This is a genomic window from Mycobacterium sp., from assembly GCF_004298145.1.
Taxonomy (GTDB): Bacteria; Actinomycetota; Actinomycetes; order Mycobacteriales; family Mycobacteriaceae; genus Mycobacterium.
On sequence record NZ_SCRH01000011.1, the window covers coordinates 171,439 to 223,136 of the forward strand.

Genomic DNA, 51,698 nt, shown 5'->3' on the forward strand with positions numbered 1-51,698 from the left:
GTGATCTTCCTCGACATCATCTTGTACTCCGCCGGCGGTGTGATCGGCACCATGCATCACCTGTATTTCTCCGGAACCCCGGTGGAGCACATGGCACTGGGCGCGTTCTTCTCAGCCGCCGAAGTGATCCCGCTGACCTTCCTGACCGTCGAGGCATGGGCCTTCCTACAGCTGGGGTCTCGTCAACAAAGCCACGAAACTCCGTTCCCGCACCGCTGGGCGGTCATGTTCCTGGTGGCAGTCGGGTTCTGGAACTTCTTGGGGGCAGGCATCTTCGGGTTCCTGATCAACCTGCCCATCGTCTCCTACTACCAGATCGGCACCGCGCTGACGGCCAACCACGCCCACGGAGCGATGATGGGTGTATACGGCATGCTCGCCGTCGGGCTGGCGATGTTCGCCTTCCGGTACGCGATCCCCACCGCCAAGTGGCCGGAGAAATGGGCGCGAGTGTCCTTCTGGTGCATGAACATCGGGCTGGCCTGGATGGTGTTCGCCACCCTGCTGCCGCTAGGGGTTTTGCAGCTGTACCACTCGGTGAGCACGGGGTATTTCGAGGCGCGTTCGCTGGGCTACATCACCCGCCCCGGGAACTCGCTGATCGAATGGCTGCGACTGCCCGGCGATTTTGTCTTCATCCTCGGCGGCGTCTTGCCGTTCGTCTGGATCGCGTGGACAGCGATACGCAACGTCCGCCGCGCGCCGGCCAGCGACGAACTGCACGAACACCCGCTCTACACCGAACTCGACCCCATGCCCGCGGCATCGCAGAAAGGCTGACGGTGACATCCCCTACCGCCGCGGCATGGCTGGTTGCCGGGTACGCACTGGCATTGGTGGCCACCGCCTGGGGGGTCGACGTGATGGCGCGGCGCGTGTCGCAGCGCGCTGCGCAGTGGCGTAGCGGCCAATTCCGTTACCACGCCGACCATGACGCGTGGGTGTGTCCCCAGGACCAGTGGCTCTGGCCGAGTTCTTTCGATCCGAAGCACCGCGTGATGCGGTATCGGGCAAAGCCCAGCGTGTGCAACAGCTGCCCGGTCAAGTCGACCTGTACGACCTCGGAGCACGGGCGCGAGATCAGCCGTGAGATCGACCCGTGGCCGCATTCCGAAGCCGGACGTTTTCACCGCGGTATCGCCTGCTGCGTGGCCGCTCTGGGGGTGGTGATGCCGCTCGTGATGCTCGCCAGGCTGCACTCCCCCGCCGATCTGTTGGTACTGATCGGCGTCATCACCGTCGTGCTGGCGGCGTCGCTGCCGCTGGCCGGTCATTTGTGGCGCACCCCATCCAACGCTCCTGAGCACCTGCCGCACCGCACGGGCATGGAAGACCAGGTGGCCCTGGCGGTCGATCGCTATTCGACCCGCTGGGGCGCAAGCCGATCGGAGAAGGACACAGCATCGTGAGCGCGCTGCTGGTTGCCGTCGGGGTGACGATATCGGTGCTGCTGGTTGTGCTGGCACTGGCCTCGCTGGCCGTGGTGCGCGAGTACGAGCGTGGCGTGGTGTTCCGGATGGGCCGTGCCCGCCCGTTGTATCAGCCTGGGCTGCGGTGTTTGATTCCGCTGGCAGACAAGATGATCCGGGTTGATCAGCGGGTGGTGACGTTGACTATCCCGCCGCAAGAGGTGATCACACGTGACAACGTGCCCGCCCGGGTCAACGCAGTGGTGATGTTCCAGGTGGTCGAGCCCCTCAAAGCGATTCTCGCCGTGGAGAACTACGCGGTGGCCACCTCACAGATCGCACAAACCACATTGCGCTCGCTGCTGGGCCGCGCCGACCTGGATACCCTGCTGGCCCAACGCGAAGACCTCAACAGCGACCTTCGGACCATCATCGAGGAGCAGACCCGGCCCTGGGGTATCGAAGTCCGCGTCGTGGAAATCAAGGATGTCGAGATCCCCGAATCCATGCAGCGGGCGATGGCCCGCGAAGCCGAAGCCGAACGTGAACGCCGTGCCAAGGTCATCAACGCCCGCGGTGAACTACAGGCATCCGACGAGCTACGCCAGGCCGCCGAGACGCTGTCGAAGAATCCGGCATCGCTTCAACTACGCTACCTGCAAACGCTTTTGGAGCTGGGCGCCGACCAAAACTCGACCGTGGTGTTCCCGCTGCCCGTCGACATACTCACACCGTTCCTGGAGCGCGCGCTCACGACCCGAACGTCGGGGCGGAATCGACCCGTGTCCGAGCCACCGTCGTGACCGGCGCCTCGACACACTTTTGACGGTCGGGCCACGTCCGGCGGGTGAGGTGTTGTCTCACAACTCGACTCGGATCGCCCGTTCCGGGCAGCTCGCCGCACCCTCGATGGCCTTCTCCAATAGGCTGGCGTCGACGAGGGGCTTGATGACGACGCAGTAGCCATCGGCATCGGGTTGGTATATCTCTGGCGCATGCGAGTAGCAGACGCCCCATCCCATACAGCGATTCCGGTTGACGACGACCCTTACCATTTCGCTTTCGTCCGCAACGGTCGCGGCGAAGCGGGCGCGCACGTCATCCTGGGTGGCAGGGGTGAGTTCCCGCTTGGTGATGAGGTTCACCGCGCGATCCACCATATGGGCGTTGGTGGCGGTCCGGAACAGCATCGGGCAATCGCCGATACCCACCCGCATACCGAGCCCGCGATTCAGTGCGTGCTCCCAAAGCTCTTGACGCCGTTCGGCGGAGCTCATCGCATACGGTACGACGACGATCTCGTGGTCGATCCACTTCGGGATGCGCGAGACCAGGAAGTCGAGTACCTCGGGGTCGGGATCGTTATAAGACACGCAACGATCGGAAAAGTACAACTTGATGTTCAATGGTTGCCGCAAGATCCCGATGCGGGCGGCCAGAATCACCCAGCGTAAGTCGACGGCATTGAAGACAGCGATGCTGGGCGCCAGGCCCAGCTTGGTGAACCGATCGAGTTCGGGCGGGTAGGACGGATGTGAGCCGTTCGCACCGTCGAAATCGACCACCTTGAACTGGTTCTCGTCTTCCAGCCACAGCACGCGTTTGACGTGTTGAGCCGGGTCGAATGGCGCGAGCAGCAGCCCGGTTCCGGCCGGTGGACGCTCGGCCAGCGCCCAGATGTGTTCGAGGCTACCGGCGTAGCCGGGATAGGCCAGCGGGTCGACGTCACGGGCCGCGGTCGCCAAGATGGTGCGAGAGACCTCGTCGTCGGCCCAGGCTTGCCGACCGTCGTCGTAGCGGGCGCGGAATTGGACGGCGGTGGCTCCGTGCTGAATGCACTCCACCACGTCGCGGGCCGTCTCTTCGGCGCCGTAGGGCACATTCGAGTTTTCGTCCTTACTGACGTCCTCGTTGACCCCGACTTCGAGGTACACCTTGCCGTCGTCGCGAAAACTCATTGCGCCGCTGCCCTTTCTTCGCACATGTCCGCGGCCCGCCGTCGGCTGAAAGTGGCCTGCGTGGTCCATGCCCACCCTATGTTTTTACAAGCGATATTGTGAAAAGTCTAGACGCCGTCGCGCGCGTTGACCAGAACAGGTCCAAAGGCGATCCCTGACGCGCAGGTAATGGCTTGCGCCCGTGTGGCTGACCACCAGCGCGTCCGGACCGAAAACCTCGGTGGGCGATACCAGCCGCAGGTTCGCTCGATTGTCGGGCGGGGCGGATTCCCACTCCACAGCCAAATCACGTCGTTGCTCGTGCTCTGGGGGCAGGATACAAAGACATCTACCTCTCGTTTCTGAGCATCGTTGGAGCCGGCGCATGATCACATTGGACCGCCTGATGAACGTCCTGGGTGGTTATGGCGTCCGATTGCGTTGGTCGTCGGTGCCGCGGTCGACTGAGCTGCGCAGCGTGGTCGTCCACGAGCCGCCCATCGAACGCGCGGTGGTGGGCGATGTATTGCTGGCCATCGGCGCCGGCTCGCTCGACGAAGCGGTGCGCTGGGCGGCGTCGGCGCGCGCGGTCGTGGTGGTGCTGCGCGGCGATGAGACACCGATAACGTTTGACAGCAACACCGACGTCGGCGCGGTGATGGTCATCGATGAGACGGTGTCGTGGAGCGCGGTGGCGGCGGTGGTCTACGGCCTGGTGCTGGAGGGCCGCGAGACTGAATCCGGGCGCGGCCCAACCGATCTGTTCGCGCTCGCCGACAGTTTGGCGGACGGGATCGGCAGCGCAGTCGTCATCCACGATCGGCTGCTGCGGGTGCTGGCGTACTCGAGGCTGCAGGAGCACGCAGACCCGGCGCGGGTCGAGACGATCCTTGGACGGCAGACGCCGGAACCACTGCGCGCGCTGTTCGATGCGCGGGGCGTACTCGCGCACCTGGCGGTCTCCGATGAGCCACTGTTTGTCGCCGAGGCCCCTGAACAGGGCCTGACCGGGCGCATGGTGGTCGCGGTGCGATCCGGCACGGAACTGATCGGGTCGGTGTGGGTGGCCTGCCCGGCGCCGCTGGACGAGGTGGCGCGCAGCGCCCTGGCCGATGGCGCGCACACGGTGGCCCTGCATCTGCTGCGGTCGCGCGCCAGCGCGGACCTGGAGCGCCAGGTCGAATCCGAACTGGTGATCCGGTTGCTGGAGGGCGCCGCCGACGCGTCCACGGTGGCGAGCAGGCTGGGCCTGGCGCACAACGGTTTGCGCGTGATCGCGGTGCAGGCGTTCGTCGGAGCCGACCGCGATGCCGCATTGTTGTTGGCATTCGAACGCGCCACCACGGGATTCGGCTGGTCACGGCCGGGGCGCAGCGCTTTGGCGGGCAACATCGTATACACCGTGCTCCCCGGCGAGGACGCGCTGACGGCGCGGCGCTGGGTGGCCGCTCTGCGGGCGGCCCTGCCCGCGCAGGTGACGGTGATCGCCGGAGTCAGTGGTGTGGCCGAGGTGGCAGATCTCGCCGCCGCACGCCAGGAGGCCGACGAATGCCTGGCGCTGCACGAGATGTCACCCGCCGCCGCGCCTCCGGCCTACGACGAGTCGTGGGACGACATCCTGCTGCAGCGGCTGCGTGCCGCGGCGCGGTCAGGGCGCGCGCCGACCCGCGGGCCGGTGGCCGAACTGCGCCGCCATGACCACGCCAACGGCACCGACTACGTGCCCACGCTACGGGCATGGCTGGAGGCCCAGGGCGACCCGGCCGAGGCCGGCGAACGTCTGGGGGTGCACGAAAACACCGTGCGTTACCGGCTGCGCAAAATGGCCGAGATCACCAACCTGTCATTGGACGACGCCAGAAAGCGACTGGCCATGATGATCGAGCTCGCCGCCACCGACACCGATTGACCGGCGACGCTGTCGAAATCCGACAAAGCGCCGCGGCACCATTGTGTTGCTTCAGCAAACGTTGCGGCGAGCATCCCCGCCATCATGAGGGTGTCCACCTATGGCCAGGTTCGAGTGGCGGCGTGTTTCCGGCTGCCATGTGCGACTGCAAACCCCGTGTCGACCCGTCGATAGGAAACATCCGATGAGCACCAAACGTCCCGATGATCTGCGGCCCGCCGGTGACCCGGACGATGACGCCGCCATGGAAAGCTTCACCGTGCCGCTGCCGCGGAGACTGTCCCCGCGGCTGTTCGGTCGCAACCCGCTGATACGCGCCAGCGACCGGGTGGAGGCGCTGGTTTTGGTGTTGGCCATCGCGATCTCGCTGATCGCGATGCCTATCGGCGCGACGGTGGGCACCGCCGTCCATGATTCCCGTAGTCGGGTTTACGCCGAGCAGGCGCAGGCTCGCCGGTTGGTGACCGCGACGTCCATCGGGGACAGCAACCCCCGCAGGGATCCCGACAGCCCAACGGTGACGGTGCCTGCCCGATGGTTCGCTGACGGGACCGAACGCACCGGCGACGTCGCCGCGCCGCCGCACGTGAAGATCGGCGACGAGATCGAGATTTGGGTCGACGCCTTGGGTTCCCCGGTGCGTCCGCCGGTGCGGACCGCCGTCGACGAGGGGGTGGCGTTCGCCGTGGCGACCTGGTCCACCATGAGTTTGTTGGCGGCAGGCCTGTTCGGTGTCGCCCGGGTCGCCCTCGACCGGTCCCGCTCTGCCAGATGGCAACGGGACTTCGACAGCCTTGTCGGGCATCGGTGAGATAACCGTGGCCGCACCGAATCTGTGCACCGATTCCCGCAGTCGACGCCTGCGGGGGCGCGCCTTCGGGCGCGTGTTCTCCCCCGTCCCGAGCTGGCCTACGGTCGGACAGCCGCAGCAACGGCGTTGTCGGTTCGGTACAACGGCCTACGGCCCCGTTGTCGGTTTCCGGCAAACACAGCGCCACTCGCGCGCACCACCATGGAGATCACCAATCAGAGGCTCAGCTGCGGAGGTGCGCGATGGGTGGCGACGAACGTATTGACGGCGGACCCAGGTCGGTCATCGTCGTGGGCGCCGGCATCGTCGGACTGTCCACGGCATGGTTCCTCCAGGAACGGGGGGTCGACGTCACGGTGGTCGATCGCACGGGCGTCGCCGCGGGTGCGTCCTGGGGCAACGCGGGATGGGTCGCTCCGGGGCTGACCCTTCCGCTCCACTCGTCCGGTGTGCTGCGCGACGAACTGCAGGCCCTTCGCGATCCGACCACGCCGGCTCACCTGCCGTCGACCGTAGGCGCGCACCTGGGGGCCATTTTCCTGCAACTGTCACCCTCGTATCGGCGTTCGTCGTCGCAACGGGCCCTGCGAGCCAGCGTGGCGCTCAACGAGGACTGCATCGAAGCCTTCGATGTGCTCATCGCCAACGGGGTCGATGCACCGGTGACCGACGCGCCGATCACCGCGCTGTTCCGCGGCACCAGCGAGGCGCAGCGCATGCTGGAAATGCTGCGCCAGCTCGAAAACGCCGGCCAGCCAATGTATATCACCGCACTGTCCGGCGAGGCGTTGCGCGAACAGGTACCCCCGGCCTCGACGGCAGTCACCGCCGCACTGAACATCAACGGCCAGCGCTTCGTCGATCCCCGACGATTCGTCGAAGCCCTGGGCCGCTCGGTGATGGCCCGCGGTGCGGCGATGCACCGGCTTGAAATCGACGACATTCACAGCTCCGGTGGCGGCGCCGTGGTGCGGCCGCGCCGCGCCGACCCACTGACCGCCGACGCCGCGGTCATCGCCACCGGTGACCGGTTGTCCCGGCTGGCCGGCCGCTGGCTCCGAATCCCGGTTCAGGTCCAGAGCGGCTACTCGTTCACCGTGCCGGTTGACCGCCCGATACTGGCGCCCATCTACCTGCCGGACCTTCGGGTGGCGTGCACGCCCTACAAGGGCGCGCTGCGTGTTTCAGGCGCCCTGGAATCGCGCCGCCGCCACCAACCGCACCCACGCGAACGGGTGGAGGCCATCGCCGCCGCAGCCAGTTCGCTGTTGGACGGGGTGGACTGGACCGCACGCAGCAATGTATGGGCCGGTGCTTGCACGGTCACGCCCGACGGTCGCGCCCTGATCGGTGAGCTGGCCCGGGGCGTCTACGTGGCCGGCGGGCACGGCATGTGGGGCTTGGCACACGGCCCGGTAACCGGTCGGCTGCTGGCCGAACAGATCACCACCGGCAAGCAGCCGCAGGCTCTGGCCGAGTTCGATCCGCAGCACAGAACGCTGCGCCACGCGGCCCGATAACACCGAAACCAGACCGCGGCGACGACCGACCCCTCGCGGGCTCCCCGTCGCCGGGAACAGCCGCCCAGTAATAGCGCTGCGACACCGCACTTCTCGGGTGCACTCGAACACTGTCAGAAGAAAGGCAACAGATATGACTAGCACACAACCCGCATGGATTTCGTCGCAAGCCTACGAGCGGCTACAGCGGGAACTGGCCACTCTGCGGGAGTTGTGTGACACCAACGCTGTCGACAGCTCCACTGACGACAACTCGGTCGCTGTCCAGCGTGCGTGGCAGGTCCGCATTCGACGGATTCATGAGTTGTTGGTGGATGCTGTCGTCGGTGAGGATCCGCCCGATGATGGGATCGCCGAACCGGGCATGGTGTTGACGATCCGCTACGACGACACCGGCGAGGTCGAAACATTCCTGTTCGGCGTGCGCGGCGCCGAATACGTTGGCATGGAGGTCTATTCGATCCGATCGCCGCTGGGTGCCGCCATCGCCGGGGCGCGTCCCGGCGAGCAGCGCACCTACACCCTGCCCAGCGGTGTCACGCTCACCGTCACACTCCTGACGGCCGTGCCCTACGGTGTTCATTTGGGCGGCCTCAGCTGAGGGTGATCTCATGATGTTCGATCTGATCGACCCGGTGGCGACGGTGTTTCTTCTGATCGCCGCGATTTTCCTCCTGATGGCCGTGGCGTATGGGCGAATATGATGTCCGATCAAACCCGAGAAACCGACGGGCTCCACGGCCGCCCGTGTGGGTGAGGCCGTCAAAACCACACGCCGAGAAGGGGTTCGAGGTTGCCGCCTCGTCACGGGGCGACGAGCAGAAGCACCCCCGCAACCACCAGGGCGATCACCTTGATCGCCTCCAGACCCACGTAGGCGTAGTGACCGCGAGAACGCGGCGCATTCAGGCCGGCGAGAACCTTGGCGGAACGTCGGTTCAGAAATGGTCGCACGACCATCAACTGCCCTGCGAGCATCGCGAAGGCGGTCAGGAACGCAGCAATGACACCTGCCGGCGGAGGCTGCGCCAGAATCACCGCCGCTAAGACGACGGCGAAGACGACCTCGACGGTGTTGAGTGCGCGGAAGACCAGGCGCCCGATCCCGAGACCGATCTGCCTCGTCACATTGGGTGCGCGGAACTTCAACGGCGCTTCCAGAAATGAGATCGCCAATACCATTCCCAACCACACGAACGCCAAGGCGACGGCGATCGACCTCTCGGCGGTCATCTCGAGACACCTTGCAGCTTCAGGTGGGCCAGGCATAGATCCGGTTGAACGAACGCCTCCAGCCGGTCGACAGCGACGGGCACGGCTTCGTTGTCGAGAACTCCTTGCATCAGGCCCAGGTGAATCGGGCACACGATCTTGCTATGGGTCTCGGCGAGTTCCAGGAATGGGCAGTGCCGCAAGCCGATCTGCTGCTCTCCCCCAGATTTGTGAGGCTCGGGCGCAAACCCGAACTCGTCGAGCACGCCGACGAGGTGGTCGATCGAGTCCTTCGCAGTCGTTTCTTTCCGCTGTGGCACAGCCTCTCTGAACTGTCGTCCCCACGCACGACCCGCGGCCTGCGCGTCGGCGCTCGGATCACGACCGGAGGCAACGGTCACCGCCAGGATCTCGGCGAGCAGCCGGTAATGGCGCGGTCCGCTCCGGTCCATCCGTGGGACCGCACGAAACATCAGCGGCGGCCGCCCGGGTCCTTTGCGGTCCGGCTCGACCTGCTCAACCCGGCCGTCGTTGACCAACGCGTCCAGGTGGAAGCGGACCGTATTAGGGTGCACATCAAGTGCTTTGGCGATCGCGGCGATGCTCATCGGGGCGGACCCCGCCTTCAACACCCGCAGCACATCACGACGGCGGCCGGACGACTCCTCGCGTGACATGGCGATCGCGCTCACACTCGCTGAGGATCCTGCTTGGGCAGGTTGGCCACCAACGGTGTGTCGACGCCGAGCGGACCGAGCTTGGCGGCTCCGCCCGGTGACCCCAGGGGCTCGTCACGGCCCGACAAGGTTTCGGAAAAGAACGCCGCGTTGTCCGCTTGGTACGGCTGCAACTCGTCGGGCAGGTCATCCTCGTAGTAGATCGCCTCGACGGGGCAAACAGGCTCGCATGCTCCGCAATCCACGCACTCGTCGGGATGAATGTAGAGCGCCCTGCCACCCTCGTAGATGCAGTCGACCGGGCACTCCTCGACGCAGGACCGGTCCATCACATCGACGCATGGCTTTCCTATCACATATGCCATGCCGTAGAGTTTACACAAGCGGTTTTGTATAAACCAGATGGAGCGGCCAACATGACCGACAAAGTAACTTCTTCTCGGCGCTCGCAGGGTGCTCACAACGCCGGCGGAAGGCTGGAGTCGTCGGGGAGCACCCCTGCGACTACCGGGCGCAACGGTCACGGGCTCGACCCCAACGACGCCTTCGGCCACGAGGACCGGTGCGTGGACTACCGCACGGAGTTGCAGCTGGCCGAGGACATCGTCGACCCGCAGACCTGGGCCGGCGGGCTGGAAGACAAGCGGGCGATCGCGCCGCGACTGCGTATCGGTCGCGACAGGTGGCTAAATCTCTTGTGGCTCATTCCCATTGGATTTGTCCTGCTGCTCGCGGCGGTGGCAGTGGGCAAAGGCCTGTACAACATGCCGGCGGTGCAGACATTCATCCAGCGGCATCCGGGCACCCAAGTGCCCTCCGGGACCAGCCCGGGCATCCCCGCCTGGGTGGGCTGGACGCACTTTTTCAACCTGTTCATGATGACGTTCATCATCCGGTCCGGAATTCAGATCCTGTGCGACCATCCACGGCTCTACTTCAACCGCAACTCCACCCCGGGCAAGGACGAGTGGCTGCGGGTGGCAAAGCCGGTACCGGACGACCCCCTGTGGACGGCCAAGGACGATTCGGTCGGGCTGCCAGGCCAGCTGGGGTTACCGGGAATTCGTCACTCGATCGGACTGGCGCGATGGTGGCACCTTGGCATCGACGTCTTGTGGCTACTCAACGGCGCGGTCTTCTACGTGCTGCTATTCGCCACCGGCCAATGGCGACACATCGTCCCGACCAGCTGGGACGTGTTCCCCAACGCGGTATCGGTTGCGATCCAATACCTTTCGCTGAGCTGGCCGCACGACAACACCTGGGTGGCCTATAACGCGTTGCAACTGTTGGCGTACTTCACCACCGTGTTCATCGCCGCACCACTGGCGGTCATCACCGGTCTTGGGATGTCGCCGGCCCTGTCGATGCGTTTCACCGTGATCAGTAAGCGGTTGAGCATCCAGACCGCCCGCTCGCTGCATTTCCTGGTGCTGATGTATTTCGTGTCGTTCATCGTCGTCCACGTCACGTTCGTCTTCACCACCGAAGCGTTGCGCAACCTCAACCACATGTTCGCCGCCCGCGACGACGACAGCTGGATCGGGTTCGCGGTCTTCGCCGTGGCCATGACGGTCGTGGCCGTCGGCTGGGTGGCCGCCACGCCGTTCACCTATCGCCATCCGCGCGTGGTGCAACGGGTCGGCTACGCGCTCGTCGGGCCGCTGCAGCGACTGTTCGAGCGCACCAACCCCAAGCCCGGCGCGTTCACCGAAAAGGACATCTCGCCGTATCTGTGGCACAACGGCACCTACCCGGAAACCGTTGAATACAAAGAGTTGGAGAAGAACGACTTCGTGGACTGGCGGCTGCGCGTCTACGGCCTCGTTGAGCATCCGGTCGAGTTGTCGCTGGCCGACGTGCATGACCTGCCCTACCACGAACAGATCACCCAACACTTCTGCATCCAGGGCTGGTCGGGTGTCGCCAAATGGGGTGGCGTGTCGATGCAGACGATCATGGACATCGTCAAACCCCTTCCCGAGGCCAAATGGGTGGTGTTCTACTCGCTGGGACCCGGCGCCGACGGCGGTGTCTACTACGTCGCGCACCCGATCGACCAGATGAGCCACCACCTCACCATGCTGGCCTACGAGATGAACGGCGAGCCACTGAGCTACGGCCACGGGGCGCCGCTGCGGTTGCGCAACGAACTACAACACGGCTTCCGGCATGTCAAGTGGCTCAAGGGCATTGAGTTTGTCGCACACTACACCGAGCTGGGCAGCGGGCACGGCGGATACAACGAAGATCACGAGTACTTCGGGCGTCATCAAACTATCTAATCGGTATTTGACGAGACGACGCCCGGCAGGCTTCCCTATCGCACGCCCATATCGTAGTGTTTATACAATCGTGCTTGTACAAATTCCGGAAGGGGGTGGAACCCCATGGCCGACAACCAACTCGACGTGCGGCGGCCGCCCAGGCCCGACAACCGACCGACAGCATGGTCCACCCACGCCAACCTGCCGGTAGCGGGATTGTCGGACAGCACCCGGGTGGCCAGGAAGTCCGGCGTCCGTGAAAAACGCGACCTGGACTGGAATGTCATCACGTTGCCGCCCAACGGCGAAATCGGCGCCGCCACCGGAGCGGACGTCGACGTCTTGGTCCACGTGCTGTTCGGGAGCGGTCGGATCACCACCGATGAGGGCACGATCAAGCTGGCCCCCGGCGCGTTGTTATGGCTGCCAAGCCGGTCGCGGCCGCAATTCACCGCGGGCCCGGACGGACTTCGCTACCTGACCGTAAACCAAAAGTGGGAGATCCTGCCCCCGTAGTGGAGGACGCGATGACAACTGAAGTCGTACCGGGCGAATTGTTGGCCGGTCGGCCCTTTCCCGCGCGGCAGGGGCCGACCGGCAGCCTGGTCTACAGGCTGATCACCACGACCGATCACAAAGTGATCGGCATCATGTACTGCGTCGCCTGCTTCGTCTTTTTCTTCATCGGCGGCCTGTTGGCGCTGTTGATGCGGGCCGAATTGGCGGCGCCGGGTCTGCAATTCTTCTCGAATGAGCAGTACAACCAGCTGTTCACCATGCACGGCACGATCATGCTGCTGTTCTATGCCACTCCTGTCGTGTTCGGGTTCGCCAATCTGGTTCTGCCGCTGCAGATCGGCGCACCCGACGTGGCGTTCCCGCGGCTCAACGCCCTGTCTTTTTGGCTGTTCGTGTTCGGTGCGCTGATCGCGCTGGCTGGGTTCATCACCCCGGGCGGGGCGGCCGACTTCGGCTGGACCGCCTACACGCCGCTGTCCGACGCTGTGCACAGTCCAGGCGCGGGCGCCGATCTGTGGATCGTGGGCTTGGCGGTCGGTGGTTTGGGCACCATCCTGGGTGCGGTCAACATGATCACCACGGTGGTGTGCATGCGCGCGCCGGGGATGACGATGTTCCGGGTGCCGATTTTCACCTGGAACATCCTGGTGACCTCGATCATGGTGCTGATCATCTTCCCGCTGCTGACCGCGGCGCTGTTCGGGCTGGCGGCCGACCGGCACCTGGGTGCCCACATCTACGACGCGGCGAACGGCGGGGTAATGCTGTGGCAGCACCTCTTCTGGTTCTTCGGGCACCCCGAGGTCTACGTCATCGCGCTGCCCTTCTTCGGCATCATCAGCGAGGTGGTGCCGGTATTCGCACGCAAACCGATCTTTGGTTACAGCACGCTGATCTACGCGACGATGAGTATCGCCGGACTATCGACGGCGGTGTGGGCGCATCACATGTTCGCCACCGGAGCGGTGCTGCTGCCGTTCTTCTCGTTCATGAGCTATCTCATCGCGGTGCCGACCGGGATCAAGTTCGTCAATTGGATCGGCACCATCTGGAAGGGCCAACTGACCTTTGAAACCCCGATGCTGTTCGCGGTCGGCTTCATGGTGACATTTCTGCTGGGCGGGTTGTCCGGGGTGATGCTGGCCAGCCCTCCCATCGACTTCCACGTCACCGACTCCTATTTCGTCGTCGCGCATTTCCACTACGTGCTGTTCGGCACCATCGTGTTCTCCACCTTCGCCGGTGTCTACTTCTGGTTCCCCAAGATGACCGGCCGGTTGCTCGACGAACGGCTGGGCAAGCTGCACTTCTGGCTGACGCTGATCGGCTTTCACACAACGTTTTTGGTGCAGCACTGGCTGGGTAACATGGGCATGCCCCGCCGCTATGCGGACTACCTGCCCACCGACGGTTTCGCCGCGCTGAACGTCGTCTCCACCATCGGGGCGCTGATCCTGGGCGCGTCGATGCTGCCGTTCGTCTGGAATGTGTTCAGGAGCTGGCGCTACGGGGAACCGGTCACCGTGGATGACCCATGGGGACACGGCAATTCGCTGGAGTGGGCCACCAGTTGCCCGCCGCCGCGGCACAACTTCACCGAGCTGCCCCGCATCCGTTCCGAACGACCCGCCTTCGAGCTGCACTATCCGCACATGACCGAGCGGATGCGCAGTGAGCGGCACATCGGGCGCATCGCCCACACCGACGCCGGCGCAGAAAGCCAAAAGCTCTGACGAGAGGGCGGGATTCGATGACCTACGACCGGAGCGTCCGGGTCAAGCCCTTCCGTAGGTAGTACGCTCGGTCAGCCTTCAGCGCGCGACCAGGCTGTCGAGTTCCGGCGTGTCCGAACCCGTGAGCCGCCGGTGCATGGCCCAGGCGATCCGGGCACCCTGGATCTTCGCGCGCTCGGCGATGGGTCCCCGGAACATCTCATCGACGGTGTCTTTCCACACGGTCAGCCAACGGACAAAGTGACTGCTGTTCAACGGGACTCGTTGATGGACGTGCCGGTGGGCCTGCAACGCGCTGCCCCGGTAGAGCCCGGCCCGGAACAGCGCGGTCTCCCAGAAGTCGGCCATCACCGGGATGTGCGACTCCAGGCCCTTGGTCCGCAGCTCCGCGAAAGGTTCGTCGAGAACGTCGTCGGCCATCACCCGGCCGTAAAACCGGCGCAGGAGCGCCTCGACGTCCGCGCGGGTGGCGAGATCCGCGACCGCTTGGCCAACCGGGGCACACAACTCAGTCATGCGCGGTCACCCTGGCAAGACACAACTCGCGTTCGACGAACGGTTCCAGCTCGGCTTGCATCCCCGGCGCGGAACCAACCGACTTCTCCGGCCCCGCCAGGCCCTGTAGCAGCCCCCGGTGCAAGGCGCACGCCACCTCCGGGTGAGCACGGGCCAGGTCACGGACCGGGCAGCTGTGCAGGCGAATGGTCCGCTGGTTGCGGCGGGTCGATTTTCCGGCCGGAACCAGCTCGGGGCCGAATCCCATCCGGTCGAACACCGCCGTGATCATCGCCGATCTTTGTTCAGCGGCCTTCCTCGGTGCGGCACCTGCTGGAACGGGTTGTCCCGCAGCATCTTCGCGCGGGTCCTCGTTGGTGATCCGCTGACCCCATCGCCGACCGGCGGCTTCGGCACGACGGCGCCGCTTGTCGGCGGTTTCGCCGAGTTCCATCGCCAATATCTCGGACAGGATTCGATAGTCCAGCCGCTCGCGCACCGCACGGTAGCCGGTACGCGGACGGCCCACACCGGTCCGGGTGATCCGGGTACGCTCGACGAGCCCCACACCGCACAACGCGTCAAGGTGGAAGCGCACCGTCGTCGTGTGCAGTCCAAGGCGAGTGGCGAGTTCGGTCGCGTCGACCGGTTCGTGGCGCTCACGCACCAGTTCAAGAACCCGTTCGCGCTGCCGGCTGTGGCCCCCGCGGTGCGGTCGTCCGGGCCCGTCCTCGTTGTGCTCGCCCACCCCATCCGTCCTCTCGTCCGGTTGCCCTCCAGGCATTTAGAGGATATTATTCATTAATAATAGCACTGAACGCCCGGATCGTCTCCGGTAACGAACGACGTTGGGGCAGTAGGGAAGCGGGAGGTGCGCCGTGTTGGACACCATCGTGGAAACCAAGGTGGAAGCCGAGGTCATCGAGAGTGCGGTCCGGTTGGCGTGCCGCGCCCCGTCGCTGTACAACACCCAGCCCTGGCTGTGGGTGGCCGACGGCGCTGGGCTGGACCTGTTTCTCGATACGGGCCGCGTCGTGCACACGGATCGATCGATGCGGGAGGCCCACATCAGCTGTGGCGGCGCGCTCGAGCATCTTCGGGTGGCGATGGCGGCCGCGGGCTGGATCAGCGATGTCGAGCGATTTCCCGAGTCGGGCAATCCGACGCACCTGGCGAGGGTGAAATTCGTCCCCGCCGTCGGCGTGGCCGACCACCAGCGTCGCCGCGCCGACGCGATTCTGAAACGTCGAACCGATCGGCTCCCGTTCCTCGCCCCGATCGACTGGGAATCGTTCGAGACCTTGCTGCGCGGCAGAATCGGCACCGGCGCGGTGCGACTGGACATATTACCGGAGAAGACGCGTCCGCGCCTTGCCGAAGCCGCCGAACTCACCGAGTCGCTGCGCCTGTATGACTCCCCGTATCATCTCGAACTCGATTGGTGGACAGCGCCGTTCGAAGTATCGGAGGGCATCCCCTATAGCTCCTTGATTTCGGCGACCGAGTCGGATCGGGTAGGAGTCAATCGTCACTTTCCCTTCACCCACCACCTGGACAGGCGCGCCGGCGTAACGCGGGATTTCTCGAAGATTTTGATGCTGTCCACCGAAGATGACAGTCACGCCAACGCGTTTGCGTGCGGCGAGGTGCTATCGAGTGTCCTGCTGGAATGCACGATGGCCGGCTTGGCCACCTGCCCGGTGTCGCAACTGACCGAACTGTCGGTCAGCCGTGAATTGCTCGCGGCACTCACGGATCACACCGACCTGCCCCAGGTCCTGATCCGGGTGGGCGTCGCACCGGCACTCGACGGAACACCACCGCCCACGCCGCGGCGTGCGCTCGCCGACGTGTTGCGACTGGCGTGAGTCTCGGCCGTGGCAGCACCCGCTGGCCTCGCCGACGGAGCAGCCCCCGCGGCGCGCGTGATCGCGTCGCTCAGAGGTTGAAGTGCGGATAGATGTAACCGGGCGACCAGTAGGGCAGGTATCCGTAATGGTCGTAGATGCGGCTCTGGTATCCGCGATCGTTGACGAGGTCCGCGTCGTACGCCGGCGCCTGGGCGATGTGATCGTGCGCCTCGTCGATGAAGACGTCATCGCTAGTAGTGGCCTTGATCGCGTCGATCGGAAGGAAAGACTTCTTCTCGCCAACGCCGAGAAGACCTCCATGGTCAATGACGAGGAAGCGGGGTTTGCGTTCACGGTCGTCAACGAAGACATCATGCACCCTGCCAAAGTGCTTGTGATCCTTGTCTTTTACGTCCCGGCCACGCATATCGTCGGCGGCATTGGCGACCGTCACGACGCTACCGGTGAGCTTGATGAGATTCGTGTTGGCCTCGGTTGCCATCGGAACTCCTGGTCAAGATCGGATGTACGACGAGATCGCACACAGCAGTGTCACCAGTCGATTGTGACTCATCCACTCAGGATCCGCATGTACCCGTGGCGGCCCGGATGGCCATCGGAGTTGGCCCGGGCGCCGCCGCTGCCTTATGAATAATTCGCCGTCACAACGAAGTCAGATGGGTCAACGGCCCACTCCCGCCCACGCACCCAATTGTCGTAAGGTCGAATTATCAATCAGGCAGCCCGTAAGGGGGTTTCTAGTGGCCTCGGACAGCTTCGGAACACGTGACCAACTTTCCGTTGGCGACACCACCTACCAGATCTACCGACTGAACCGGATCGACGGTGCGGAACGGTTGCCCTACAGCCTGAAGGTCCTGCTGGAGGATCTGCTGCGCAACGAAGACGGCCACCTGGTGACCGCCGAGCAGGTTCAGGCACTGGCGGATTGGGACCCGGCAGCCGAACACGGCCGCGAGATCGCCTACACCCCCGCCCGTGTCTTGATGCAGGACTTTACCGGGGTGCCGTGTGTGGTCGACCTGGTGGCGATGCGCGACGCCATCACCGCGCTGGGCGGCGACACCAAGCGGATCAATCCGCTGTGCCCGACCGAGCTGGTGATCGATCACTCCGTGATCGCCGACGTCTTCGGCCGCGCCGACGCCTTCAAGATCAACGCCGAATTAGAGTTCGAGCGCAACGCCGAGCGCTACCAGCTGCTGCGCTGGGCGCAGCAGGCATTCGACGACTTTTCGGTGGTGCCCCCGGACACCGGCATCTGCCATCAGGTCAACCTGGAATACCTGGCCCGGGTGGTGTTCACCCGCGACAGTGCCGACGGGCCGCTGGCGTACCCGGACACTCTGGTCGGCACCGATTCGCACACCCCGATGGTCAACGGGCTGGGGGTGCTGGGCTGGGGCGTGGGCGGCATCGAGGCCGAGGCGGCGATGCTCGGCCAGCCGATGAGCATGCTGATCCCGCCGGTCGTCGGTCTCAAACTCAGCGGCGAACTGCCGGCCGGCACCACGGCCACCGACCTGGTGTTGACCGTGGCCGAGCTGCTGCGCCGCACCGGGGTGGTGGGCAAGTTCGTGGAGTTCTTCGGTCCCGGGGTGGCCAACGTGCCGCTGGCCAACCGGGCGACGATCGGCAACATGAGCCCTGAGTACGGGGCGACGTGCGCGATCTTCCCCGTTGATGCCGTCACGCTGGACTACCTGCGGCTGACCGGCCGTTCCGACCATCAGATCAAGCTGGTGGAGGCCTACACCAAAGAGCAGGGCATGTGGCACGACCCCGACCACGAGCCGACCTACTCCCAAGTCCTCGAACTGGACCTGGGCACCGTCGAGCCGTCGATCGCCGGACCGAAACGCCCGCAGGACCGCATCCCGCTGCGGCTCGCCCCGCAGGCCGTCTGTGCGCTGCTCGGGGGCGCGGAGACGACCGAAGAGGCCTTGTCGGCTCTCGACGAGGCGTCCGCGGACTCGTTCCCGGCCAGTGACCCGATCGCTTTCGGCAGCGCCAGCAGCCCTGAAGGCAAACCGCGCACGCCGGACACCGACTGCGTCGAGGGCGAATGGCCGTCGACAGGTGTGGCCGTCGAGCTCGCGGACGGTACCCGCACCGAGGTCGACAACGGGCATGTGGTGATCGCGGCGATCACGTCGTGCACCAATACCTCCAACCCCTCGGTGATGGTGGGCGCGGCGCTGCTGGCCAAGAAGGCGGTGGAAAAGGGGCTCACCCGCAAACCGTGGGTGAAGACGTCGCTGGCGCCCGGCTCGCGGGTGGTCACCGACTACTACGACCGGGCCGGACTGACCCCGTATCTGGACAAGCTCGGCTTCAACCTCGTGGGTTACGGCTGCACCACCTGCATCGGCAACTCCGGGCCGCTGATCCCCGAGGTGAGCACGGCCGTCGTCGACAACGACCTGACCGTCTGCTCGGTGCTGTCGGGCAACCGCAACTTCGAGGGCCGCATCCACCCGGAGACCCGGATGAACTTCCTGGCCTCTCCCCCGCTGGTGGTGGCCTACGCACTGGCCGGCACCCTGCACACCAACCTGCTGAGCGACCCGATCGGTACCGGCAGCGACGGCGAGCCGGTGTACCTGCGCGATATCTGGCCCTCGGCCGAAGAAGTCGCCGGCGTCGTCAACGACAATCTGCAGGCCGAGATGTTCGCGGAGAGCTACGCCGATGTGTTCACCGGCGACGAGAACTGGCGATCCCTGCCGGTCCCCGACAGCGACACCTTCCAATGGGACGCCGACTCCACCTACGTGCGTCAGCCACCCTATTTCGACGGTATGACCCCCGAACCCCAGCCGGTCGGCGACATCACCGGAGCGCGGGTACTGGCCAAGCTGGGCGACTCGGTCACCACCGACCACATCAGTCCGGCCGGGTCGATCCGGTTCGACTCACCGGCCGGAAAATACCTGTCCGAGCACGGGATTGAGCGCAAGGACTTCAACTCCTACGGATCGCGGCGCGGCAATCACGAGGTGATGATCCGGGGCACTTTCGCCAACATCAGGTTGCGCAACGAGCTTGCACCGGGCACCGAAGGTGGTTTCACCCGCGACTTCACCCAATCCGACGGCCCGGTGGCCACCATCTACGACGCCTCGGTGAACTACATCGCCGCCGGCACCCCCCTGGTGGTCCTGGCCGGCAAGGAATATGGCTCGGGCTCGTCGCGGGACTGGGCGGCCAAGGGCACCCTGCTGCTGGGGGTGCACGCGGTGCTGGCGGTGTCCTATGAGCGCATCCACCGCTCCAACCTGATCGGCATGGGCGTGTTGCCGCTGCAGTTCCCGGACGGGCAGGATGCCGATTCGTTGGGCCTCACCGGTGAGGAAACCTTCGACATCACCGGGGTGAGCGCATTCAACGATGAGCTGCCCGACAGCGTTCACGTCAAGGCCGGCGACGTCGAGTTCGACGCCAAGGTACGCATCGACACCCCCGGCGAAGCCGACTACTACCGGCACGGCGGCATCATGCAGTACGTACTGCGAAAACTGCTCGGCAAAACCTAACCCAAACAGCCCGCTGGACAACACAATTCGATAAGGAGACGCTCATGGCAGACGGCATGTACCCGCAGGCCACCCAGGAGATCTACAACCGTCGCAAAGAACTCGCCCCGCACACCCACGAGGCGTTCGAGGCGTTCTCCCGCGCGGTGTTCGCCGAGGGCGCACTCCCGGAGAAGACCAAACAGCTCATTGCCGTCGCGGTGGCACACACCACCCAGTGCCCGTACTGCATCAAGGGCCACACCAAGCTCGCCCACCGCAAAGGCGCCAGCGACGAGGAGATCATGGAAGCCGTCTGGGTGGCCGCCGAGATGCGCGCCGGCGGCGCCTACGCCCACTCCACCCTGGCCCTCGAGGAACTCGCCAAATAGCCATATGCCTGACCGCACCGCAGTCATCGCCAAGATCGAGACGATTCCACTGCGTATCCCGCTCAGGGTGGGCAGCACGCCCGGGGCGTCCCTCTGGGGCGACAGGCTGTCCGCGGCGGACTCGCTGCTGGTCAAGGTGACGACCCGCGATGGAGTGGAAGGTTGGGGGGAAGCTTTCGGTTTTCGCGCCGTCGATTCGGCCAAACTCGCTGTCGACCAACTGATCACCCCGCTCTGCATCGGCCAGGACGCCACGCGAATCGGGCCCCTGATGCTGGAGGTTCAAAAGAAGCTGCACGTTTTCGGGCGCGGCGGCCCCTTGACCTATGGGCTCTCGGCGGTGGACATCGCCTTGTGGGACATCGCCGGTAAGCTCGCCGCTGCTCCCGTGTCCGCGCTGCTCGGTGGCGGAGTGGCCAGCATGCCGTGCTACGCAAGCCTGGCCTGCTATTCCGATCCCTCGCTGGTCCGCGTCGTGGTTCGACAGGCAATCGACGCCGGCTTTCACGCGCTCAAGCTGCACGAGGCGGGCATGTCGGCAATGCGCGCGGCCCGTGAGGAGGCCGGCCCCGGCGTCGAGCTCATCGTGGACGCCGGCTGCCCCTGGACCTTGACCGAAGCCGGTGCCGTCGCCGAAGAACTCAGGGCGCTTCGGCTCAAATTTCTCGAGGAGCCACTGTGGCCGCCGGAGAATTTCGACGGACTGGCCGAACTGCGAAAAAGCACCGGAATCCCGATCTCGTCCGGCGAAAACGCCTCGACCCTACTGGAATTCGAGCGAATGCTCGCCGCGGGGGCGGTGGACTTCGTTCAGCCGAGCCCGGCCAAGATGGGTGGCATCAGCGAGCTGTGCAAGGTTTTTCCCCTCGCGGCGGTCCACAACGTCCCGGTGATGACGCACTCCTTCTACGACGGTCCCGGGTTGCTCGCGGCGCTTCATGCGACCGCCGCGCTGGGCAGCGCCGACTCCATGATCGAGTGGCGCTGGTTCGATCTGGAAGCGTGCATCTACGGCGATGCCCTCACTCCGAAGGCGGGCCGGATCTGCGTCCCGCAGGGGCCGGGCCTGGGTATCGACCCCGATCCCGACGTCGTCGGCGCTTACCGCCGGCAACCGACACCATGACGATGGCCGATCACGAGGGATCGCTCTGGCCAACGCGCGCGGTGACGGGCTAGAGTTTACACAAATAGCACTTGTATAAATGCCACGCAACCGGAGAAAGGGATCGACGAATATGAGCATCGCGGAACGGGCAGCGCTGACCACCTGGGAAGGCCCGCTGGCGTCGGGCGAGGGCAAGTTGTCGGAGGGCAGCAGTGGAGCCCTGGACGGCCTGCCGCTGACCTGGGCCTCCCGCACCGAGCAACCTGGCGGCAAAACCAGTCCGGAAGAACTGGCCGCGGCGGCGCACTCGTCGTGCTTCTCAATGGCGTTGGCATTGAAATTGGGTGAGAACCAGACTCCGCCAGAGCGACTCGAGGTCACCGCCACCGTGACCCTGGATGCGGTCGATGGAATTCCGACGATCACCACGTCGCGATTGAAGGTCAGGGCAAGCGTTGCCGGGCTGGATGCCGAATCCTTCGCCGCCGTGGTCGATCAGGCCGCCGCCCTATGTCCGGTATCGCGATTGTTCACCGGCGCGACGATCAGTGTCGACGCCGAGCTCAATGAGACAGAACCTGCCTGACGCAGAGGAGACACAAATGGCCAGCCTGTCGCTATCTTCCGAGCTAACGCGAGAACACCACGAAATCGATGATGCGATAGAGACTTTCATCGAAAAGCTCGACTGTGGCAGCCTGCAGCGCGAACTATTGACCGACACGTTGGAAGCGCTGCGCCGGCACATCTATCTCGAGGAGGCCATTCTGTTCCCGCCGCTTCGGGAGGGCGGGATGGTGATGCCGATCTTCGTGATGATGCGCGAGCACGGTGAGCTGTGGCACACCATGGGCGCGCTGACGGACCTACTCGCCGACGGGAACGACAGCCAGCGGCTGAGGGATACGTGCACACAGCTGCTGGATCAGCTTCAACAGCACAACTCGAAAGAGGAGCCGGTCATCTACCCGAGCGCCGACACAGAGCTGCCGCCGCAGACCAGCGCGGAACTGACCCGGTTCATCGAGACCGGGCGCATGCCCGATGGATGGGTGTGCCAGCAGGCGAAGGCGTGAGGCCTTTAACCCGGTTGAAGTATCGAAGGAGGATTCTCGATGCGTGTGGTAGTGGATCGCGATCGCTGTGAGGGCAATGCCTTCTGCGTGAACATCGCGCCCGAGGTGTTCGAACTCGACGATGACGAGTACTCCGTGGTCAAAATCGACCCCATCCCCCCCGAGCAGGAAGCACTGGTCGAGCAGGCCATCGCCGCGTGTCCCCGCGCGGCGATATCCCGCGTGGACTAAAAGCCCAGAAACGCGGGGAGTCTGCGGCCTGACAATTCGAGTGGAGCCGCAGGTGACCTACGGCTCCACTCGAATTACCCTGCAAGCAAAGTCTTTTGCCTAGTCCTTGAAGGTGTGGCGCTCACCGCCTGATCAGTCGCAGCCGCCACGCCTCAGGCCCGCGCTGCTCGTACTGGACCTCGAGCCGACCCGAGGCGCGGTCGTTGAGTTGGTGCAGCAGCGGGACCGGGTCGTGGGGAGCCACCAGCACCAGGGCGCCGCCGGGCGGAACGGCATCGAACGCGCCGAACACGGTGGCGTGCCGGATCGAGTGCGGCACCTCGCGGACGTCGAGCACGGGATCGTCGACATCGTTCTCGCCGCAACTGCAGTTGTGTGAATGCTCGTCGCCGTTGGCGGAGGGGACGTAGCCGAGGAGTTCGTTTATGCCCTCGGCTACCTCCATCAGGGAGATATCCGGGTCGGCGGCGACGATCGGCAGGATCCGCTCGTTCTCGTCAACCAAATGTGCGTCGAACAGCACCCGCAGGGCTTGGGCGGAACCGGCCGCGCGCACCGGCGGTTCCGTACGGATGCTGTCGACGAGGGAGCCGATGATGCGGTGCGCCGCGATCATCGATTCGATCAGTGGCCGCGCACGTTGGGTGTGGGTGGCGGCGGAGTACAGCCGATCCTCTTTGGCGGCGGCGATGGGCAGCAGCTGACCGGCCAGGAATGCCAGGGCCGTGGATCGCGCCGACTCGAAGTCCGCACCGCGCTCGAGCGCCGACACCATCGCATCGATCAGCACCGCGAGTTGCCCCGCGAGCTGCGCGTTGTGGCTGGTGATGGCTTCGACCGCCGCGGCATCGGCAGCTGTGGACGCCACGATCACATCGTTGGCTGGCATGTTTTCGGTTCCTTTCCGTTGAGCCCGATCGCTCCGCTGAGCGAATGTGACTCATTGCCCTATGTGCATCGTCCAATAATTTACTACAGTAAATTCCGTGAAAAAAGAGCCTATCGTTCTGGGCCCCCGGCCGACGCCGGTGCTGGAGGCGCCGGTGGCGCTGTCCGGGCAGCGGCTGCGGGTGCTCGAATACGTGCGCGCACACTCCCCCGTCCGGGTCGCAGAGGCCGCGGCGGCTCTTGACCTGCACGCCAACACCGTTCGCGAACATCTCGACGCGGTCGCCGAATTCGGGCTCGTCGAACGCTCCGTCGCCAGGACTCGCGGGCGCGGACGTCCGGCCACGTTGTATCGCGCGTCGGCCGCCGACCCCGCGGTGGCGATACGTGACTACGCGGGTTTGGCGACCGCGCTGGCCGGACAGCTGGCGCGCACCAGCGCCCACCCGGAGCGCGACGCGCGCGCCGCCGGCGTCGAGTGGGGTCGCGAACTCATCGACGAGTCCAGCCAGGCCGGCGGCGACGCGCGGCAGTCCGTGCTCGATGCGCTGGCCCGCCTCGGCTTCGCGCCGGATGAGGACCCAGACGCGCCGAGCGCGCACAAAGGCATCGCGCTGCGCCGCTGTCCGCTGCTGAACGCGGCCCGCCGCTATCCGGCCATCGTCTGTCAGGTCCACCTCGGAATTGTCGAGGGCATGCTGGAGCAACTCGGCGCTGCGGGAGTACCGGGACTCGGTCTCATTCCGTTCGCCGAGCCCGGCGCCTGCCGGTTATTCCTGCCCGACCCCGTTGTGCGGCAAGATGTCTGACCAAAGGGTCCCGCCCCGGGCACTGCTGCTGGTGCCCGGCGCGTTCGCGTTGTTGGCCGGACTCGACGCGGCGCTGATGCTGCTCGGTCTCCCCGCACCGATCGAAATCACCCGGTTGACCGGGGTGCACGGCATCGTGCTGGTGCTCGGGTTCGTCGGCACGGTGATTGCGCTGGAGCGCGCCGTGGCCGCGCAGCACTGGTGGGCCTACCTCAGTCCGATGTTCCTCGGAGCCGGCGCGGTGTTACTGGTCACCCGGGTGCCCCGAAACCTCGGCGGCGTCCTGTTGCTCGCCGGATCCGCGATGTTGGTCGCGGTCTACGTGCCGTTGTGGCGACGGGCCGCCGACGTGTCGATTCTGGTGCAGGTCGGCGGCGCGGTTTTGGCGACCGGCGCGGCACTGCTGTGGCTGGGCGGCCTACCCGTTCCCGATCTGCTGCCCTGGCTGTCGGGATTCCTGATCCTCACGATCGTCGGGGAGCGCCTTGAACTCGCCCGGATCGCGATGCTCGGCACCCGGGCCGAGGGGCTGCTCACGGCGATCACCGTGGCGATGGTCGCGGCCACCGTCGCCGCGCTGTTGTGGCCGACGTTCGGCTATCCGCTGCTCGGCGCGACGCTGTTGGCGACGGTGGCGTGGCTGGGTCGGTTCGACGTCGCCCGCCGCCTCGCGCGCGCGACGGGGTTGCCCCGATACATGGCGGTGTGCCTGCTCGCCGGCTACGGATGGCTACTGGTACCTGGGACGACGTGGTTATTGGTCGGCCAAATCACGTCCGGCGCAGGCTATGACGCGGTGGTGCACGCGGTGATGCTCGGCTTCGTGCTGTCGATGATCATGGCGCACGCACCCGTGATCTTGCCGGCCGTGTTGCGTCGCCCGCTGCCCTATACTTCGCTGATGTACGGCCCGGCCGCGGTGTTGCACGTGTCGCTGCTGCTGCGGCTCGCGGTCGGCGACGCACGCGGCGTGCACTGGGCGCTGCAGGCGGGTGGCGTACTCAATATCGTGGCCGTCCTCGGATTCATTGTCATTGCCGCCACTTCGGCACTACGCGCTGCCGCCAGTCGGGTGCCGGCATGAACCGCTCGGGATGGCACCTGCGTGTCGGGGCGATCGTGTTCGCCTGGTTCGCCGCGCTCGTCGTGGTGGCGGCCGCGCATCGGTTCCTTCCGCTGTCCGGCTGGCTGTTGGTCCATCTGCTGGCGCTGGGCGCGGCCGGCAATGCGATCCTGATCTGGAGCCGGCATTTCGCCGATGCGCTGCTGCGCCGGCCGCCGGATCCGGCGCGGACGGCAGAAGTGTTACGCATCACGGCGTTTAACGTCGGTGCGGTCACGGTGGTCGCCGGCATGCTGGGCCGGTGGTGGCCGGCGGTGCTGGCGGGCGGTGTCGTCGTCGCCGTCGCGGCCCTGGCGCACGGGGTGATGCTGCTGCAGCAGTTGCGTACCGCGCTGCCCGCCCGCTTCGGCGTCACCGTGCGCTACTACGTCGCCGCGACGGTGTGTCTGGCGATCGGCGCGGGACTCGGTGTAGCGATGGCGAATTCGGCGCTCCCCGGCCGCGTCCACGATCGGTTCGTCATCGCGCATGCGGCGGTGAATTTGTTCGGCTGGGTGGGGCTCACGGTGCTGGGCACGCTGGTCACGCTGTGGCCGACGATGCTGCGCACCCGGATGGCCACCGGAGTCGAGGTGGCCGCTCGCCACGGCCTGCCGGCCCTGCTGGTCGCGCTGGCCGTGACCGCCGGCGGTGCGGTGGCGGGATCACCGCCGATCACCGGACTGGGCGCCCTCGGGTATCTCGGTGCCGCCGGCATCGTGCTGCGGCCGCACCTCGACGAGATCCGCCGCAAGCGGCCCAACGACTTTGCGACCCTGTCAGTGTTGGCGGGCGTGGCTTGGCTGATCGGATCGCTGGCCTTCGCCGCCGTCGCCCTGGCGATCGCGCCGACTTGGCCGGCGGCGGTCGCGACGGCCGGCGAACTCACCGCGCCCGTGCTGGCCGGCTTCCTGGTGCAGGTGCTGCTCGGGTCCCTGACCTACCTGGCGCCCGTCGTGATGGGCGGGCGTGCGTCGACGCTGGCCGCCGGGACCGAGCTCGAGCGCGGGGCTCCGTGGCGGCTCACCGTCGCCAACGCCGGGCTGCTGCTCTGTGTTCTTCCGACCCCGAGCCTGGTGCGGGTCGCAGCATCGGTTCTGGTGCTGGTGTCCTACGCGGCCTTCCTGCCGCTGCTGGTTCGGGCGGCGTGGCGGGCGCACCGGGACCGCGACAAGCCCACGGCCCCAGGCCAACCGGCGGGGACGCCCCCGCACCGGCGCCTCGGCGTCGCCGCCGCCGGACTCGGGGTCGTCGTGTTGGCGACCGCGGCCGGCGTGGCGGCCGACCCGGCGTCGCTCGGTATCGGCACCTCACCCCGGGTGGCCGTGGCCGCCACCGGGCACACCACCGCAGCGTCGGTCCGAATCGAGGGCATGCGCTTCGTGCCGGACTCGGTCGAGGTTCCCGCCGGTGATCGACTACGGATCACCCTCGCCAATACCGGAACCGACCAACACGATCTGGTGCTGTCCAACGGCACTCGTACCGGACGGATCGCACCGGGCGAGTCGACCGTCCTCGATGCCGGGGTGATCGGCTCCAGCCTCGATGGCTGGTGCGCCGTGGCCGGACACCGCCAGATGGGCATGGTCTTTTCGGTCCGGGTGACCGGTGCGCCAATGCCCAAAACGCATTCAGTGCATCCGGGTCACCAGGGGCCGGCCCCCGGCGCGACGATCCCTGTCGGCGACATCGCCCGCAGCCTGGGTGCCGACCCGGGTCCGGGCTTTGCCCCGCGTGACGCCGCGCTGCCCCCGGCCACGGCCGAGCATCGCCTGACGCTGCCGGTGACCGAGATGCAACGGGAGGTGTCCCCCGGGATCACCCAGCGGCTCTGGACATTCGGTGGCACCGCCCCCGGACCCACGTTGCGCGGCAAGGTCGGCGACGTCTTCGAGATCACCCTCGTCAACGACGGCAGCACCGGGCATTCGATCGACTTCCACGCCGGGGCGCTGGCCCCCGACCAACCGATGCGCACCATCCAACCCGGCCAGCGCCTGGTGTACCGGTTCACTGCCACGCGGGCGGGAATCTGGCTGTATCACTGCTCGACCATGCCGATGTCGCTGCACATCGCCAACGGCATGTTCGGGGCGGTGATCATCGACCCGCCGGACCTGCCGCGTGTGGACCGCGAATACCTGATCGAGCAGTCGGAGATGTACCTCGGCCCGCCCGGCGGTGAGGCCGACGCCGACAAGGTCGCCAAGGACACGCCCGATCTGGTGGTGTTCAACGGCTACGCCCGCCAATACGACCACGCGCCACTGACCGCTCGGGTGGGCGAGCGTGTTCGCATCTGGGTGCTCGCCGCGGGACCGAACCGGGGCACTTCGTTCCACGTCGTCGGGGGGCAGTTCGACACCGTGTGGTCCGAGGGCGACTACCGGCTGGGCGGCAAGGGCGGCCCGGGCGCGGGCGGTGCGCAGACACTCGGATTATTCGCGGCCCAAGGCGGATTCGTCGAATTGACCTTCGGCGAGCCGGGTCGATACCCGTTCCTGTCACACGCGATGGTCGACGCCGAACACGGCGCCCACGGCATCATCGAGGTGGCCGGACGGTAATCTCAGCCCGGATCAATTCCGGGTTGGCTAAACCTGTTTGGCGACGGTCAACAAGATGACGCAGTCTTCGACGGCCTGTAGGCCATGCCGGGTCGGCGGAATCACCAGGTGGTCACCCGGGGCTCCGTCCCAGCTGGTCTCGGGCGACGTCAGCCGGACGCGTCCCTGCAGCACCTGCAACGTGGCGTCACCGGGGCTGTCGTGGTCGGCGAGTGCCGATCCGGCCGTCAGCGCAACCATGGTTTGCCGCAGGGTGTGTTGATGACCGCCGTACACCGTATGCGCGCTACGGCCGCTGGCGGCCCGGTGCGCGGCCGCCAACTGCTCGCGCGCCAGAGCTGTGAGCGAGATCTTGTCCATTGGGCAGGCTCCTTTTCTCGTCACACAGCATAGGCGCACGGTGCGGGTGCGCAGCGATGTGGTTAGACGTTGGCGACGAGTGACAGCCCGCGACGGCCATGTATTCGTTTGCGTTGCTTGCTGATCGATACCAGACGCGCCACCGCCAGCTCGATTCCACGAGCCAACGCGTCAATGTCGGCCACGGCTTCGTAGTCGGCGAGGACGCCGAAGAACAGGTCCTCGGCATAGCTCAGCATTGCCACCCCGGTTCGCAATTGCATCGCGATCGGCGGGACAGGGAACACACTGAGCACCCGTTGGCCCATGAGTCGCAGTGGCTGGCGCGGGCCGGGGACGTTGGTGGCGAGGGTGGTCACGCCGCGCTGCGGTAGCTGGGTCAACAACCGGACCGCCCATGCGGTCAGGGGAAATGGAATGCGATTGGCCATCGACACGAATGCGTGACCCGCCTGGCGCTGACCGTGCGACTTCGTGCGGTCCAAGCGGGCGTGGACGGTCCGCAGCCGCTCTACCGGGTGCTCCTGGTCGACCGGTAGGTAAGGCAGCATCACCGACACGCGGTTATCCGTCTTGTCCAACGCGTCGACAGACCGCATCGACACCGGCACCAGCGCGCGAAGCGCATCCGGCAGCGGTGTTTCGCCCCGCTGAACGAGGGTGTTGCGGTAGCTCTCCGTGATTGCGGCCAGCGCAACGTCATTGATGGTGACATCGAAGGTTCGGCACACCTGCGCGATGTCGGCGAGGGGCACCCGCGCGACGCCGTAGCGGCGCAACGTGGTGATCGGCCCGTTCAGGGACGTCGTTGTGGGGCGCAGCAAACCGGCGGTGATTTCGGCGGCGCCCAAGGCCGTGCGGGCGGCGGCGGACGTGATGGCGGCCGATGTATTCCACAGTCCACCCAGGATATGCAGCGGATTGAAGCCCTGTGTGTTCCGTGAGATTCGTTGCGCTTCAGGTTCTTTGGTGGCGCGGATATGGCTTGCGAAGCTCTCGCCGATGCCGTCGTCGCACAGCCCGGCAAGTATGTGGGTGGCGGCAATTCCGTCGGCCATGCAGTGGTGGAGCTTGGTGAGCATTGCCCACCGGTTGTCACTGAGGCCTTCGATGATCCAGATTTCCCACAGCGGGCGGTCCCGGTCGAGGCGCCGGGAAATCACGTCGGCGGCCAGCTGCAACAGCTCCCGGTCGTCGCCGGGCCGGGGTAGCGCGATGTGCCGTACGTGACGGCCGAGATCAAAGTCTGGATCGTCCACCCATTCGGGTGCACCGAGGTCGAACAAGCGTGTTCGCAGGCGCTGTCCGAATCGGGGGCACGCGTGGATCCGCTGGGTAAGGGTCGCCATCAGCGCGTCACGGTCTGGGATCGGCCCCTCGATGACCGCCAAACCGCCGATCGCCAAACTCACGTGCCGGTCAGCGTCCTCCGCCTTCAGAAAGCCGGCGTCCAAGGTTGTCAGTTGATCCACGATCGTCACCTCCCAACTTTATATGCAACTAGTGGTAACACAATTCTGCGTCGCGCGAGGTCGCGCCAGCAGGGCCGAAAGTCCCCAAGCCGTGGCGGCATGCACCCAGGCGGGCGGCGCCCGCTTCATGTTCCGCGACTCAAAGGCGGGGCGGCGCCGCGCATTAGCCGCCGCTCAGACAGGGTTGTCGTCACGGTGGCCATCCGTCCGAAGCGGCCTTTCGCCCGGTTGCCCGTCGCCTATTTAACGGATATTATTCATTTATAATCGCATTGGCGCAAGAGGGGTTCGGTCACCGGAAACTGGAGGCGGTCGCGTTGGATACGGCGAAAGAACAAGATCCTCGAGAAAGTGGCGAAGCTTCTCGGCTTTTCCCCGATGCTCAGGTCGTCGATGAAGTTCTCACGCTGGCGACCCGAGCACCTTCCATCGACAACACCCAGCCGTGGCGGTGGCGAGTGGACCGCACGAGTCTGCACCTCTACAGCGATAAAGGCATGCGCTTGCCCAACACCGACCCGGGTAGCCGGGACTTGATCTTGAGTTGCGGTGCAGCGCTTCACCATTGCGTCGTCGCTCTGGCGGCGAGGGGTTGGCGCGCCGACGTGCACCGCTTACCTGATCCGGCCGACCCCAGCCATCTCGCCGCCATCGAGGTGTCCCCCCACTCCCCCGACCGCACCGATATCATCCTCGCGACGGCAATCCCCCAGCGCCGCACCGATCGGCGAACCTACAGTGCTCGCGCGGTGACGGCGAGTGAAATCGCCTCGATGGCCGCTGTGGTCACTCGAATGGGAGTCACGCTGCGCGTGGTTGATGCCCGGGAAAAGCTGCATGAGATCGTCAAGCGAGCCGCACTGGCTCACGCGACCAACCGCGATTACCTTGTCGAGCTTGCCAGGTGGAGCGGTCGATATGGTTCCCGGGCCGGCGTACCGGCCCGCAACATCCCCGAACATGATTGTGGCGCACCGATACCCGGCCGCATCTTCGCCGGGCCAGGCCTGGCGCAGCCGCCGGGTACCTCACCCGCCGATGACAATGCCGTCATCCTGGTGCTCGGCAGCGAAGCCGACGATCGTCTGGCTCAGCTGCGCGTCGGCGAGGCGACCAGCGCGCTGCTGCTGACGGCGACGGCGATGGGACTGGCGACCTGCCCGATCACCGAACCTCTGGAGATCCCCGAAACCCGCGACGCCGTCCGCGATGACGTGTGGGGTGCGCAGGGGTATCCCCAGATGCTGCTCCGGGTGGGCTGGGCCGCAGACAGCGCGGACCCCTTGCCGCCAACGCCGCGGCGGGCTCTGACCGACGTCGTGCAATGGTCGAGCCCGTAGCCGACGTTCGCTCCACGCGGTGACGTCAGGAACGGGAAACCAGCGTAGGCATGGCAGCCCAACCCCGGACCGCGGCGGTCTCCGACGGTACCGCGTTGGTCCAATCGACCTCCCAGGATCCGAAGCGCTTGAGGATCTCCTCCAGCGCGATCCGGCCCTCCAGCCGGGCCAGAGCATTGCCCATGCAAAAGTGTGTACCCGCGCCGAAGGTCATGTGCGAGCGCTGTTCCCGGTGGATATCGAAGACGTCACCGTCCGGCGCGAACCGGCGATGATCGCGGTTGGCCGCGCCGACGAGCATGAGCATCGCCGAACCCTCCGGCACGGTCTGTCCGTAGTACTCCACGTCGCGGGTGACGTAGCGGGCCATCTGTAGCGCCGGCGGCTCCCAGCGCAGGATTTCCTCGATCGCCTGGGGTATCAGTCCCGGGTCCTCCACCAGATCACGGCGCTGATCCGGATAGTCGGCCAGCGTCTTACCCGCCCAGCCGATCAGGCGGGTGGTGGTTTCGGAGCCGGCGGTGGCGATGACGGTCAAGTACAGCAACAGCTCTTCGCGGCGCAGCTTGCGTACGGTGCCCGTCTCGTCCTCGAACTCCACGTTGAGCAGGTCGGTCATGATGTCGTCGGACGGGTGTTCGGCGCGCCAGTCGACGAACTCCGCGAATACCTCACCGGTGGCCAGCGCGTCGACCGTTTTCCCTTGCAGGGTCTCCTCGCCGTGGTCGGTGATCTGCCGCTGCCGGTCTTCGGGGAGACCGAGCAGCATGCCGATGACGCGCATCGGCATCTGCTCGCCGAGGTCGTTGACGAAGTCGAACCGATCCGATCCGATCAGCGGATCCAGGCACTGGGCGGTGAACTCGCGGATCTGCGGCTCGAGTGCAAGCACCTTGCGCGGTGTGAACACCCGCGACAGCAGGTTGCGGTGGATGTTGTGGATCGGTGGATCCTCGAAAATCAGTGTGCCGGGCGGTATTTCCATGCCGGACTTGATGATCTCGAGCAGGGCCCCGCGCCCGGAGATGAACGTCTCGTGGTCGATGACGCCCTTGTTGACGTCGTCGTAGCGGCTCAGCGCGTAGAAGTCGTGCCGTTCGTTGTAGTACAGCGGGGCCTCTTCCCGAATCCTGGCGAACACCGGATAGGGATTCATATTGAGGTCGATGTTGTACGGGTCGTAATACAGATCGGATTCGGTGGGGGCGGTCGGCACGGTCATCGGAACTCCATCGGGGCTGCGGGGCTGTTGAATTGGACGGGGAGCACGAAGGCGTTCGTGAGCGTTTGATGCATCTAGGTCTCCACAACGGCTGTCGACGGCGAGATGCGGGACTTCGCGGAAGAGCCGAAGTCGAATGTGGCGTCTTGGGCAAAGTGACTCATGACTTCGTCGGCGCCGTTGTGGAGCCATGCGGCGATCTCGGCATGCACGACTTCCTCAGCGGTCACCATTTCCCCCGTCGGCCTGTTGCAAACGCAGTTACACTAACACACACAAATGTAACGCTGACCCGGCGCGCTCACCCCCGTGAGCGGCAGGTAACTCCAGGCCGCGTGTTGACCTCGGCGGTCAGCCGCAGCGCCCCCGGCGACGGATAATGCTCTTTCCCAAGAGTTTCGACGGAGGACAATGGGTCGGGTTTTTTACTAGAAGTTTGGCTCGCGGAGAGCGACGGGGTTCCTCATGTCATGTCATATTTGACATCCGTATGACATCTCAACCGATAATGCGACGCCGAACCCGTGAGATCCACGTCGTAGCAGAGCTTCCCAAGACACGTAGCGGCAAGATCATTCACCGGCTACCACGCGACGTCGCCGAAGGCCGCCAGCTCGGTGACACCTCGACGTTGGTCGATGCCGGCGTGTTTGCGGCCAGCCGGGCCAGCAAGTAAACGCCGCTGCTGTCGACAACCCGTGCGCGTGGCGATCGGACGTTGCCGATTCGCCGGTCGAGATCGTGCGTGCGCTACACCAGCGTGGCCAGTTCCCTGATGTGCTCGGGTGAGTGAGCGGTGATCACCATCATCGTGACGCCGGCCGCCTCCCACGCGGCAATCTGCTCGCGCACGTAGGCGATGCCGCCGATGATGGCAGCGTCATCCATAAGCTCGTCGGGGATGATGGTGGCGGCGTCGTCCTTGCGGCCGGCGCGAAACAGGTTGGTGACGGCGTCGACGATCTCGCCGTAGCCCATCCGGCGGTAAAGGTCGGCGTGGAAGTTGGTGTTTTCGGCACCCATTCCCCCGATGTAGAGGGCCAGCTTCGGTTTCACGGCCTGGAGAGCCGCGGGTCGGTCGTTGGTGATGATTACTTGCGCGGTGGCACAGATTTCGAAGTCCTCACGGCTCCGCCGGGCGCCGGGTCGGGCGAAGCCGTCGTCGAGCCATTCGTTGTACCTGCCGGCCAAACGCGGGCTGTAGAAGATGGGCAGCCAACCGTCGCAGATCTCGGCGGCCAGCGCGATGTTGTTGGGTCCTTCGGCGCCGAGCATGATCGGAAGGTCGGCACGCAGCGCATAAGTAATCGACTTCAAGGGCGCGCCCAAGCCCGTGGTGCCCGCACCGGTCAACGGCAGCGGGTAATGGGATCCATTGCTATTTACGGGCGCTCGGCGGGCTAGCACCTGGCGCACGACGTCGATGTACTCGCGGGTGCGGGCCAATGGCTTGTCGAAGCCTTGTCCGTACCAGCCCTCGACGATCTGTGGCCCCGAGACGCCGAGCCCGAGAATGTGCCGGCCACCGCAGAGGTGATCGAGTGTCAGCGCCGCCATCGCGCAGGCGGTCGGGGTGCGCGCCGACAGCTGCGCTATTGAGGTACCCAGCCGCAACCGCTTCGTTTGTGACCCCCACCAGGCCAGCGGCGTGTACGCGTCTGAGCCCCACGCTTCAGCGGTGAATACGGCGTCAAAGCCAGCGTTCTCGGCGGCCGCGACGAGCTGTCGGGCGTTTTGGGGCGGCTGCGCCCCCCAGTATCCCAGCTGGAGTCCTAGTTTCATGGCGTCTGGTCTGCGGTCACGTGATGCCCTCAGTAGGAGCGGGGCAAGTTGAGGCTGTGCTGGGCCACGTAGTTGAGGATCATCTCGCGACTCACGGGGGCGATGCGTAGGAGCCGTGCCAAGCCCCATTGGGGAATGAGACCGTATTCGGCTGACAAACCGTTTCCGCCGTGCACCTGGATGGCGCGATCGGCCGCGGTGACCGCCGCCTCGGCGGCGGCGAACTTGGCGATATTGGAGGCTTCACCTGCCGGTTGCCCGCTGTCGTAGAGCCATGCCGCTTTGGCGGTCATGATTGCGGCCTGGTCAACCGCGATCTTGGCCTCGGCGAGCGGATGCGCGATCGCTTGATAGGCCCCGATAGGTGGGCCCCAGACCGTACGGGTGCGCGCGTAGCCGCTGGCCCTGGTCAGCGTGTGTCGGCCGATACCGACGCAGACGGCGGCGCCGGTGATGCGTTCGGGGTTCAGTCCGTCGAACACCTGGCGGAAGCCTTGGTGTTCGGTGCCGATCAGAGCTGATGCCGGTAGTCGCACGTTGTCGAGGTGGAGCGTGTATTGCTTCTCGGGCACGCTGATGCCGACCGGGAGGCGGTGCTTGATGAGCCCGGGCGCGTCGGTCGGGACCAAGAACAGCGACAGCTGGTCCGGCCCGGTCCGGGCCACGAGAATCAAGGCGCCCGCTTCGTCGACGCCAGAGATGTAGTACTTGGTGCCGTTGAGGAGGTAGTCGGTTCCATCGCGGGTTCCCATCGTGCTGATCTGGTGAGAATTGGACCCCGCGTCGGGCTCGGTGATCGCAAAGACCACCTTCGTCTCGCCAGAGCTGATGCGGGGCAGCCATTCTCGGCGCTGCTGCTGGGTGCCGTACCGGCTGAGCAGTTCACCGGAGATGGCACTGCACACCAGCAGGAGCAGCAGCGGACAACCGTGGGCGGCGGTCTCCTCGCACACGATCGCGAGCTCCGTCATGCCGGCCCCGCCTCCGCCGTACTCTTCGGGCAGGTTGATGCCGATAAATCCGTGCCGGGCCAGGTCCTGCCACAGTTCCGTGGTGGGCTCATGGGCCGCGGCGTGTTCGGCGAAGTAGCCGGGGCCGTATTGCGCGGTCAGGGCGCCGACGGCATCGCGTAGGTCGCGGTGTTCTGTCGGTTCGGCGAAATCCATTACGGCACCAGCTTGTCGGGAACGTCGGTATGAAGGGCGCGCAGGTATTCGCCGAGTCCCTTGGCCTGAGGATCGGTCTTGGTGCACGAGGCGACTCCCTCGCCGAGGAACCCGACGATGACGAAGTTGAGTGCCTTGAGGTTGGGGAATTCGTAGCGGTGCACCGCCAGCCCGGCCGATTCGGTGACCAGCGCGCGGAACCGGTCCACCGTGAGGTGGCTGCGCAGCCAATCCCACCGTTCGGGGGTGTCGGTCCACAACCCGACGTTGGCGTTGCCGCCTTTGTCACCCGAGCGTGCGGCCACCACGTCGCCGAGGGGTCGCCACGTGGTGGGCCCATAGTCGACTGGGCGAGCGGCCCGGGCCGTGGGGTTAGCCACCGCTGGTTCGGCCTGGTCGCTGGTGTGTGGAACGATTTCGCGGTCACCAGTGTGGTGGATCACGACATGCTCGACCAGGTTAGCTGGTACCAACGTCGGCCAGTAGACCCCGAATTCGGCCGCCGCCGTCGGCGGAGTGGTGGTGTGAAAGCCCGGGTAACCGGCTACGGCGAGCTCGATGACGGCGTTGGAGAAGGCGCGGTCGACGACGGCGCGATCGCGGCTTTTGACCGTCACCCGCAGGTGGGCGGTGGCCTCAACGACGGAGCGCGGGTCGGGTTTGTCGTAACGCAGCAGCTGGATGTCGATATCGTCGAAATGCTCGGTCCCACCAATGATTTCGGAGAGTTCGTCGATGGCCCACCTGGCCTTGTCCTCGACGTCGAGGCCAGTCAGAACCATCGTCATGGTGTTGCGGTATCCGCCGATGTAATTCATCGCCACCTTCAACGTCGGTGGTGGTGCACTACCTTTGGTGCCCGTGACCCGCACCCGATCTGGGCTTTCGGCTGCGATCCGCACGGTGTCGAAATGCGCGACGACGTCGGGGTTGACGTACCGTGGGGGGCCAACCTCGTAGAGCAGCTGGGCGGTAACCGTGCCCGGGCAGACGAGGCCGCCGCTGCCCGAAGGTTTGGTGACGACGAAGCTTCCATCGCTGGCGAGCTCGACAATGGGCGATCCCGGGTAGCGGCGGTCGGTGATCTCACCGACTTGGGAGTAGTTGCCGCCGGTGGCTTGCGGTCCGCATTCGATGATGTGGCCAGCGGCGACCGCGCCGGCCAGTGCGTCATAGTCGCGGCGATCCCAAGCGTGCCACCACGCACCGACACCGACCACGAGCGCGGCGTCGGTGACGCGACCGGTGATCACCACGTCGGCGCCGCGCGACAAAGCCGCGGCGATCCCCCACCCACCTAAGTAGGCGTTCGCTGAGACAGGTTGTACACCAACGTTATCCAGCGCGGCACCCGTGTCGAGGTGGATGAATTTCTCGCCTGCGGCCCGTAGCTGCGGCAGGCGCGGGACGAGGTCATCGCCTTCGATATGGGCGACGGTGAGGTCGACTCCTGCGTCGGCGACGATGGCGCGGACCGCGTCAGCCATGCCGCCGGGGTTGAGACCCCCGGCGTTGACGACGACTTTGATGCCGCGTTGGGCGCATGCCGCGGCGACCTGTTCGAACTGGGCGAGGAAGGTACGGGCATAGCCCGCGGCAGGGTCTTTGTGCCGGGCTTTCCACAGGATGAGCATGGTGAGTTCGGCGAGGTAGTCGCCGGTGATGACGTCGAGGTCGGCGGTGTCGACCAGCCGGCGCATCGCAGCCAGCCGATCACCGTAGAAGGCTGAAGCGTTGCCGATCCGTACCGGACGGCGCGTCATTGCGGCACCACCCGGCGGGTGGGCGCGCCCGCGAAGGCCTGAGCGATATCGAGCCATTGTCGGGCTACCCGCCCGTCGGCGATCAGTGCGGTTTCGGTCCAGTGGCGGCGCTGGGTGATGACGAGCGCGAAGTCCTCGGCGGGTCCGTACACGCGGTTGGCGGCACCCGGCGGACCCCAGTCCCATAGATCTCCTGTTGCCGAACGTAATTCGATGTACACGGGTTCGTCGGGAACCGCGAAGCCGTGGATCGTGTGGGAGAATGCGAACGTCGACACACCCAGGTGGGCGATGCTGTGCAGACCGGAGCTGGCGGGGCGTTTCACGCCAAGAGCCTCGTAGACGTCGCATCCGTGCGCCCAGGTCTCCATCAACCGAGCCGTGGCGCACGACGCGGTGCTCATGTTGGGCCCGAACCATGGCAGCCGGGCCCTGAAATCGTGTTCTGAGAACGCGACCAAGAGTTTTCGTCGCGCGTCGATAAACCAGCTCAGCACATCGTGCGGTGCGAGCGAGCGGCGATCTTCGGCGACGCGATCGGGGAAATCCATGCCGTCGGCCATAAGTCGATCGGCGGTGGCGCGAAACTCTTGCGGGCTCCTGAGGGACGAGTGCGCGCAGTCATCGAAGAATGCCAAATGTGTGACCTGGTCGTGAATGGTCCATCCGCGTGCGGCCGTGTCGATCTGCCATTGCCGGACGGTCAACGACGACAGGACCTCGGCCAAGTGGTCCGACTCGTCGACAAGGTCGGCCAGCAGCCGCTGGTAGGTTTCGTGGTTCACGGCTCACTGTCCCTTCCAGGTCGGGCGGCGTTTCTCGGCGAAGGCCGCCATGCCCTCCTGCGCGTCACTACTGAGATAGACTGGCGCCCAAAGTTTTTCCGCGGTTTCGAAGGCGTCGCGCAGCGGTCGTTCGGCGGTCAGCAGGGCGGTCTGTTTGCCGGCAGCGACCGACAAGGGGGCATTTGCGGCGATCTGCTGGGCCAGTTGTTGGGCCGTCTGGATCAGATCGGCAGGCTCGGCAAGTCGGTTGACGAAGCCGATCTCGTAGGCACGCTGAGCTGTCATCGGCGCGGCCGTCAGCAGCAATTCCATGGCAATACGCTGCGGGATCATCAGCGGCAGGGGGGCTGCCCATGGTGCTCCGCGCCCGACCCGTGCTTCGGTGATGGCGAAGGTAGCCGTAGTAGAGGCCACACAGAGATCGCAGGTCTGCGCCAACAAGAATCCACCGGCGAACGCGGCACCGTTGACGGCGGCGATAGTGGGCTTGTCGACGCGGACGTTGCGGCCGAACTGGGGCACGAAGTCCACCGGCGGAATCGCCAGGCGGTCGTTTGACATCTCTTTGAGGTCACCGCCCGCGCAAAACGCCTTGTCGCCAGCACCGGTCAAGACGAGCACCTTGGCAGTGTCGTCAGCGTTGAAGCTGCGCACACCGTCGAAGAGTCCTTCACGCACGGCCTTATTCAGGCTGTTGCGTGCGTCGGGCCGGTTGATTGTCAGCCACGCGACCGCGTCGCGGACCTCGTAGGTGACGCTCACTGGCCGTCTCCGTGTACGACCGCGAGCACCTGTCCGGAATCGACCTGGTCGCCGGCCGCGACCGGGATGGAGGCGACGATACCGTCGGTCGGTGCGTGCACCGTGTGCTCCATCTTCATCGCTTCCAAAACGATGATGGGCGCGCCCGCGCTAACCGTCCCCCCCTCGGTGACTTCGATGCGCACCACGGAGCCGGGCATCGGGGCCAGCAGCGAGCCGGCCTCGGCCGCGGCCGAGGGATCGGGGAACCGCTCGACTTCCTGCAAGGCGGTAGAGCCCACCGTGCTGTCGACGTAATGCATGGTGCCCCAGCGTGTTATCCGGTAGCGCCGGCGCACACCGTCGATCTCGGCGTCGACCAACGACGCCGAGGCGCCGACTACATCGACATCGGGCTCCCATTGGCCGACGCTGACGGTGAGCGCTGCGCGCTCGAAGCGGTAGTCGACGTCAAAGCGGTCATCACCGACGGTGAATGCGACGCGTTGTGGCTGGTTCGGCAGGGTGCGCCACCCCGAGGGCAGACCTGGTAGGACGGTCGATTCGGCACGTCGACCTGCCTGTGCGGCTAATGCCGCCACGACCGCATGCAGGCGCGCGGTGGCAGCGCGTCCCCCACCCATCAGTGCTGCGGGGTCATGCCGATCCAAGTAGCCGGTATCGATGGCCCCTGCGCGGAATTCCGCTTCACGCAATATGCCGACCAGCAGATCCCGGTTCGTCGTCACGCCGTGGATGCGGCTGTCGCGCAACGCTCGGGCGACTTTGCTGCAGGCCTCGTCGCGGTCGGCGCCGTAGCCGATCACCTTGGCCAGCATCGGGTCGTAGAAGGTACTCACCACAGATCCCGAGGCAAATCCGGCGTCGACGCGAACGCCGGCGAGATCAGGAAATTGCAGGGTATGCAACGTCCCCGAGGCCGGAATGAACCCGGCGGCAACGTCTTCGGCGTACAACCTGACTTCCACAGCATGCCCATGAGGTGTGATGTCGAACATCTCGGCCGGCAGCGGCTGACCGGCCGCCACGAGCAGTTGGGCTCGCACGAGATCGATGCCGGTGACCAATTCGGTAACCGGGTGTTCGACCTGAAGCCGGGTGTTGACCTCGAGGAAGTAGAACGAGCCGTCGGGCGCCATCACGAATTCGACGGTTCCGGCGCCTTCGTAGTCGAGGGCCTTACCGGCCGCCACCGCCGCGTGGCCCAATTCCGCGCGAAGGGATTCGTCGACGGCGGTGGACGGCGCCTCTTCGATGATCTTTTGGTAGCGGCGCTGAATCGAACACTCGCGCTCCCCTAGATGGACGACGCTGCCGTGGCGGTCGCCGAAAATCTGCACCTCGATGTGGCGGGGGGACTCGACGAACTTCTCCAAAAACACAGTTCCATCGCCGAATGCTGAGGCAGCTTCGCGGCGAGCGCTGTGCACCGCGTCGGTAAGCTCGGTGTCACCGTGCACGATCCGCATGCCCCGCCCACCACCTCCGAACGCGGCCTTGACCAGGATCGGAAAGCCGATGTCGTGGGCGGCCGCTCGCAGTTTGGCGGGATCTTCGTCTCGCTCAGATTCGATGGTGATCCCGGGTAGCACCGGTACGCCTGCGGCGCGCATCATCTCCTTGGCGGCGATCTTGGAACCCATCGCGCTGATGGCTTGTGGGCTGGGCCCAACGAAGATGACGCCGGCTTCGATGCAGGCGCGAGCGAAACCCGCATTCTCCGAAAGAAATCCGTAGCCCGGGTGGATAGCTTCGCTTTTGGTGCGGGCCGCGGCCGCCAGGATCAGGTCGCCCCGCAGGTAGGTGTCGGCCGGTGCGGTGCCGGGCAGAAGCACCGACTCATCGGCCTGGGCCACATACGGTGCGTTCCGATCGGCGTCGGAATAGACCGCGACGGTGGCGATGTCCATCTCGTGGGCGGTGCGGATGATCCGGGCGGCGATCTCTCCCCGGTTGGCGATGAGCAGTTTGGTGATCACGTCTCTCACATCCTGAACACGCCGAAACCGCGGCGACCGGACACGAGATTGGAATGTGCTGCTGATAGCGCCATGCCGAGCACCGAGCGGGTATCGCGGGGATCGATCACCCCGTCGTCATAAATCCGGCCGGAGATGAAGAACGCATGCGACTCGTGTTCGATCTGTTCTTCGATCTCTGCGCTGCGTTTTGCATCGGCTTCGTGGTCGAACTCGCGACCGGCTGCCTCGGCGGCAGCTTTGCCGACAATGGACAGCACCCCGGCCAGCTGCGCGGCCCCCATCACCGCGAGCTTGGCGTTGACCCAGCTGAACATGAACCGCGGGTCATAGGCTCGCCCAGACATGCCGTAGTTCCCGGCCCCGAACGAGCCGCCCATGTTGATGGTGATGTGGGGCACCGTGCTGTTGGTGACGGCATTGATCATCTTGGCGCCATCTTTGATGATGCCGCCCTGTTCGTATTGGGTGCCGACCATGTAGCCGGTGACGTTCTGCAGAAAGATCAACGGTATGTCGGTCTGGTTGGCCAACAGGATGAATTCCGTTGCCTTCTTGGATTCTTCACTGAACAGCACCCCGCGGGTGTTGGCCAGTATTCCGACCGGGAAACCGTGGATGGAGGCCCAACCGGTGGCGATGCTGGTGCCCCAGCGGGGCTTGTACTCAGAGAACCGGGAGCCGTCGACGATGCGGGCGATGACTTCGCGCGGGTCGAACGGCACCCGTGAATCACCGGAGGCGATGCCGAGTAACTCCTCAACGTCGTACAGCGGTTCGTCGGCAGGTTGGCTCGGGCCAGGACCGAGCTTGCGCCAGTTCAGATGGGCAACGATGTCGCGCCCGATGCGAATCGCATCCACCTCGTCGACGGCGAAGTAGTCGCCGAGCCCCGAGACCCGGGTGTGCATGTCGGCGCCGCCGAGTTCCTCGTCGTCGGCGTCCTCCCCGGTGGCCATCTTGACCAGTGGGGGTCCGCCAAGGAACACCTTGGCCTGTTGGTCCACGAGCACCGCGTAATCGCACATTCCGGGCACGTAAGCTCCACCGGCGGTGGAATTGCCGAAAACCAGGGCGACACTGGGGATACCCATCGCCGACAATTCAGTCAGGTCGTGAAAGATCTTGCCCGCGTGGACAAATAACTCCGACTGAGTTGGCAAATCGGCGCCACCGGACTCCACCAGATACACCACCGGCAATCGATTAATACGTGCAATCTCCAACGCGCGCAGGTTTTTTCGCAGCGTAAAAGGATTCATCGTGCCACCCCGCACGGTCGGGTCGTGTGCGATGATCACGCACTCCACACCGCACACCACACCCACTCCGGTGACGATGGCCGCGCCCACCTGGAAGTTGGTGCCCCACGCGGCTAACGCGGACAGCTCCATGAACGGGGCGTCGCGGTCCACCAGCAGCTCGATGCGCTCACGAGCCAGCAGCCGGCCGCGGTCGTGGTGGCGTTTCACATACCGTTCCCCGCCACCGGCGGCCACCTGCGCCAATTGCACATGCAGCGACGCGACCGCGGCCGACTGGACATCACGATTGCGCTGATACGCCGCCGACGAGGTGTCGATCTCCGACATGAGGACGGGCATCGTTATCCCTTCGCGGTACCCGAAACAAAATTGGTAGTGAACGAGGAAACACTAAAGTCGTTGAGCCGCCGGGTGACGATATCCACCCCCAACAGATGACATGAAGGGTCCGAACGGGGTAGCCCCGTTGTCGCCCGAGGTATCACTGCTAGCCATTGAGGACCTCACGCATCTTCGTTCGCGCCGCGTCATATTCGGCGGACAGCGCCGCGATCACCGCCGCCACACTAGAGATTTCGTGCACCCCCGACACGCTGTGTCCGGCGCTCCACGCAGTGCGGTTGCTCAATAGCTTGTCGTGGCGGAAGCCCTTCGTCTCGGCGACCTGAGCGCGGTTGTGTTCCGGCTCGGCGTCGCGCCAGGCGGCGAGAAGGCTTGCCGGAATACCGCCGACGCGATCAGACAGACGAACATCGTCCAGCGTCGAGGTGACGACCGCTTGGCGGTAGCCGTCCTCGGCCCCGCTCTCGTAGGTCGCGATAAATCCCGTGCCGAGATAAACCAAGTCGACGCCGAGCGCCTGTGCGGCAAAGATGGCCCGGCCGTCGCTGATACCGCCGGCCAGCACCACGGGGCCATCGAAACTTTCGCGCACCGCGCGGACGAACGCGAACGGATTGGCCCACCCGGTTTGGCCACCAGCGCCCGCGGTGAGCAGTACTAAACCGTCGGCACCGGAATCGACGGCCCGCCACGCATGGGAAAGGCTGGCCACATCGGCGTAGACCTGCGCCCCGGCATCATGCAGGGGTCCGATCACCGGTTCCGGAGAACCTACGCTCGTGATGACCAATTCGGCGCGGTGGCGGATGAGGCACGCCAGGTCCGCGTCCCGGCGGGTATTGCTCGGGTGGACGACCAGGTTAGGTGCCGCCGGCGCATCCGTTGGGCCGATTTCGTCGCCCATGCGCGACAGCCAGTCGTGCAACACCGCGGGGCTGGGCGCGTTGTGGGTGGGAAACGAACCAATAACCCCATTGCTGCAGGCGGCAATCACGAGATCGGGAGTGGAGACATTCGTCATCGGAGCAGCAACAGCCGGCAGGGACAACCGGTGTGACCAGCGATGTGGGCGCTCCAACACCACTCTCCTGCTCAGTAAGCGGCCGGCCGGACGGCCCACCGCGCCTATGCTCTTAGTAAATCTGCATTAACTACAAAAAAATTTCGAACACACCGGTACCGCATTCGGTCCAATGGTGTTATCCGACGTCAGGACTCCGCCAGGAGCCTGCAACCAGGTTTGACAAACGTGATGCGCGTCACTGACAATGTTGACTGTTAGTGAACAACGATCCGCATCGGGTCCTTCCCCAGGGGGTGCACTCATCACCGCCGATCTGTCCGTGTCGTCCTCCGACGACCTCGGCTATGCCGACGTGGCCGATGAACTCGCCCAGATGAGTTCGCCTGCTACGTTATTGGCCTCCCAATCCGATGATGGTTTCGGCGAGAGCTTGACTCACCTGATCGACGCACTGGACCAGCTTCGGCGACAGTCGACCGCGCAAGCCGTCTTTGATCTCGCACCCCAAGTGCTGTGCCAAACCGGAATATTCGCCCGGGTCATGGTCTCGCGCGTGGCAGGCTCAACGTGGTCGCCGCTCGCGCTCTTCGGGCTGACCAACACAGGTCGGGTGATCCTCGAGATCGACGGAGTCGTAGAGGATTTACACATTGCTCTGATGTCACCGCTCGTGGAAGCTGAAGTCGTACGTCGGCGTTTGCCCGCTCTGGTCACCGACGCCCAGGACGAGCCCCGCACACACCGACCGTTGGTGACCCGCACCGGCACGCGCGAGTATGTGGTAGCCCCGATCGTCGCCGATTCGATCGTCGTGGGCCTATTACATGCGGACCGCCCCGCCAAATCCGAGACCCTCTCGGCGCTCGACCGCGACTTGTTGCGCCTGTTCGCCGACGGAGCGGGATTGTGCATCGAGCGTGCAGAGCTCAATGAGCGCGCCCAGCACCTGCAGAACATCCTCGCCGAGGCGTGGGCGGCAGTCGCCGACTCTGTGCCAACACTGGGCGGTGTTCCCGAACTGCAGTCGTCCGCGCTCTCCGCGAGTGACAGCGTCAAAGCTTGCGGCGGGCCTGAGCGCGTCCGGCCGGAGCAACAGCGACATTCGGCTCGGCTGGCGCGACTGACCGGCCGCGAACGCGAGGTGTTGGCGTTATTGGCTAGTGGCGCCACCAATGCGCAGCTTGCGGACCGACTCACCGTCGCCGAAAGCACAATCAAGTCCCATGTCAAACACATCCTGCACAAGTTGGGCGCGGCCAACCGCGCCGCAGCGATCTCGTGTTATCTCCGTGACACCCGCGGTGACGAACGGCGGCCACGATGAGTGTCTCCTTTGCCGGGGAGAGCAACCGCATTTCGGCGGGTGGACGAGCCCGGGCCGAATGGTGGTCGGGTGAGGCGGAGCTGATGAGCCGGCTGGAAGCGCTGCGGGAGGACACCAATTACACTGTCGGACAGTTTATTCCGCTGCCCGATCTCGAATGGGTCGCCCCAGCGCGGGCGGCTGAGGCCGTTTCGGTTCTGACCCACGCGTGCATCGAGCAGCTGCGGAACATTCCCGGCCACGATGCGGCCGGCGCACGGCAACTGTGCGATCTGGTCCTGAAGCTTCAGCAGTTGGCCATGGACCTCTACCTGCACCAGACAGCCACTCGCGGCCATCGGCTGGCCAACTGCGCTGCCGGACTCAGTCGGTTACGTGGCGTACCCTCATCGACCGCGCTGATGGAGGGTGCCTGCGAAGAACTGGTGGCGCGTTGCGGGTTTCACCGAGCGGTGATCTCGAAGTTAGAGAGCCACAGCTGGAAGCCGTTGATTCTGCACAACCGCGACGACAACGTCGCGACGCGGTCGTGGTTCAGCGACTGGGTCAACCAGAGGGTCCCCCTGTCAGCGACCGCGCCCGAAGCCGAGATGCTCTCACGGCGCCGCCCGTCAATGGTGTACGACACCGCCGATGCGCCCGTGTATCGGCCGTTGATCGTCCAGGCAGGGCAATCACGCTCCTATGTGGTGGCACCTCTGGTTCACGGTGAAGAAGTCATCGGATTACTGCATACCGATCACTATCCGATGCCACGCCGTGTCGACGAGGCAGACCGTGATGTGTTGTGGGCCTTCGCCGATGGATTCACCCATATCTACGATCGAGCGGTGCTGATGGAGCGGCTGCAGGTCCAACGCGACAGCGTCCGTGAATTGTTCTTTGGAACGGTCGAACGCATCGACGACCTGTGCGATGCCGGCCTGAACGTATCCCGGTTCGGCGAGCTTCCGGAAACGGGCTCCGGCGGCGACGCCGGCTGGTCGGGACCGACTGGCCGCTCAACCGTGGAGCTAAGCGAGCGCGAAGCTCAGGTATTTGACTTGATGGTCACCGGAGCCAGCAACCAGGACATCGCGGATCGACTCGTCATCACCGAAGGCACGGTGAAATCGCACGTCAAACACATCCTCCGGAAATACGGAGCAGTCAACCGCGCTCAAGCCATCGCGTGGGCACTCAGCGGGCGCTGAGCGGGGTTCCCCGGGCTGTTACCGGGTGCGCGGTACTGGCAGGAAAGTCTGCAGCTCAGGTACCACCTCGTTGCGGATGAGTTCGAGCGTCTCCCGGCCTAACAGCGGGATCAGCACCGCCCCATCGGTGATGTGCAGCGCGTACAGATCGGCGACGAGGCCTGCCAAGCCCACCGGGGTGCCGACATAGAGCAGCGTGTTGTCGGCTGGCAGGTCGGTGCGCTTTTCCAGAGCCGATCGCGCCGACCGTGCATCGCCGGCGATCGCGACGTTGATATCGGCCAGCACATCGCAGCCGGGGTGCTCTGACCTGACAGCGGCCACTTGACGTGCGAGGTGGCGCAGGTCGGTAGCGCGCACCCGCATGAGGTCGCCGGGGATATTCAGCCACATGTTCTGGCCGTAGGCGATACCGAGTCGCAACGACGTTCTGGCCGCGACGTCGAAGTCTGCGGTTTGGCCAGCTTCGGCGTGCATCGTGGCGGATCTTATGATCCGGCCGGATCGATGACGATAGCGAATGCCTTGCTCTCGATGCCACCCGAGCGGTCCAGCGCGATGAACTTCTCTTCGACGTATTCGTCGATGCAGTGCGGGCCGCCTTCGCGGCCCATGCCGCTTTCCTTGACGCCACCGAAGGGGTATGCCGGGTGGATAACATGCCAATTGTTGATCCAGACCATTCCCGCCTGCAGGCGGCGAGCCACCTGTAAAGCACGCGCCTCACTACTCCCCCAAACCCCGGCGGACAGACCGTAATTGGTGTCGTTGGCGATTTCAACCGCCTCGTCGACACTTTCGTAGGTCAGCACGACCAGCACCGGCCCGAACACTTCTTCGCGCGCTATGCGCATGTCGTTCTCGACATCGATGAGAATGGTGGGCTCGATCCAATATCCCTTGGCGAATTCGGGGCCTCGGGGTGACCCACCGCCCAGTGCGATCTTCGCGCCCTCCTCCGCTGCGATGCGGAAGTAGTCGAGGATCCGGTCGCGCTGGGCGGCCGAGATGATCGGTCCGACGTTGGTTGCAGGATCCAGCGGGTCACCGACGCGCAGCGTTGCCGCTCGTGCGATCAGCTTGTCGAGGATCTCGTCGCGACGGCTGCTGGGAATGAGTAGGCGGGTGCCGGCTTCACAGGCTTGACCGTTGTTGGCCATGCAGGCGAACAGCGCTCCGTCGACGGCCATGTCGATGTCGGCGTCGTCGAGGATGACGTTGGCGCCCTTGCCGCCCAATTCCAGCGTGACCCGCCGAATTGAGTCGGCCGACTGGCGCAGGATGCTCTTGCCTACCGTGGTCGATCCGGTGAACGCGACCTTACGGACTCCAGGATGGCCAGACAGGTATGCCCCGACGGAGTCACCGTCGCCGGTAACCACGTTGAGCACACCGGGCGGTAAGCCGGCGGCCTCGAATTCGCGAGCGAGCTCGAGCAGCAGCAGCGGAGCGTGTTCGTCGGGCTTGAGTACCAGCGAGTTTCCGGCTACCAAAGCAGGCCCGATCTTCCACACCGCTGTCAGTAGCGGGATGTTCCAGGGCACGATCGCGGCGACCACACCCATGGGCTCACGCACCACGATGCCCTCAGCGGCAACGGGTTCAATAGCCGGGCCCGTTGTCTCCCAGTCGTAGTTCTGAGCAATTGCGGCCAAATATTGCAGCTGAGCGACCGACAGTCCGACGTGCAGGGCGCCGGTGATGCGGATGGTCGCGCCGTTCTCCATGGACTGCAATGCGGCCAGCTCATTAGTGCGCGCGCCGACACGTTCGGCCACCGTGTTGATAATGGCCGCGCGTTCCGTCACCGGTGTGTGCCGCCACTTACCTTCCTCGAACGCGCGCGCGGCGGCGGCGACAGCCGCGTCCACGTGGGTTCTGTCGCCTTTGGCGACCGTCGCTACTAAATCTTCGGTTGCGGGACTGCGGATCTCGTAGCGGTCCAGGGTGTCGATCCACTCTCCGTCGATATACATCGAGTAGTGGTGCGTCATTAGGCGTTCCTCGGGTGCGACGTCATGTTGGTTGGTATGCGGTTAGGCATGCGCTGCGGCCTTACGCTCGAAGCGCTCAGGCAACACCGGATCAATGCTCATGTCGGGTCCCGGTGTTGCTATCCCATCAGCGCAGACGGGTCGAATCCCTCGGCCCAGTACTCCGGAGTCACGATCGGCAGTCCGAGTTCCTGTAGCACCGGAGTGTCGTTCCAGTAAGTCGTTTCGCGTTCGATTTTTCCGTCGGCATCGAGCTGATGCCAGGTAATTCCCCTGGTGCTCAACGTCTTTCCATTTGTCGGGACTCCCCGATAGGTGTCGAGCGCTTGACCGGTCCAGTCCCACAGGATGACCACGGCGGGATTGCCGTCCACGCCGGAGAGTTGGAACGCTTCGGTGGCGGTGAAGGTGTGCAGCCCGACACCGTTGGCTTTGTCCTTGTTGGCAAAGGGCGCCAGCCGCGGATTCAGCTCCTGCTTGGTGATCGCGGTGTCGATCACATGGTCGGAGTCCGCGTGGTCGTCATAGACGAGATCGTCGGCATACAGTTCGACCGCGGCGGTCGTGTCCGAGGTCAGCGCGCTCGTCCAGGTGCGCGCATGGGTAGTGGCGAATTGCGTATCGAGACTCATGGTATTTCCCCTCTCACACCAGTGCCGCGGACTTGCTGACGCCGGTGGGATCCACCGGCAGACCGAGATCATGCACCGCGGTGGCACAGTCCCAGAAACTCTCTTCGCGCTTGATGCGACCGTCGGCGTCATAGATGTGGAAGGTGATGCCCCGCGCGCCGGGAATCTTGCCGTTAGTCGGCACGCCGACAAAGGCGGCCGCGGTCGGAGCTTGCCACGTCCAGCGATAGATGGCGGCCCTATCGTCGCCGACGACCTCATCGATGCGGAAGTTGTTGATGCCGATGCCGTTTTCGGTGTCCGCATTCGCGTAGGGGGCGAACACTCGCAGTAGCTCGTCTTTAGACGTGATGGATTGACCGAGAATCGGGTCCTCGAACAAGAAATCGTCCGCGTAGAGAGCGACGACGGCTTCTGCGCTTTCGCGAAATGCCTTCAACCATTTGACAGCAAATGCGTGACTCATAAGGGATTGTCTCCTCGGCTGGTGGTGCACGACCGCATCGACGCTATTGGCGGTTACTGTGGGCGACCACCTCCAACGGGGGGAAACGGATTGCCCGTCGGGGGGAGACGATGGCCAAGGTTTCGGCCGCCGACCAGGCTGGCCTCCCCGACGTTGGATCGAGTTCCCCCTTGTGAGGGGTGCGCACCATGACGGACCAAGAGCAGCATCGGCACAGCCACAAAGAAGCAAAGCGACAACGCTGGGAATGAAATGGAGCGGAAGATGCTGGAACAGGACCTGACCGACGAGGATTTCGGGCCGTGGTTCGAAAAGGCTCAGGAGGTCTCAAAGTTTTTCCGCGAGATCGGTCCCCGCTATGACCAGGACAACACCTTCGCCTACCCCTCGATCGAAGTGTTCAAGAACTCCGGGTTGGGGGCCTTACCGGTACCGAAAGCATTCGGCGGCCCTGGGGGCAACATTCTGCAGGTATCCAAAGCGGTCTCGGAACTCTCCCGCGGCGACTCCGCGATCACGCTGGCCTACAACATGCACTACATCATGGTCGGCATCGCCGGGAACTTGATGAGCGAGGAACAGAACAAATACTGGCTGGGCCGTGTCGTCGACGGGGAACTCATGTTCGGTCCGTTCTCGGAGCAACGCGCCGGCTTTTCGGGCTTGGCCGACATGCAGGCGGTCCCGCAAAAGGGCGGTGGCTGGAAGCTCTACGGCAAGAAGACCTGGGGTACCCTTTGCGAGGCCGCCGACATCATCACCACCAACGCCACCGAGACCGACTCCGAGGGCAACCTGCCCGAGACTTTCGAGGGCCGCGTCGGCGCCGAAAAGCTGTTCATCGGCGACTTCAAGCTTGACGAAAACCTGCAAGGCGACGGCATCCGCGTCGAGAAGACCTGGGACGCACTAGGCATGCACGCCACCGGCACCCAAACCATCGTGTTCGACGGCTACTTCGTGCCGGAGGACGGCTTCGTCTCACCCTGGCGCGCAGGAGCTTTCGGTGTCTTGGAGTGGGCATCGCTGATGTTTGCCAGCATCTATTACGGCATGCAGCAGCGCATCCTCGAGGAATCCACCAAGACGCTGTCCAAGAAGCACCTGGGGGCCACGTTCGGCGCGATTATCGCCGCCGACACCGAAGTCAAGAAAGTCGGGCACATCATCGACGGCATCGGCGACATGGCGTCTCGGGTGGAATGCTCACGGCGTGTACTCCACCAAACCTGCCAGGATTTGATCGATGGCAAGGATACAGCGTGGGATCCTGAACTGCGTTTCCCCTATCTCGGCCTGGCCAAGACCTTCATCGCCGATAACGTGCTGCACATGTCCCGGCACGCCATGAGCATGGTGGGCGGTTCATCGTTCCGGAAGGGTTCGATCTTCGAACGCCTTTACCGGGATTCTGCTGCATCGATGTTTCAACCTCTCAACGCCGATCAGACCCGCACCTACATCGGCGAATTCCTGCTCAACAAGGCGGCGGGCGGCACCGCAGGCCAATAGAACGTCCGCCATTGCGGCCGTAGGCATCGTTGCGCCCGGCCGATAACTATCTGCGCGCCTGCGAAACTTGCGCGCGATCTACCTGAAAGCGATATCCATGTCCGAAGAAGCCTTCATTTATGAGGCCATCCGCACACCGCGGGGCAAGCAGCGCAATGGATCGCTGAATGAGGTCAAGCCACTGAGCCTGATTGTTGGGCTGGTGGACGAGCTGCGCCGGCGTTTCCCCGACCTGGACGCGACGCTGATCAGCGACATGATCCTCGGCGTCGTGTCCCCGGTCGGTGACCAGGGCGGCGACATCGCGCGCACCGCGGTGCTGGCCGCCGGGCTGCCGGACACGGTCGGTGGGGTGCAGCTCAACCGCTTCTGCGGCTCGGGTCTGGAGGCCGTTAATACCGCCGCGCAGAAAGTGCGCTCGGGTTGGGACGACCTGGTACTGGCCGGGGGTGTGGAGTCGATGAGCCGCGTCGCCATGCTCTCCGACGGCGGTCCCATGTTCAACGACGTCGCCTTTACCTACGACCACCTCGTCGCTCCGCAGGGCATTGGTGCCGACCTGATCGCCACCATGGAGGGTTTCTCCCGCGAGGACGTCGACCGCTTCGCGCTGCGCAGCCAGGAGAAGGCCGCCGCGGCCTGGTCGGGCGGCTACTTCGCCAAGTCGATCGTGCCGGTGCGCGACCAGAACGGCCTGGTGATCCTCGACCACGACGAGCACATGCGCCCCGACTCCACCCTGGAAGGCCTGGGCAAGCTCAAGCCCGCGTTCGACGGCATCGGTGAGATGGGCGGCTTCGACGACGTGGCGCTGCAGAGGTACCACTGGGTGGAAAAAATCAGCCACGTCCACACCGGTGGTAACAGTTCCGGCATTGTCGATGGCGCCGCGCTGCTGCTCATCGGCTCCGAAAAGGCCGGTATTTCGCAAGGTTTGACCCCGCGGGCGCGGATCGTGGCGACGGCTACCAGTGGATCCGATGCGACGATCATGCTCACCGGCCCTCAGCCGGCCACCCGCCGAGTGCTCGAGCGGGCCGGCTTGACGATTGGTGACATCGACCTTTTCGAGCTCAACGAGGCGTTCGCATCGGTGGTGTTGAAGTTCCAGAAGGACCTCAACATTCCCGACGAGATCCTGAATGTCAACGGCGGCGCCATCGCGATGGGCCACCCGCTGGGCGCCACCGGCGCCATGATCACCGGGACCATGGTCGACGAGCTCGAGCGCCGCAACGCGCGTCGCGCCCTGGTCACACTGTGC

At 65.1% G+C, this 51,698-nt stretch carries 50 protein-coding genes (1 of these 50 running past the window's edge); 26 read left to right on the forward strand and 24 right to left on the reverse strand.

All coding sequences use genetic code 11. The features are described 5' to 3' along the window. The 3 genes in view from EPN51_RS04220 to EPN51_RS04230 are tightly spaced (at most 2 nt apart) and all read left to right on the forward strand, a layout consistent with a single transcriptional unit that may run on beyond the window. Positions 1–780: the 3' portion of a cbb3-type cytochrome c oxidase subunit I gene (locus tag EPN51_RS04220; protein WP_293037555.1), read on the forward strand. Its footprint begins 1,545 nt before the window's first position; only the last 780 of its 2,325 coding nucleotides appear in the window; its start codon lies beyond the left edge, outside the window; the stop codon is at positions 778–780. Positions 781–782: 2 nt separating this feature from the next. Continuing rightward, positions 783–1,409, forward strand: coding sequence for a hypothetical protein (locus EPN51_RS04225; protein WP_293037558.1), 627 nt, complete (start codon positions 783–785; stop codon positions 1,407–1,409). Next, positions 1,403–2,212, forward strand: coding sequence for a slipin family protein (locus EPN51_RS04230; RefSeq protein WP_293037708.1), 810 nt, complete (start codon positions 1,403–1,405; stop codon positions 2,210–2,212). The genes EPN51_RS04225 and EPN51_RS04230 overlap by 7 nt, the downstream gene beginning before the upstream one ends. A 57-nt stretch (positions 2,213–2,269) precedes the next feature. Here EPN51_RS04230 and EPN51_RS04235 read toward each other — a convergent pair whose 3' ends face one another. Continuing rightward, positions 2,270–3,367 (reverse strand): 3-keto-5-aminohexanoate cleavage protein, encoded by a 1,098-nt coding sequence (locus EPN51_RS04235; RefSeq protein ID WP_293037560.1) that lies wholly within the window; start codon positions 3,365–3,367, stop codon positions 2,270–2,272. 364 nt (positions 3,368–3,731) lie between these two features. Here EPN51_RS04235 and EPN51_RS04240 point away from each other — a divergent pair, with 364 nt between their 5' ends. The 4 genes from EPN51_RS04240 to EPN51_RS04255 all read left to right on the forward strand — a co-directional run bounded on the left by EPN51_RS04240 (position 3,732) and on the right by EPN51_RS04255 (position 8,187). Then, on the forward strand, positions 3,732–5,255 hold the full coding sequence (locus tag EPN51_RS04240; protein ID WP_293037564.1) for a PucR family transcriptional regulator: 1,524 nt from the start codon (positions 3,732–3,734) through the stop codon (positions 5,253–5,255). Between the two features lie 184 nt (positions 5,256–5,439). Beyond that, positions 5,440–6,066: a hypothetical protein gene (locus EPN51_RS04245; RefSeq protein ID WP_293037567.1), complete on the forward strand. Its 627-nt coding sequence runs from the start codon at positions 5,440–5,442 to the stop codon at positions 6,064–6,066. 242 nt (positions 6,067–6,308) lie between these two features. After that, a complete protein-coding gene (locus EPN51_RS04250) occupies positions 6,309–7,586 on the forward strand; it encodes an FAD-dependent oxidoreductase (RefSeq protein ID WP_293037569.1) in 1,278 nt (425 codons plus the stop codon). Positions 7,587–7,719: 133 nt separating this feature from the next. Then, entirely contained in the window at positions 7,720–8,187 is a 468-nt protein-coding gene (locus EPN51_RS04255) for a GreA/GreB family elongation factor (RefSeq protein ID WP_293037571.1), read from the forward strand. Positions 8,188–8,390: 203 nt separating this feature from the next. Here the strand turns inward: EPN51_RS04255 and EPN51_RS04260 are convergent, their stop codons facing one another. From EPN51_RS04260 to fdxA, 3 genes are read right to left on the reverse strand one after another with little or no spacing between them, the layout of a single operon-like run. Then, positions 8,391–8,819 carry a hypothetical protein gene (locus EPN51_RS04260; protein ID WP_293037573.1) on the reverse strand — a complete coding sequence of 143 codons (429 nt, stop codon included), beginning with the start codon at positions 8,817–8,819 and terminating at the stop codon, positions 8,391–8,393. Next, positions 8,816–9,475: a helix-turn-helix domain-containing protein gene (locus EPN51_RS04265; protein WP_293037711.1), complete on the reverse strand. Its 660-nt coding sequence runs from the start codon at positions 9,473–9,475 to the stop codon at positions 8,816–8,818. Before EPN51_RS04265 ends, EPN51_RS04260 begins: the two co-directional genes overlap by 4 nt. An 11-nt stretch (positions 9,476–9,486) precedes the next feature. Further along, complete coding sequence (gene fdxA / locus EPN51_RS04270; protein ID WP_293037575.1) at positions 9,487–9,840, reverse strand: ferredoxin; 354 nt, start codon at positions 9,838–9,840, stop codon at positions 9,487–9,489. A 51-nt stretch (positions 9,841–9,891) separates the two neighbouring features. On the opposite strand from fdxA, the gene EPN51_RS04275 reads away from it, so the two are divergent. The 3 genes from EPN51_RS04275 (at position 9,892) to ctaD (ending at position 13,994) form a co-directional block, all read left to right on the forward strand. Beyond that, the gene (locus tag EPN51_RS04275; RefSeq protein ID WP_293037577.1) at positions 9,892–11,760 is read left to right on the forward strand and encodes a molybdopterin-dependent oxidoreductase; all 1,869 of its coding nucleotides are present in this window, start codon (positions 9,892–9,894) and stop codon (positions 11,758–11,760) included. 105 nt (positions 11,761–11,865) lie between these two features. After that, complete coding sequence (locus tag EPN51_RS04280) at positions 11,866–12,258, forward strand: hypothetical protein (RefSeq protein ID WP_293037580.1); 393 nt, start codon at positions 11,866–11,868, stop codon at positions 12,256–12,258. A gap of 11 nt (positions 12,259–12,269) precedes the next feature. After that, complete coding sequence (gene ctaD / locus EPN51_RS04285; protein WP_293037583.1) at positions 12,270–13,994, forward strand: cytochrome c oxidase subunit I; 1,725 nt, start codon at positions 12,270–12,272, stop codon at positions 13,992–13,994. A gap of 78 nt (positions 13,995–14,072) precedes the next feature. On the opposite strand, the gene EPN51_RS04290 is transcribed toward ctaD, so the two are convergent. Together EPN51_RS04290 and EPN51_RS04295 are read right to left on the reverse strand one after the other, a co-directional pair. Beyond that, positions 14,073–14,510, reverse strand: a complete 438-nt coding sequence (locus EPN51_RS04290) for a group III truncated hemoglobin (RefSeq protein ID WP_293037586.1) — start codon at positions 14,508–14,510, stop codon at positions 14,073–14,075. Then, positions 14,503–15,237 carry a helix-turn-helix domain-containing protein gene (locus EPN51_RS04295; protein WP_293037714.1) on the reverse strand — a complete coding sequence of 245 codons (735 nt, stop codon included), beginning with the start codon at positions 15,235–15,237 and terminating at the stop codon, positions 14,503–14,505. Before EPN51_RS04295 ends, EPN51_RS04290 begins: the two co-directional genes overlap by 8 nt. Before the next feature lie 142 nt (positions 15,238–15,379). Between EPN51_RS04295 and EPN51_RS04300 the strand changes: the two genes are divergently transcribed. Then, the gene (locus EPN51_RS04300) at positions 15,380–16,357 is read left to right on the forward strand and encodes an NAD(P)H nitroreductase (protein WP_293037717.1); all 978 of its coding nucleotides are present in this window, start codon (positions 15,380–15,382) and stop codon (positions 16,355–16,357) included. A gap of 70 nt (positions 16,358–16,427) precedes the next feature. Here EPN51_RS04300 and EPN51_RS04305 read toward each other — a convergent pair whose 3' ends face one another. After that, entirely contained in the window at positions 16,428–16,841 is a 414-nt protein-coding gene (locus EPN51_RS04305; RefSeq protein WP_293037588.1) for a PRC-barrel domain-containing protein, read from the reverse strand. A gap of 259 nt (positions 16,842–17,100) precedes the next feature. Between EPN51_RS04305 and EPN51_RS04310 the strand changes: the two genes are divergently transcribed. The 6 genes from EPN51_RS04310 (at position 17,101) to EPN51_RS04335 (ending at position 22,682) form a co-directional block, all read left to right on the forward strand. Then, positions 17,101–19,896, forward strand: coding sequence for an aconitate hydratase (locus EPN51_RS04310; protein WP_293037591.1), 2,796 nt, complete (start codon positions 17,101–17,103; stop codon positions 19,894–19,896). 44 nt (positions 19,897–19,940) lie between these two features. Next, complete coding sequence (locus tag EPN51_RS04315) at positions 19,941–20,267, forward strand: carboxymuconolactone decarboxylase family protein (RefSeq protein ID WP_293037594.1); 327 nt, start codon at positions 19,941–19,943, stop codon at positions 20,265–20,267. A 4-nt stretch (positions 20,268–20,271) separates the two neighbouring features. Beyond that, the gene (locus EPN51_RS04320) at positions 20,272–21,393 is read left to right on the forward strand and encodes a mandelate racemase/muconate lactonizing enzyme family protein (RefSeq protein WP_293037596.1); all 1,122 of its coding nucleotides are present in this window, start codon (positions 20,272–20,274) and stop codon (positions 21,391–21,393) included. A gap of 112 nt (positions 21,394–21,505) precedes the next feature. Further along, positions 21,506–21,961, forward strand: coding sequence for an OsmC family peroxiredoxin (locus EPN51_RS04325; RefSeq protein WP_293037599.1), 456 nt, complete (start codon positions 21,506–21,508; stop codon positions 21,959–21,961). A 16-nt stretch (positions 21,962–21,977) separates the two neighbouring features. Continuing rightward, positions 21,978–22,451 carry a hemerythrin domain-containing protein gene (locus EPN51_RS04330; protein ID WP_293037601.1) on the forward strand — a complete coding sequence of 158 codons (474 nt, stop codon included), beginning with the start codon at positions 21,978–21,980 and terminating at the stop codon, positions 22,449–22,451. Positions 22,452–22,490: 39 nt separating this feature from the next. Continuing rightward, positions 22,491–22,682: a ferredoxin gene (locus EPN51_RS04335; RefSeq protein WP_293037604.1), complete on the forward strand. Its 192-nt coding sequence runs from the start codon at positions 22,491–22,493 to the stop codon at positions 22,680–22,682. A gap of 121 nt (positions 22,683–22,803) precedes the next feature. Here the strand turns inward: EPN51_RS04335 and EPN51_RS04340 are convergent, their stop codons facing one another. Then, entirely contained in the window at positions 22,804–23,571 is a 768-nt protein-coding gene (locus EPN51_RS04340; RefSeq protein WP_293037607.1) for a DUF2249 domain-containing protein, read from the reverse strand. A gap of 97 nt (positions 23,572–23,668) precedes the next feature. Here EPN51_RS04340 and EPN51_RS04345 point away from each other — a divergent pair, with 97 nt between their 5' ends. From EPN51_RS04345 to EPN51_RS04355, 3 genes are read left to right on the forward strand one after another with little or no spacing between them, the layout of a single operon-like run. Next, positions 23,669–24,379 carry a transcriptional regulator gene (locus EPN51_RS04345; protein WP_293037610.1) on the forward strand — a complete coding sequence of 237 codons (711 nt, stop codon included), beginning with the start codon at positions 23,669–23,671 and terminating at the stop codon, positions 24,377–24,379. After that, positions 24,372–25,463: a hypothetical protein gene (locus EPN51_RS04350; protein WP_293037613.1), complete on the forward strand. Its 1,092-nt coding sequence runs from the start codon at positions 24,372–24,374 to the stop codon at positions 25,461–25,463. The genes EPN51_RS04345 and EPN51_RS04350 overlap by 8 nt, the downstream gene beginning before the upstream one ends. After that, positions 25,460–28,051 (forward strand): multicopper oxidase domain-containing protein, encoded by a 2,592-nt coding sequence (locus tag EPN51_RS04355; RefSeq protein ID WP_293037616.1) that lies wholly within the window; start codon positions 25,460–25,462, stop codon positions 28,049–28,051. Before EPN51_RS04350 ends, EPN51_RS04355 begins: the two co-directional genes overlap by 4 nt. 27 nt (positions 28,052–28,078) lie before the next feature. Here EPN51_RS04355 and EPN51_RS04360 read toward each other — a convergent pair whose 3' ends face one another. Together EPN51_RS04360 and EPN51_RS04365 are read right to left on the reverse strand one after the other, a co-directional pair. Further along, on the reverse strand, positions 28,079–28,411 hold the full coding sequence (locus EPN51_RS04360; RefSeq protein WP_293037619.1) for a cupin domain-containing protein: 333 nt from the start codon (positions 28,409–28,411) through the stop codon (positions 28,079–28,081). 62 nt (positions 28,412–28,473) lie between these two features. Further along, positions 28,474–29,883, reverse strand: a complete 1,410-nt coding sequence (locus EPN51_RS04365) for a wax ester/triacylglycerol synthase family O-acyltransferase (RefSeq protein WP_293037720.1) — start codon at positions 29,881–29,883, stop codon at positions 28,474–28,476. A 317-nt stretch (positions 29,884–30,200) separates the two neighbouring features. Between EPN51_RS04365 and EPN51_RS04370 the strand changes: the two genes are divergently transcribed. Then, the gene (locus EPN51_RS04370) at positions 30,201–31,223 is read left to right on the forward strand and encodes a nitroreductase family protein (protein ID WP_293037622.1); all 1,023 of its coding nucleotides are present in this window, start codon (positions 30,201–30,203) and stop codon (positions 31,221–31,223) included. A gap of 25 nt (positions 31,224–31,248) precedes the next feature. Here the strand turns inward: EPN51_RS04370 and EPN51_RS04375 are convergent, their stop codons facing one another. Together EPN51_RS04375 and EPN51_RS04380 are read right to left on the reverse strand one after the other, a co-directional pair. Then, on the reverse strand, positions 31,249–32,445 hold the full coding sequence (locus EPN51_RS04375) for a cytochrome P450 (protein ID WP_293037625.1): 1,197 nt from the start codon (positions 32,443–32,445) through the stop codon (positions 31,249–31,251). 74 nt (positions 32,446–32,519) lie between these two features. Further along, positions 32,520–32,675 (reverse strand): hypothetical protein, encoded by a 156-nt coding sequence (locus tag EPN51_RS04380; protein WP_293037628.1) that lies wholly within the window; start codon positions 32,673–32,675, stop codon positions 32,520–32,522. A 278-nt stretch (positions 32,676–32,953) separates the two neighbouring features. Between EPN51_RS04380 and EPN51_RS04385 the strand changes: the two genes are divergently transcribed. Continuing rightward, entirely contained in the window at positions 32,954–33,121 is a 168-nt protein-coding gene (locus EPN51_RS04385) for a hypothetical protein (protein WP_293037723.1), read from the forward strand. Between the two features lie 74 nt (positions 33,122–33,195). On the opposite strand, the gene EPN51_RS04390 is transcribed toward EPN51_RS04385, so the two are convergent. The 8 genes from EPN51_RS04390 to EPN51_RS04425 all read right to left on the reverse strand — a co-directional run bounded on the left by EPN51_RS04390 (position 33,196) and on the right by EPN51_RS04425 (position 43,310). Then, positions 33,196–34,227, reverse strand: coding sequence for an LLM class F420-dependent oxidoreductase (locus tag EPN51_RS04390; protein ID WP_293037631.1), 1,032 nt, complete (start codon positions 34,225–34,227; stop codon positions 33,196–33,198). Between the two features lie 29 nt (positions 34,228–34,256). Continuing rightward, entirely contained in the window at positions 34,257–35,393 is a 1,137-nt protein-coding gene (locus tag EPN51_RS04395; RefSeq protein ID WP_293037633.1) for an acyl-CoA dehydrogenase family protein, read from the reverse strand. Further along, the gene (locus EPN51_RS04400; protein WP_293037636.1) at positions 35,393–37,156 is read right to left on the reverse strand and encodes an acyclic terpene utilization AtuA family protein; all 1,764 of its coding nucleotides are present in this window, start codon (positions 37,154–37,156) and stop codon (positions 35,393–35,395) included. The genes EPN51_RS04395 and EPN51_RS04400 overlap by 1 nt, the downstream gene beginning before the upstream one ends. Continuing rightward, the gene (locus EPN51_RS04405; RefSeq protein WP_293037638.1) at positions 37,153–37,941 is read right to left on the reverse strand and encodes a TIGR03084 family metal-binding protein; all 789 of its coding nucleotides are present in this window, start codon (positions 37,939–37,941) and stop codon (positions 37,153–37,155) included. The genes EPN51_RS04400 and EPN51_RS04405 overlap by 4 nt, the downstream gene beginning before the upstream one ends. A 3-nt stretch (positions 37,942–37,944) precedes the next feature. Beyond that, a complete protein-coding gene (locus tag EPN51_RS04410; protein ID WP_293037640.1) occupies positions 37,945–38,703 on the reverse strand; it encodes an enoyl-CoA hydratase-related protein in 759 nt (252 codons plus the stop codon). Then, positions 38,700–40,682: a biotin carboxylase N-terminal domain-containing protein gene (locus EPN51_RS04415; protein WP_293037643.1), complete on the reverse strand. Its 1,983-nt coding sequence runs from the start codon at positions 40,680–40,682 to the stop codon at positions 38,700–38,702. Before EPN51_RS04415 ends, EPN51_RS04410 begins: the two co-directional genes overlap by 4 nt. Before the next feature lie 5 nt (positions 40,683–40,687). Further along, a complete protein-coding gene (locus EPN51_RS04420; protein WP_293037646.1) occupies positions 40,688–42,286 on the reverse strand; it encodes a carboxyl transferase domain-containing protein in 1,599 nt (532 codons plus the stop codon). Positions 42,287–42,434: 148 nt separating this feature from the next. After that, on the reverse strand, positions 42,435–43,310 hold the full coding sequence (locus tag EPN51_RS04425) for a nitronate monooxygenase (protein WP_293037649.1): 876 nt from the start codon (positions 43,308–43,310) through the stop codon (positions 42,435–42,437). Positions 43,311–43,632: 322 nt separating this feature from the next. Between EPN51_RS04425 and EPN51_RS04430 the strand changes: the two genes are divergently transcribed. Together EPN51_RS04430 and EPN51_RS04435 are read left to right on the forward strand one after the other, a co-directional pair. Further along, positions 43,633–44,637, forward strand: coding sequence for a LuxR C-terminal-related transcriptional regulator (locus EPN51_RS04430; RefSeq protein ID WP_293037652.1), 1,005 nt, complete (start codon positions 43,633–43,635; stop codon positions 44,635–44,637). A gap of 83 nt (positions 44,638–44,720) precedes the next feature. Further along, complete coding sequence (locus EPN51_RS04435) at positions 44,721–45,830, forward strand: LuxR C-terminal-related transcriptional regulator (RefSeq protein ID WP_293037655.1); 1,110 nt, start codon at positions 44,721–44,723, stop codon at positions 45,828–45,830. Between the two features lie 18 nt (positions 45,831–45,848). On the opposite strand, the gene EPN51_RS04440 is transcribed toward EPN51_RS04435, so the two are convergent. The 4 genes from EPN51_RS04440 to EPN51_RS04455 form a co-directional block, all read right to left on the reverse strand. Next, positions 45,849–46,307, reverse strand: coding sequence for a hypothetical protein (locus tag EPN51_RS04440; protein ID WP_293037658.1), 459 nt, complete (start codon positions 46,305–46,307; stop codon positions 45,849–45,851). Between the two features lie 11 nt (positions 46,308–46,318). Continuing rightward, the gene (locus tag EPN51_RS04445; protein WP_293037661.1) at positions 46,319–47,824 is read right to left on the reverse strand and encodes an aldehyde dehydrogenase family protein; all 1,506 of its coding nucleotides are present in this window, start codon (positions 47,822–47,824) and stop codon (positions 46,319–46,321) included. A 119-nt stretch (positions 47,825–47,943) separates the two neighbouring features. After that, positions 47,944–48,456: a ketosteroid isomerase-related protein gene (locus EPN51_RS04450; protein WP_293037664.1), complete on the reverse strand. Its 513-nt coding sequence runs from the start codon at positions 48,454–48,456 to the stop codon at positions 47,944–47,946. Between the two features lie 13 nt (positions 48,457–48,469). Next, the gene (locus EPN51_RS04455; protein WP_293037667.1) at positions 48,470–48,952 is read right to left on the reverse strand and encodes a ketosteroid isomerase-related protein; all 483 of its coding nucleotides are present in this window, start codon (positions 48,950–48,952) and stop codon (positions 48,470–48,472) included. Positions 48,953–49,186: 234 nt separating this feature from the next. On the opposite strand from EPN51_RS04455, the gene EPN51_RS04460 reads away from it, so the two are divergent. Next, positions 49,187–50,434, forward strand: a complete 1,248-nt coding sequence (locus EPN51_RS04460; protein ID WP_293037669.1) for an acyl-CoA dehydrogenase family protein — start codon at positions 49,187–49,189, stop codon at positions 50,432–50,434. Between the two features lie 97 nt (positions 50,435–50,531). Then, the coding region (locus EPN51_RS04465) for an acetyl-CoA C-acetyltransferase (protein ID WP_293037672.1) at positions 50,532–51,698 on the forward strand (1,167 nt) is incomplete at its 3' end.

Bases quoted from the DNA above. Each gene is read 5' to 3' on its own strand.
- EPN51_RS04240 (WP_293037564.1), top strand. From the start codon at position 3,732: ATGATCACATTGGACCGCCTGATGAACGTCCTGGGTGGTTATGGCGTC.
- EPN51_RS04375 (WP_293037625.1), bottom strand. From the start codon at position 32,445: ATGACCGTGCCGACCGCCCCCACCGAATCCGATCTGTATTACGACCCG.
- EPN51_RS04260 (WP_293037573.1), bottom strand. From the start codon at position 8,819: ATGACCGCCGAGAGGTCGATCGCCGTCGCCTTGGCGTTCGTGTGGTTG.
- ctaD (WP_293037583.1), top strand. From the start codon at position 12,270: ATGACAACTGAAGTCGTACCGGGCGAATTGTTGGCCGGTCGGCCCTTT.
- EPN51_RS04355 (WP_293037616.1), top strand. From the start codon at position 25,460: ATGAACCGCTCGGGATGGCACCTGCGTGTCGGGGCGATCGTGTTCGCC.
- EPN51_RS04440 (WP_293037658.1), bottom strand. From the start codon at position 46,307: ATGCACGCCGAAGCTGGCCAAACCGCAGACTTCGACGTCGCGGCCAGA.
- EPN51_RS04335 (WP_293037604.1), top strand. From the start codon at position 22,491: ATGCGTGTGGTAGTGGATCGCGATCGCTGTGAGGGCAATGCCTTCTGC.
- EPN51_RS04390 (WP_293037631.1), bottom strand. From the start codon at position 34,227: ATGAAACTAGGACTCCAGCTGGGATACTGGGGGGCGCAGCCGCCCCAA.
- EPN51_RS04320 (WP_293037596.1), top strand. From the start codon at position 20,272: ATGCCTGACCGCACCGCAGTCATCGCCAAGATCGAGACGATTCCACTG.
- EPN51_RS04395 (WP_293037633.1), bottom strand. From the start codon at position 35,393: ATGGATTTCGCCGAACCGACAGAACACCGCGACCTACGCGATGCCGTC.
- EPN51_RS04235 (WP_293037560.1), bottom strand. From the start codon at position 3,367: ATGAGTTTTCGCGACGACGGCAAGGTGTACCTCGAAGTCGGGGTCAAC.
- EPN51_RS04400 (WP_293037636.1), bottom strand. From the start codon at position 37,156: ATGACGCGCCGTCCGGTACGGATCGGCAACGCTTCAGCCTTCTACGGT.
- EPN51_RS04435 (WP_293037655.1), top strand. From the start codon at position 44,721: ATGAGCCGGCTGGAAGCGCTGCGGGAGGACACCAATTACACTGTCGGA.
- EPN51_RS04245 (WP_293037567.1), top strand. From the start codon at position 5,440: ATGAGCACCAAACGTCCCGATGATCTGCGGCCCGCCGGTGACCCGGAC.
- EPN51_RS04330 (WP_293037601.1), top strand. From the start codon at position 21,978: ATGGCCAGCCTGTCGCTATCTTCCGAGCTAACGCGAGAACACCACGAA.
- EPN51_RS04325 (WP_293037599.1), top strand. From the start codon at position 21,506: ATGAGCATCGCGGAACGGGCAGCGCTGACCACCTGGGAAGGCCCGCTG.
- EPN51_RS04350 (WP_293037613.1), top strand. From the start codon at position 24,372: ATGTCTGACCAAAGGGTCCCGCCCCGGGCACTGCTGCTGGTGCCCGGC.
- EPN51_RS04420 (WP_293037646.1), bottom strand. From the start codon at position 42,286: ATGCCCGTCCTCATGTCGGAGATCGACACCTCGTCGGCGGCGTATCAG.
- EPN51_RS04275 (WP_293037577.1), top strand. From the start codon at position 9,892: ATGACCGACAAAGTAACTTCTTCTCGGCGCTCGCAGGGTGCTCACAAC.
- EPN51_RS04450 (WP_293037664.1), bottom strand. From the start codon at position 48,456: ATGAGTCTCGATACGCAATTCGCCACTACCCATGCGCGCACCTGGACG.
- EPN51_RS04305 (WP_293037588.1), bottom strand. From the start codon at position 16,841: ATGGCAACCGAGGCCAACACGAATCTCATCAAGCTCACCGGTAGCGTC.
- EPN51_RS04290 (WP_293037586.1), bottom strand. From the start codon at position 14,510: ATGACTGAGTTGTGTGCCCCGGTTGGCCAAGCGGTCGCGGATCTCGCC.
- EPN51_RS04385 (WP_293037723.1), top strand. From the start codon at position 32,954: ATGCGACGCCGAACCCGTGAGATCCACGTCGTAGCAGAGCTTCCCAAG.
- EPN51_RS04460 (WP_293037669.1), top strand. From the start codon at position 49,187: ATGCTGGAACAGGACCTGACCGACGAGGATTTCGGGCCGTGGTTCGAA.
- EPN51_RS04340 (WP_293037607.1), bottom strand. From the start codon at position 23,571: ATGCCAGCCAACGATGTGATCGTGGCGTCCACAGCTGCCGATGCCGCG.
- EPN51_RS04445 (WP_293037661.1), bottom strand. From the start codon at position 47,824: ATGACGCACCACTACTCGATGTATATCGACGGAGAGTGGATCGACACC.
- fdxA (WP_293037575.1), bottom strand. From the start codon at position 9,840: ATGGCATATGTGATAGGAAAGCCATGCGTCGATGTGATGGACCGGTCC.
- EPN51_RS04255 (WP_293037571.1), top strand. From the start codon at position 7,720: ATGACTAGCACACAACCCGCATGGATTTCGTCGCAAGCCTACGAGCGG.
- EPN51_RS04425 (WP_293037649.1), bottom strand. From the start codon at position 43,310: ATGACGAATGTCTCCACTCCCGATCTCGTGATTGCCGCCTGCAGCAAT.
- EPN51_RS04280 (WP_293037580.1), top strand. From the start codon at position 11,866: ATGGCCGACAACCAACTCGACGTGCGGCGGCCGCCCAGGCCCGACAAC.
- EPN51_RS04360 (WP_293037619.1), bottom strand. From the start codon at position 28,411: ATGGACAAGATCTCGCTCACAGCTCTGGCGCGCGAGCAGTTGGCGGCC.
- EPN51_RS04265 (WP_293037711.1), bottom strand. From the start codon at position 9,475: ATGTCACGCGAGGAGTCGTCCGGCCGCCGTCGTGATGTGCTGCGGGTG.
- EPN51_RS04250 (WP_293037569.1), top strand. From the start codon at position 6,309: ATGGGTGGCGACGAACGTATTGACGGCGGACCCAGGTCGGTCATCGTC.
- EPN51_RS04315 (WP_293037594.1), top strand. From the start codon at position 19,941: ATGGCAGACGGCATGTACCCGCAGGCCACCCAGGAGATCTACAACCGT.